We start from the raw sequence: 56,315 nt of genomic DNA on the forward strand, positions 1-56,315 counted from the left end.
GTACAATGAGTTTAGCGGATGAATCGATCGCTGAGTCGGCATGGAATGCACGTGATGCTGCTTATGATCCTGTTTCTGTTGTGTCTCATCAAAGTGAAAAATTTAATGATTTTGATTCATTTTATAGAGATGTTAAAGGATATGAAAATCAAGGGAAACAACCAAAGCCTGAACGTTTTGTTGTTTATGCGTTGAAAATTAATCATTGTGAATTTTGGTCGGCAAACCAAGACCGGATTCATCAAAGATTAGCTTATACATTGACTGAAAAAGGATGGTACTGTGAAAGATTACAGCCATGATCTGAACGAAATTGAAAACTTAAATAAACCTGATCTTTTTATTCAGTCAATAATTAAATGGCATTTTTCTGAAGAAACAGGGTCAGAGTTCTGGTTGAAAATACGTTCTGAGTTGGAGTTTGATCCAATAAAGGAAGTTAACACTTTTAGCGACTTGAAGAAGTTTCCTGATTTTTCAGAACGTTTAAGAACGGTTCCTGTCGAGCAATTAATTCCACGTGGATTGAAAGATGATAAGAACTTTTCAGTTTATGAAAGTGGAGGAACCACTGGGGCACCTAAGTATGTGATAGCCTATGATGCATGGATCAATAATCTTGTAGATTGGCGAATGTCCTCCTATAAAAATCGTCCGGGTCGCCCAACAGGGAATACCTTGGCCGCGGTCCCTACGGGGCCACATATTGTTGGTGCTATCAATAAAATTCGAGCCAAAGCATTAGGTGGCGTTTTTTTTCGATCGATATTGATCCCCGTTGGGTAAAACAGTTAATCTCGAAAAATGAAATGCAGTCAGTTCGGAGTTATTCATCTCATTTAGTTGAACAGATCAGAAATACGCTGTTGACTCAACAGATCCGCTTTCTTGTCACCACGCCACCTATTTTACGAGCCCTGCTCAAAGATGAATCTTTGGTAGAACATATGCGAAAAACGCTTGTTCAGATTACTTTAGGTGGGACAGAAATTGATCTGGATGAAGTTAAATTTATTGCAACAGAAATTTTGCCTGAATGTGAATTCAGTGCGAGCTATGGAAGCACTTCAGCATTAGGTGTTTCTCGCTCTTCACTGATTCATCGTGAGAGCTTATATGTGGAATACGACAACTATAGTCCGTTTATTACGTATGAAGTTGTCAATGCTGCAACACAAGAGCCTGTCAATTATGGTCAGCGGGGACAAGTTATTGTGTCTCATCTGAGCAGATATGCGTTTTATCCCCGTGTGATTGAACGTGATACCGCGATCAGATTAGAAGGAAAACCGGGCCAAGTTGGTGATAGGGTGGCTAATATCTCACCCCTGCGTGTTGTTGAGGGTAATCAGGTGATTGAGGGCGTTTACTGATGGGCACAGAAACGCTGTCTTTATCCGAAATACCAGTCATTAAAGCGATCACTCCTGTTAGCCAAGACAATATCGCACGTTACGTGACTGTTTCTGATATTACAGGTAAAGATTTCGCTCATTTAATTCAATTACCCAAAATGTTTATCAGTCATGCAGTGAATCAGCTTCGCAAAGGTAAACATCTAACGGATGATGAGCGAAAAATCGCCTTAAAAAAAGCAGGTCAGCTTTTTCATTCAGGCACAGTTGGCGGGTTCAATCCGGACGATTACGTCAATCAAGTTGTTTCTGTCACCGGCTTACCAGAAGAGGTTGTTAAGAAGGCTCTTCAAAAGATCGGTGATGCCACCTCGCATGCTTTTCGTGATTCAGCATTGGGTTTCGCGAAAGGCGTCCCAGATGTTTATTCAGATCAGGTGAAACAACGAGGTTGTGCGCAGGTTGTTCGTAAAGGGGAAGTATTAGCTGTCATCGCGCCAGGAAATGGAACAGGCGTTCATGCGCTTTGGCCGCAGGCTATCGCATTGGGATATCGCGTTGTGTTAAGACCATCAGAGCGTGAGCCATGGACAGCGCACCGTTTAGTCCAAGCTTTGACAGAGTCTGGGCTTGCTGATTATGTTGTCATGTTGCCAACCGCTCATGACGGCGTTGAGGAAATCATTGAAGCGGCAGATCTGAGTATCGTGTATGGCGGAGAAGACACCGTCACTCGGTATGAAAACCGTTCTGATGTTCTGGTGCAAGGGCCGGGAAGATCCAAAATGGTGATTGGTAATGATTATCCTCAGCAAGATGCTTTTGAACTTGTTTTTGAATCTGTCCTTGGATTAGGGGGCGCGGCATGTGTCTGCACGAGCAGTGTCTTCATTGAAGGTGATGCCGAAGCGTTTGCCCGTGCTTTTCAGGACTATGTGTACGATCGGCTGCAGGATCCACACGAGAGAGAGCGTTATCTTCCTCAATTGTCATCTCAGCGTTATGACTGGTGGATACAGCAAGTTGAGCAGTATCAGGATTTTATATTCAGTCGGCCGGAAGTGTTTTCTCTAAAATCGGGTACCAGGCAAGTCATGCCATTGATCATGCTGGCTGATTCTACTGATCAACCCATCGTCCAACTTGAATTACCTGTTGCATCGGTAACATTTGTGCCATTTCAACATCAGGCGTGTTTATCATTTTTAGCACCAGCACTTGTTGTCTCGGTTGCGACAAAGAAAGTGGCTTTGATTCAGTCGATCAGTGAGATCCCGGAGATTAGAAACCTATACATTGGTCAGGTTCCTACAATCTGGATGCAAGCCCACGTCCCACATGATGGGTATATTGCTGAGTTTTTAACCCGGTCAAGGGGGTATCGAGTCGATTTTAGTTGAGCGGCAAGTTTTATTCGATGCTTCTTATCAGAAGTTTAATTTAAATTGAGCATTTAGTAGCGAATGATTTATGAATAACCCAACAATAAATGAATTTGATAAAGCGGATTTCCAAGGTGTTTATGAAGGTAAAACATTAATAAGCAGTGCAGAAGTAACTGCCGTCCCTTGGGATATTGGTCGACCACAGCCAGTAGTTCAGGATATTCTGGGAAAAGGTCAGAAAAACAGGTTATTGGATGTTGGTTGTGGATTGGGGCTGAACGCAAAGCAAGCGAATGAATTGGGATATCAGGTCACTGCGATTGATAGCGCAGCAAAAGCGATTGAACATTGTTTAAATGTTCATCAGGAGACCGGCATTCAGTTTCAATTAGCGAATGCTTGCGATACTGGACTCAATGAAAAATTTGATATTATCTTAGATTCAGCTGTTTATCACTCAATTCCATCGAGTGACAGAAGTGCCTATATGAAAGAAATGCGGCGCTTGGCGAATGATAACGCTGAATTTCACCTAATCACCTTTGCGCCATCACAACATGGTATGCCGAAACCTTTAGCAATTGAATTGTCAGAGATTATACAATTGGCCGAAATAAATGATTGGGCGATCCAATCTGTTGAACGGGTGACATATAAAGGAAATGCAGGAGCTATTTCTGATTTCCAAAAGAAAAAGAACCTTAACATACTCACGGATGAAAATGGATTAACTTGTTTACCAAGCTGGCACGTTATTCTCAAAGTGAAAATCTGAAAAATAACTGAACTAGGATCTGAATATGAGTCAGAATAAAATGGCCTTTGGTGGTCTGTGTCTTGGATTTTTCATCGTAATGATGGATACAACCACAGTTCCATTGATTTATACATCATTAATTAAAGACTTTGGTGTCACCCCTGCGATGGCTGCGTGGGTGAATAACAGCTATTTAATTTCTTATGCAGCATTTCTGCTATTAGGTGGTCGCCTTGGCGATGCATACAATCGCAAACTTCTGGTATCGAGCGCTTTACTCCTTCTCTCATTTGGCGCTTTACTCAGTGGTTATGGAGAAACTTTAAATCAGGTCATTATCGGCCGTGCCATCATGGGCGTTGGTGCTGGCTTATTAACACCTCAAAGTATGGCTTTTATTTCCATTATCTTTGCTGAAGGTGGCAGGGGAAAAGCATTTGGTATCTGGGGCGCTGTGGCAGGGATAGCGACGGCAACAGGCCCGGTTGTCACGCAATTCTTCTTACAGGTGTCTGACTGGCGATGGGTCATGTGGATTAATATACCCGTCGCCATGATTGGACTGTTGGTGACATCGATCTATTTACCAAAGACACAAGGGAATGGCCTGAAGTTGAAAGAGCTCGTGTTTAACGGACTATTCAGCTTTTCTATTGCCATTGTCATTCTCAGTTTACAACTGATTCATGAGAGCGCTGAAAACATCTATAAAGTTCTGGCATTTTTAGCGCTTGGTATTTTAGGTACATTCTGGTTATTAAGACATGAGATTTCTCATCGGTCTGCATATGTTTTACCTTTTGAAATCTGGAAAGATATAAAATTTATGAGAACGTGTCTTATCTCAGGTTTATTAGGTTTAGGACTGACGTCTCTTTATTTGCCGCTGGCTTATCTCATTGAGATAAGAATGAATTTTGGTCCTGTTTTTATCAGTATCATTATGGTAACAATCGCGTTGGCGAATGCAGTCGTCGGGCCAGTTGCAGGCAGTCTCTCGGATAAAACAGAACCTGAAGTAATTATTCGCTATGGTCTCTTATCGCTTGCTTTCTCTGCTTTGCTCTTAGGGGGGTTGGTCTCACGATGGCTGGCGGATTGAATGCATTTGTCATGACGGTGATCGCAATGATATTTGCAGGAATAGGAACGGGCTTAGCTTTTGCTCCTTTGGCAAACCTCGCTTTAAGAGATATATCACCTCAGGTTATTGGTCGTGCCGCTGCATTTTTTAATAGTACGCGTCAATTACTGAGTGCACTTGGGAGCGTCATTGTTGCATTGCTTTTTGATTATATGGTTCGAAATAGTCAGTTATTTGGCTTTGCCGAAGAAAATGCTTTACAGCCTTATTCTCCAGTCGTCGCTTATGCAGCTTTCGCATGTTTGCTGGTCATCGCTGGCTGTGTTGGCCTGGGTGCTTGGTTATCTCGAGAGCATACAAAAACGGAAAATGAAACGGTGCAAAGTTAAGAATTATTAAGGGACAAATACTATGAATATCTGGGTTGTGAGTGGTTGCTCCAGCGGACTTGGTCGTGCATGGACTGAATCTATTATCAATGAACGAAAGGAAATCGTGATCGGAATTACTCGCTCTGAAGCATCAGCAGAAGAGATGGTTTCACTTTATTCGGAACGATTTATCCCTTGTATTGCTGATGTCCGTGATGAAAAAGGTCTGAAAGAACAGCTGACGGCATTAGCCCATCAGGTTGGTACACCAAATCGCGTGGTGACGTGCGCTGGCTATGCACAATTCGGGACACTGGAAGATTTATCTAATCAGCAACTGAGAGAGCAGTTCGAAACGAACGTTGAAGGAACGCTGAACGTCATCAGACCGTTACTGCCATTGATGCGGACTTTGGAAGAAGCAAGAATTTTGTTGGTTTCCAGTATGAGTGGTGTTGCTTGCTGGCCACTTTTGGGTGCTTATCAGATAAGTAAGTATGCCATTGAGGCATTAGGTGAAACCTTGAGACTCGAACTTGAAGATACGCCTATTCAGGTTGGCATTATCGAGCCGGGTCCGCACAAAACCGGCTGGGCAACTGTTTCCGCAAAAAGGCAGAAGGTGAGTGATTTCTATGACGAAGAAGCACTGAAAAGTCGTGTAAGCTGTGGCTTTCAAGTAGAAGACCCGACAGCAAGTTTACCTTTTTTCTGGCAGATGTTTGATCAAACCAAAATGCCGCTGAGAATTGCAACTTCAAAACCATTTGTCGAAATGATTTGTGAAAAATCAATGGAAAATATGCAGTTATTGAGAGGTTCCTTTGAGCAATTATAAAGCTGTTCCGCATAAAAATTTGAGCGCTAATATTGATGCATTGATTGCATCCTATGCGCTTGAAGATGGTTCGGAAATATTATCAAACCAGACGATTCAAGTGCTCCAGAATAGCTCGTTACTAAGAATTCTTGACGAGAGCCCATTAAATGGCCCAGGCCTGTTGGGTGATGTGGTTTCTGTTTGTCGGTCCCTTGGCAAGATAGATGCCTCACTTGGCTGGCTCGTTGGCGTTTCGAATTCTTCATGGTCAATGAAAGCAAACTTTGATCTTCCTGAGACTGTTCTTGCGAACATGAACGAGAATTCGATGCTGTCAATGGTGCTGGGGCGTCCTGGTACTCTGGTTCCTGACGAAAATGGCACAGGATGGCGCTTAAATGGGGAGTGGAAGTATGCATCCGGTTATCCATTGTCATCCTACTTTTTCGGTTTGGCTGCAACAAACGAGGGGATAGTGAAGGTTGTTGTTATGCCGTCTCAGGCACTCAAGATCACTTCACCCTGGCATTCAACCGGATTACTTGGCACACAAAGTGTCACGATTCAAGCGTGTGATGTCATGATCCCTGAATCATTCACTGTGAATTATCAGCCAATATTGCAAGGCAGTTTGGATGGCCGATTTGAAGGGCGCTCGTACGCGGGGTATTTCACCGGCGTGTTGATGAACTGCCTGGTTGGCACAATTTTAGGTGCAACCGAATCTGCGCTTGATTATGTGGTAGCCAATTTGCAACGGCCTATCGGTGGCAGCACTTATGCTTCAATGCGAGATTCGGGTCCTGTCAGGTACGAATTAGGTCGTTTGAAAAGCAATTTAGATCTACTGATACGTGCGGCAGAGTATAACGCCAGCATCGTTGATCATGCCGTTGATCAGGTATCGGCTCCTTTATCGGATAAGGACCGGGTTGAGATTAGAGCCAGGGCAACTCAGGTGATGAAAGGTTGTACTGAAATCGTGCAATCCCTGTTGTGGATTTATGGTTCATCCGGTTTGGATACCAGCTGCCCGCTAGAGAAAATCTGGCGTGATGTGAATGTCGGTGCTCGACATGGCGGATTTTCAAAGTTCATACCAGAGGAAATGATTGGCCTAACATTGCTCAATGCTGATCCGGTTTCACTGTCAAGAATGTTTTAATCGTTCATCTCTCATAGAGTATTGAGTCTAATTAATGATGTCTGTATGAGAGATATTAATATGGAAATGATATGAACATCACCTCAGAATTTTGCCATGTAAATACAAGTCTTACATGTCTGAATGAAAAATTAGAATGGTTACTTTTAACACAACCGGATAAAGAAGCGCTGATCTGTGGCCAGGTAACTTTCAGTTATCAGCAGGTCATCCGAACAGCGCTAGATATTTCAGAGCAATTCGCAGAAGCAGGTCTTGATAAAGGTCATCGATTAGCACTGGATGCGCCAAGATCAAGTGAGCTTTACTCTATTATTATTGCATGTCTGCTTTCTGGTATTTCATTTATTTATGTGCCAAGAAGTTTAGAACCTGAAAGTAAAATTAAATTTGCAAGAGATACATCTTGTGCAGCGATATTCTCTCTGACGTTTGAGTTTGATTTGCTGGATCAAGTTTCGATGGAGGCGGGATTTTTATCGATATTTCCTGAACGAACAATCCCAAGAAATCCTCATTCTCGTTCGGGTACTGAGATTTATTGTGTCAGAACTTCAGGGACAACCGGCGAACCCAAAATTGTCCCAATTTATGCACGGCAGCTTACATCTTTTCTCAAGAATGTCGATATAGAATTCGACATACCAGCGAAGAGAAGATGGTTATGGTTACATGATTTGTCATTTGATTTATCAATATGGGAAATCATGGGGTGTTTGTTTTATGGTGGTGGACTGGTGATTCTCAGCGAGGAAGAAAAAAGAGAGCCAAGTAGCATATGGCGTGTCCTCGAAGAAAACCATGTCAACCAAATCATGGTAACACCTTCGGAATTCCGTTTTATTTTTAGTGAGGTTCAGCCTCAGGATGTGACAAAGCTGTCACTTGAAGAAATACTTTTTTGTGGTGAAAAGCTTTCTGTGGAAACAGTTAGGCCATTTTTTTCTGAATTTAATGGCCAACAAGTGAAGTTAGTGAATACATATGGTCCCTCGGAGGCAACAATATTTTGCTCAGCACATACTGTGACTGAGCAAGATATTCTGAACGGTTCAATACCGATCGGAAAAGCATTTCACGACATGATTTTTTCTCTTGGAAGTCAGGAGAACGAACACGTCGGAGAGCTTTTATTACAAGGTGGTCAGGTTTTTGAAGGTTATGAAGGGCGACCTCTGGAGAATAATATATATAAGACGGGTGATATTTGCTCAGTTGATTATGATGATGTCTTTCATTATATCAAGCGGACAGGCGGATTTGTGAAGGTGAATGGTTTTCGGATCGATTTATTAGAAATTGAAGAGTATTTACAGTCAATTCCTGGTGTTGGCGAAGCCGTTGTGCTGGTTGAAAATAAATCAGAGGACTTATCCATTTTATGTGCTTGTATTAATGTGATGTCTGATAGTTTATTGACGACCAGAGACTTAAGGACATTCTGTGCGAAGCTATCTCCTTGGCTGCGACCTGCACGCTATTTGATGATTCCACAAAATGATTGGCCAATGAATATTCGAGGAAAAACAAATAAGGCAGAATTAGAAAAGAGGCTATATGAACAGTAATCACGAGATGCTAGAAATATTACTATGTGAAATCAAGGTCGTCCTCGGAGAAAATGATATCAGAGTTAGTGATAATCTGATTGAGATGGGTGGCAACTCCATTATTGCCATGAAAATATCTGAGACGTTAAAAAAAGAGATAAAATTTTAGTGAATGTCACACAATTACTTGGCGCTAAAATATCAGATGTCGAATTATCACAATTAAAAGGGTAGATTGATTTCATGAAAATAATCAGTATGGGCAGCCAGCTATCAGTGTCAGAACACTTGGAAAGGGTCGACCACCCAAATCAGATGCAATTAAATACACTGAAATTTGCCGGGTACGCTCAATTTTGGAAAGAACCGGGAAGTGTCAGAGAAATGGCTGGTATTGCAGCAAAAAAAGCTTTATTAAAAGCACGGATTCGTCCTGAAGATATTGGCTTTATCGTTGCTGGTCAATCGGGTGTACCTGACTATATTGGAATTGATTTTGCGTGCCAGGTCGGAGCAGAATTATCTTGTAAAGATATTCGAACAATTAATATTGTTGAGGGGTGTAATAGTGGCATTAGTGTCTGGGAACATGCTGCGTCTCTCTTGAAAAAACAATCTGCAGATAAAGTTGGCCTTGTGGTGGTTGCTCAGCGTATTAGCGAAGCGCATCAAGACAGATTTGGTTTAATGAATGCCATCTTGAGTGATGGTGCGGCTGTCGCATTGGTTGCGTCTGAGCATTGGGAGATGGATGGGGCTGCTTTACACTATCTCGGTGCTGAAGATATATCAGATTGTCGCTTTGTGGACATGATGCGTGTTGAGCATGGTGGTGGTCTGCAACCATATGTCACGGAAGCGTTTGATGCGCGTCATGACAAATTGGGACGTGAACGTATCGCAGATATTTATAATTTCGACGCAGATGCTTTAAATGATTTTTTGACCCTGCGCGCTGAGAATAATATTAATATTATTAATAAGGTTATCTCGAAAAGTAAAAAGAAAATAGAAAACCCGTTTCTTATTCAAACATTGGAAGGTCAGCAAAGCATTGAAAGTTTATGTGCGAAATTAGATATACCAACAGATAGAAGTAATTTGGAATTGTTATCTGAAGTGGGACATGCAGGTTGTGCTGATTTACTAATATCGTTGGATGTTTTGGTGGATAGAGAGATGATAAAGCCAGGTGATGATATTATCATGAGTACCATTTCAACAGGTTTAAAATGGGGAGCTGCTATTTTTCATTATCAAAAATGATTTGAAAATTCTGTTCTATCTATTACTTTTTTGATCAAGTTCAAACCCACTTTTGATAAGTCTATGCTGAAAGTGGCTGTGTCTATGGATGAGATGATGTTTTGTATTGGCCTTGAAACGTCATTTTTTAAAGAATGAATTGAATCGGTTTATTATGGAAAATATTCTTGAAGTAAATGATATTGAATGCTGTGGATTAGATTTTATATCCCCTTCTTTGTTGAAGTCTCAATATCCGATATCAGCAAATGAAAAGTTCGAAATTAATAAGTTTAGAAAAACTATTTGTAACATCATTGATGGCAATGATCCCAGATTACTCGTGATTTGTGGGCCATGTTCTATTCATGATCCTTATGCTGCTATTGAGTATGCACAGCGATTGAAGCGGATATCTGAAAAAGTTGAAGGTCAAATCTTTATTGTAATGCGGGCTTATCTTGAAAAACCGCGTACTGTCTCCGGATGGAAGGGATTGATCAACGATCCCAATATGGATGGGAGTTGCAATATTGAACAAGGGTTAAAAGTATCGAGAGATTTTTTAACTCGTCTTGTTCAACTTGGTATACCGTTAGCAACGGAAGTGCTTGATCCAAACATTTCACACTATTTTAATGATATTTTTAGCTGGGCAGCAGTTGGTGCCAGAACTGCTGAGTCTCAAATACATCGTGAGCTTGCATCAGGTCTATCAATGCCCGTTGGCTATAAAAACTCGACCAGTGGCAGTGTCTTACCTGCAATTCATGCCATACAGTCATCGTCATTATCGCATAGCTATATTGGTGTGAATGAAGACGGAAAAGTTTGCTTGATGAGAACGCCAGGAAATTCACATGGTCATATTATTCTTCGTGGCGGAAAGTCACCCAATTATAGTCATGAGGATGTAATAAGACATGTGTCGGAATTGAAGAAACTCGGTGTCAGACCGAACGTTGTAGTTGATTGTAGCCATGGGAATTCAGAGAAAGATTTTCGTCGTCAGTCCATTGTCGTCGATTCAGTGATCACTCAAATTATGCAGGGAAATCGCCATATTGTCGGATTAATGCTTGAGAGTCACCTTTACGAAGGGAATCAACCTATTCTTGAACAACGTGAGCAAATGAAATATGGCGTTTCTATTACGGATAGCTGCGTTGGTTGGCAAGAAACGGAGAAGATCTTGTTGGATATTCATCAAAAAATGAAGAAAGTGAACTCGGGAAAGACAGGCGAATGATACAACGCATGTATGATCCCAGATGATTTCGAGCTGACCTTCGATTAAAAGTGGATGCATGAATGAATTATTTCGGTGTTTGGCATAAACCGAACACCGACTATTATACATGAATATCCGACCATTTCAGTCCGAATTTTGTTAGATACTTTTGCAGGCGGTTGGAGTCATTACTGGACGATTTCTGTAATCTGCTGATATTGAAGAGCACACGTTCGGCGTCGGCCAGCGTACATAAACGGGTAATGGTTGCAGTTATATCCCAGAAAATTCCCCGCCAGAGGGCATGTGGCGATTTTGCAAATCGCAGAAACTCAGTTTTGCTTCTTTACTAAATTGAACGCATTTCCCATTTTTTCGAGTAAAGCGCTCCAGTTTAAAGTGGAGGTTGGCCGGAATATCTTCACGACGATCTTTCAGTGCTGGGAGTGAATAGGCCTATAAATTAATGCGGGCTAATTAATCCTCATGGTATTACCCGTACGAATCTGTGGTTGCAGCAGGGTGGGAGCATCCTTTACTTATTTTATAACCCAAATAAATCCCTTGTCCGATAATCATCTCTCCAAGCTACCTTTTTCAGTTTTATTTTTGGCTTAGGGCGCCATAGTCACACTGTTTTATTATGTTCATCACAAAACGCCTGAACAGCGCAATGTTCTCATCCGCATCATCTGGGGTTATTCGTGAGCTATCTTCTTTGAAAAAATATCTAACACGTAATAAAACGTTTCGATGCTACCTTTACCTTGATAACATGTTGCCGCTCCAGGGCGACGATACTTCGAACTGTCGGTCACTTTTCTTTCAAATCGTCTGGTCAATTGGCCTTTGGCTGAAAACATACTGTTCTAATTTACGATCATGTTAATCTTGAACAATTTCTGTCACTGCTTGCTCTTTTGTGCGTCGAATACTGCCTGAAATTGAGAAACAACGGCTTCATGAAGCTTTGGCTGGTTGTTTTCACCTGGGCAAATATGTGCGCTTTTCTGTCTCCGAAGAAACATATTCAATAAGGTTCAATTTCTTAAACTAGTTAAGAGTTTACGTCTATTAAAGGATAGTTTCTAACAAAGTGCGGCTCAGCCCTGATTTTGCTGACATCCTCAGGGAAAAATTCTGGACGAATTTATAGGTAGTCAGTGCCGGGAGTGCCTGCAACCGATCCGGACAGCGACAAAGCACTAAAAGCATTTCTGAGCACTATTTGGGCTAACAAAGACTTTCTGGCGCAGCAAAGCGTGATTGCGAATATGTGTCGTCATCCGGTGAATAAAAGAACGGCAGTGCGGACGATACAATTGCGCACTGCCTTCTGTATTAGCTGACGTGTTTCTTGATCACTTCCACAGTCAGGACACCAATGGCGCCAGAGTTCATGGAGCCGCCTGTCACAGACACAACATAATTGCGGTTCTGGCCAGTTTGAGACCAGCTGTTTGACTTACTGCCCCAGGGACAATCCCAAACCAGAGTCACGACTTTTGTTGAACCGTCGAACAGATCAAACGAACCTTGGGTACCGGAAGCTGAATCAGAGCGACCGCAGGAGCTTACGATGTTATAACCTTCCTGCCCAATTTCGACGACTTGCCCATTCACTTCTTCAGGCGACAGTTCATCATCTTTATTGTCATACTTATAAAATTTACCCCAGCTATGTTCCGCATTTTTCACTTGCAGGTTGCAGTTATCTGCGATGACGGTATAGCTGACCCATTGTGCGTAAGCCATGTAAGCTCCTTAAAATGCAATTAGGTTTAAGAATCCTAGAAATATCGCTGACGACTCATAACCACGGACTGGCGATTGTTCTAAGCGAGTCAGCATAAAAATAGTTCATGGGTATCCGAAAACAACAGCATGTTTCCAATGTGTGAGTAGAGGATTAAAGCTTCAGTAATTCATCATGTTGTGATTTACATATCGGTTTAGTACTTGGTTTCTGCACGAACATTCCCTCCCTTGAAAAGGCGATGAACTGTCAGAATTTGATGCAACGCGTCGATTTCCACCAAGGCTCTCCGGCTCATCAGTCACGAATGGTGTTTTTATCTTGTAGATTCTTTTATCAACATCTACTATTCAACCGCTATCAAGGATGAGAGTATCAATGCGCCCCGGGAATCCACTGCACAGAATGATGATTGTTGCCAGCTTTTTGAGCTGGTTGTTGATCATTGCCATGCCTGTGGTCAATGCCCATCATCAGCCGGCGGGCACCTGGGCCAGCCTGTGTACACTGGGCGGTTTTAAACTCGTTAAACTGGCCGATGGTAAAGATCAGCTCAAGCATGATACTCAGGGGCACTGCCCTATCGGTGTTTTCAGCCTGGCTCATATTGATGACAGATGGCTGGGGCTGGGTGAGCGAGGGATTGAACAACCCGTCAGTGCCTATCAGTTCACGCCTCACCAGTGGCATTATTTTCTTTCACCTTCCAGAGCACCGCCAGCGGTCTAACCGGGATCGATCTGCCTGATCCCCGGTTGACGTATTTCCCAAATATTTTTCAATGCTGGTTGTTTCTGCTTTACAGGCAGAAACAGTGTAATTGTGCGTATTTTTTCGCACTGGAAGGAAACTCAATGACAAATAATAACGAGACTCTGGCGCAGCAGGATAAGCTGCCATCACAACATCGTAACGGCTACATGACGGCCTGGCGCTGGCATTTTTATGCTGGGTTGTATGTGGTGCCTTTTTTGATCATGCTGGCGGTGACCGGCCTGATGATGCTCTATGCGGGAACGATCGATAATCTCCGTTTTAGAGACCTGCTTTTTGTCGAACCGGCAACCCAGAGCCTGCCTGTCAGTCAGCAGCTCAATGCCGTTCAGCAAGCCTATCCCCAAGCCACCATTAATCAATATTTAACCCCAAAACAGCCTGAAGATGCCGCTCGTTTTGCGGTGGTGACAGCCGATGGACACGGCTTGTTTGTCACAGTGAACCCTTACACTGCTGAAGTGCTGGGCACGCTTGATCGCGATAACAACCTCTACACCCTGGCGAATGAAATACACGGCACGCTGCTTTTTGGCGACATCGGGGATCGCCTGATAGAGCTGGCGGCGAGCTTTGCCGTGATCCTCATTGTGAGTGGTACTTACATGTGGTGGCCGCGCGACAACGTCAGCAGAGCAGGTGCATTGCGCATTCGTCTGAGCAGCGGTAAACGCACGTTCTGGCGCGATCTTCACGCGAATATAGGGGTATTAACATCTGTATTTTTGCTGCTTTTTCTGCTGTCGGGTCTGTCCTGGTCGGGGGTTTGGGGCAGCAAGATGGTGCAGGCATGGAATAGTTTTCCCGCGGGAGTCTTTGGGGATGTGCCACTCTCGGATACCAAGCATGCAGAGATGAACCACGGTGAACTGGAAGAAGTGCCGTGGAACCTGGAGCAAACGCCCATGCCTGTGTCCGGTTCTCATGCCGGCCATCAAGGCATTGCGGGTCAGGTGGATCTGGAATCGGTTGTTTCGTTTGCCAGACAGCTTGGTTTTACGTCATTTCGTGTCAATCTGCCTGAAGGTGAGCAGGGCGCATACAGCGTGCTGCAAAGCACCATGAGTAACGATATTAACGATGCCACCCAGGACCGTACCCTGCATATCGACCAGTACACCGGCAAGATTCTGGCTGACATCAGGTACGATCAATACTCCCCGATGGCAAAAGTGATGGCGTGGGGCATTGCGCTGCACGAAGGTGACTTTGGTTGGTGGAATAAAGCAGCAAACACTGTGCTCTGCCTGGCATTTATTATGATCTGCCTGAGTGGTATCGCGATGTGGTGGCTGCGTCGTCCGAAAGGCAAGCGCATGCTTTCTGCCCCGCCAGCACCGAAAAATATGACGCTGTGGAAAGGCGCAACGGTTGTGATTGCAGTGTTAGGCGTCTGCTTCCCGCTGGCCGGGATCACGATTTTAATTGTGCTGTTCGCCGACCGTCTGATCTTCAGCCGGGTCCCGACACTCGCGCGATTCATTGGGTAATTTTTATTTACCTCCCCCTTGAAAGGGGGAGGGACTGTCCGGAACTAGTTGACCACTACAGGGACAGTCCGTGTGTTGCGAATACAAATATTCCCTCCCCTTGGCAAGGGGAGGGTTAGGGTGGGGTTCGAACAGCGCGCACGGATTTGGCATTTGTACTCAGTAACCCCCTCCTAACCTCCCCCTTGAAAAGGGGGAGGAACTGTCTGAATGTGTAGTCCATGACAGGCATGATTTTCGGATCATGCAGCTAAATTGAGCCAATCGGGGATAACCTGCCGAAACCAGCTCAGATATTGTTCCGCAGACGCTTTTTTCGGTCTTTCAGCAGATTGACCACCTCCACCACAATCCAGGCTTTGGCGAGGATAATTTGTCGGATAAGTTGGTCTTCCGGCATTAACGCCGAATACGCCAGATACCGACGGGCAATGGCTTGATAGTCTTCCACAGTCCCCATGCCCTTCACCAAGGGGGCTAAATCGATGGCCGGGCTGCCCCGGCCAAATCGTTCCCAGTCGAACAAAACCAGCTCTCCCTGATCGCGCCGTCCCCAGTTGCCTGCATTACTGTCGCCGGATAAACAGGCGATCGGTAGAAAAAGATCGGAAGATTTTGTTTGAAGCTGACACAACTGCTGTTCGGCAGCGGATGGTAATTGCAGGTGTTTCAAAGCGTGTTCTGTCTGCTGGATTGTCCATTGGTGGAGGCGAATCGGCTGTTGTGCGGGGATGGCGTAATGATGAATGGCGGCCAGCTGGCGAAACGTTTTTCTGTCGGCATTTAAGGCCTCCAGAGACATTGAATGGGGAATATATTCAAGGTGTAACTGGTTTGTGTGTGCATTACAGTGGTACACCTCAGGGATCTGAATGCCACACCACTTCATTTGTGGGGCAATGTCCTGATAAAAGCGTATCTCAACAGGGCTGGCATTGTGTTTCTCAATGTACGGTCTGTCGTTGTACGTTCTCAGAAAAACCCGGGCGCTCCCCATTTGTGTCAATTCCTGATCTGTCATGTGATTACGCCAGATGATTCCAGATCTCTCCCACGACAGGCAGCACAGAGACAACCAGCAACGCGGACATGGTGTAGTTAAACAGACGGCGATACTTGTCCTGAGTCAGTGTTTTTTTCAGCAGGGATCCAAACATCAGCCAGACGCCAACGCACGGAAAGGAAACCAGCAAGAAGGTGAGCGCCAGCATCATATTCTGGCCATAAAAATCCGCTCCCACTGTGGTGAAAGCAGCGATGGCACCTGTCGCGACAACCCAGGCTTTGGCGTTAATCCACTGAAACAGCGCGCCTTTCATGAAACTGAAGGGTTGTGCCTGTGAGCCGGATGAGCCGACATTCCCGGATCGGGCAATCAGCCAGGCCAGATACAGTAAGTAAAGAACGCCCAGGCATTTAATGATGAAATGCAGGCTGGGAAACAGCTCAAATAACTGACCAAATCCGATGCCCACCAAAAGCAGCATGATCGCAAAACCCATACAGATCCCACTCAGCAGCGGCAGGCTTTTTTTCACCCCGAAATTCAGCCCTGAAGTCATCACCATAATATTGTTCGGCCCCGGTGTGACGGAAGATGACACGGCAAAAAGAACCATAGCGTACAGATAATCCATAATTGATGCGCTCCTGTTGGGCTGAATCGGATATTTGTGGTTTCGGGTGATGCTCAGAAAATGAGCATTCTTCTGATATGAAGATGAGTGCAATTCAGATCAAGCGCTGAATGCAAAAATAATCAGACAATGATCAGGAAATGTCATCTCGGGTCTTGGCATCGCGGTTCATGGTACGCAGAATCTGCTGTGCGCAGGTCAGAGGGGAATGCGTGTCTGTGTTGATCTCAATATCGTACCGGATCCCCTCATGGACCCGGCTTGCCTGCTCGATGGCAGAGCCTTCCAGACGATCACCCCGTTGTTTTTCCCGTTGGATCAGAAGTTCATCGGCACAGAATACCCCCACGAACAGGCATTGTTTACCGGCAAGGACGGATTGCCAGACAGCCATTTCTTCTGCGCCATTGATGGCATCGTCGACAATCACTTGCAGGCCGGAATCGAGTAAATGCCTGACTGTGGTGCGGTAAGCGTCGTTGACCTCTTTGCCGTAGTCGCCAAAAGTAATGCGCTGGACGGTGTGTTGGTTTCGTTTTTTCGAGCGCCAGTAAAACCCGTCAGCGGGCTGATCCGGTGTTTTCAGGCGGTTTGATTTTTCAGGCATCATCGCGATGAAGGTGTCGATACCAAGATGTAGATAATAATCGTCCAGACAGTGTTGCAGCTCGCGGGCAATCGCGCTTTTACCTGAACTGCTGGGTCCGTTGAGAAAGATGAGGTCCATTTTTGACTGTCGTTTACTCGTGAGCAGCAAGAGTTATTCCGGAAATCCCGGCAGGTGTTTGGTTTGCATACCGGCTTGGTGCCAGGGTGCCTGCTCGTCACAGAAAATCTGACAGTCCGGGGATTTGGATGGCAACTCGTTCAGTGAGCCTGCCGGTACGATCAGAGCTTTTCCGCTCTGGGATAAGTAGGGCAGGTTCGCGCCGCATTGGCCGCAAAAGGCATTGGAAAAGGTGCGTGTCGGGTGGTTGTATCGCACGATGGCCTGTTCACCCTGCTCCCACCGGATATTGTGCGGCTGAGTAAAGAGGTTGGAAGCATGGGCTGATCCCGTCAGCTTTTTGCACTGATCGCAGTGGCACAAATAAAAGTGAGAAAAATCGTCATCCAATGAAAAGGTGACTGTTCCGCACAGGCAACTGCCGTGTAATTGACGCATTGAACACTCCTTGTTGTTCGCAACCGGTTAAACGTTGGATTTAACACTATTGCATATTGTTCAACCTGTAAATGCAAAAATAAGCACCGCAATAAAGCAGGCAGCGACCTGATGGCATTTTTGTTTAATATTCATGTTGATGCGTAAGGCTGTTGATAGTAGCCTGACCCCAGCATGCAAAATTGACGTCAGCTGGCTCAATGGTGAATTGGCATGCTCTTTTTCCCTACACACAGAGAAACTTCATGGATAGAAAACATACCTTTGGTGTCATTCTGGCACTGCTTGCTGCTTTTTTTAACGGCATGGTTGGCATACTGAGTGTGAACTTGTTTCAGTCGGGCCTCTCACCGGAAGCCGTGGCATTTTATAAATGCGTCGTTGCCTTGCTGATCATTGTGGTGTTACTGGCTGTCACCGGCCAAACCGCCACTTTGCTTTCTTATATCAAAACCAAGTGGAAAGCCTTGTCGGTGTGCAGTTTCTTTGGCTTTTTCATGCTGTACTTTTTTGAAACAGCATCTTACGAAACCCTGAATGTTGCTGTGGTGGTCTTCCTGCTGTTCGGTGTCTCTACCCTGGTAACCTTTTTTGCCAACGCACTGTTTGAAAAGCGAAACCTGGTGGCGCAGGAATGGATGTCGGTATTGTTCGCGGTACTGGGTTTGTACCTGATCTTTCTGGAAAATGAGAGCATTGCCAGTTCAGATAATACCGGTTTTGTGTTCGCGGTCCTGGCGGGTGTGGGCTACGGGCTGTTTCTGGTGCTCAATAAGAAACTGAACATTGGCGGCGGATTAGTTCCGGTTTGCGGCTTGCTGCTGTTTGGGGTGGTGTATCTGTTTGTTCCCTTTTCCATGTCAGGCTTTGTGGGTGTGGAAAGCGATGTCTGGTTAACGCTCTTATTGCTGGCGCTGCTGCCTACCATAGGCGGTTTCTGGTGCACGACCAAATCCCTGACTATTTTGAAAAGCCAGACGGTTCAGCTGGTTGAACTTTCGGAACCCATTTTTGCTTTGATGCTGGGTTTTATTTTCTTAGGTCAGTTAGTCTCGCCGATGCAGATGCTGGGCGGAGGCTGCATCTTGGGGGCGATTCTGATCCATGAAGTGAAGCTATCCACGTTGAAATCACTGAGTAAACGAAAAGTGGCGACGGACTCGACCCGATAAACTTTTCCTCTTCTTTAGCTGCATACAGGTACAGATTAAACAGCCAGCCTCAGACTGGCTGTTTTTTTGGAGTCTCGGATTAAATGGTTGATAGGAAGTCGTCATCTCACCAACCGGATCACATCCCATATTAGCGGGCATTGATCAATTTACATTTACTCATGCAGTGATCGTGGGAGTTGTGCCGGGCAGAATGCTAATTCATCGTAAGCACAATTTTTCCAACATGCTTGCCGGATTCCATCATTGCATGCGCGCGTGCGGCTTCGCGGAACGGGAATGTGCTGTGAATCATGGGATGGCAACGACCTGCATTGAGAATCGGCCAGATATTTTTAAGCAAGTCGTTGGCAATTTCGGCTTTTTCGGCCGAAGTTCGTGCTCGCATCGTTGAACCCGTGACAACCGCTCGCTTCAACGCGAGTTCTTGCAGATCCACTTGTTCTGCATAAGCTCCGCCAAGGAAGCCAATGATTACCAGCCGGCCATCCATTCCTAAACTCCTCATATTTCGGGAGAAATAGGATGCACCCATTATATCGAGAATGATATCAACGCCACGGCCATCCGTTTGCTTCAAAATGAAATCAGGAAAATCAGTTGTCCGGTAGTTGACTGGCGTAGCGCCAAGTTCTGCGATCACATCGCATTTATCATCTGATCCAGCCGTCGCATATGCCTCGATACCGAATTCGCGGCATAGCATCAACGCGGTTGTGCCAATACCACTTGTTCCCCCATGAATCAGAACACTCTGACCTTGTGTTGCGCCACCAATCTTGAACAAGTTTGCCCAGACGGTGAACAGAGTCTCAGGAAGTGCCGCCGCTGCTATCATTGACATACTGTCTGGCACAGGCAGTGTCTGGCTTTCCGGCACGATGCAATACTCACCATAACCACCGCCATTCGTCAGGGCACAGACTCGGTCACCAATCTTTACGCCCGTGACGCCTTCTCCAATTGATGAAACCGTTCCAGCGACCTCAAGACCAGGAATAGGGGTTACGCCTTCAGGCATAGGGTAATGACCCTGGCGCTGAATGACGTCAGGACGATTCACACCTGCGGCCTCGACGCGAACCAAAATTTCCCCAGCCTTTGGCACCGGAATCGTTGTCTCAACGGGCGTTAAAACCTCTGGCCCGCCAGGCTCAGAGATTTCAATGACCGTCATTTTATTCGCAGTATGTAACATGAACGTAAGTCCTTATGGTTTTGTTTTTCGTTGAATTTTCCAACGACACTGTGTCTCATCACTAGCTACTTTTCTGCACGTTGCAGCCCGTACCCTCTTCTAGGGAGGGAGCTCAGCTTCAACCACGTCCAGGATCGTATCGATCATTTCAATAGGCATGTGTTGTTGATTGGGTGCGCGGCTCACCCCTCGATGTCACCATTACGAATCGCCATTCTGATGGCTTCAGCGGTGGTTGCCACACCGAGGCGAAGACGGGCCCGACGGAGGTGGTTTTCTACCGTGCGTATGGATAGTCCAAGGGTGGCTGCAATGTCAGCTTGTCGTCTGCCGACAGCCGTCCATGCGAGCACTTCGCCTTCGCGTTTAGACAGTCTGCGGTTGTCCTCTCCCATCGGCAATTCCATCAACTTCCGAGCTGAGACAAAAGCGGACGTTGCCACTAAATTTATTGATAGGCGCGCACTGGGAGAGGTATCAATTCTTTCTCCGCCAAGGCTCATGGCACCGTCCAATCCGTGTGGTCCAAAAACCGGTATTTGAAGACCGTGAATACCAGGACCCTGAGGTTTACGAACGATGCGATACCTTTCTCCCTCCTTCTCTGGCACTTTAGTCCAAAAGAAGGGCTCGCCCGCCTCCAAAATGTGTCGTGTCACCGGGCACCGGCGAATGTAGGTAACCGCATCGACAGCTTGGCTATCTCCGAACCAATCACCTTCTACCCAGTAAATACGCTCTACAATTTCATCGAGTGTTGAGGACGCGGAGTAAAGTACAAAACGATCGTAACCGTAGGGTTTGGAGAAAGTGCGAACTGCGTCCTGAATGGCTGTCAGACTTCGACAGCCTTCAATGATGACTGCTGTTCGAATTGCATCAACTGCTGGCATAGGTATTACTCTTTGCCAACCTCGTCAAGCAGAGCTTTGGCTGCAAGCTTCCCGAGATTATTCCCGGCGAGTGGACTATCGCCCGTCAGCATCTTCCGGTCCTGATGCGTCGCACCTGAAATATCCGTATTCACAATGTCGAAGCCAAGCGCTTTCAGCTTTTCTCCGAATTTCCATGTCAAATGGCCGGGCATGTAGCCAATGTCCGGAGTCTGGGCGTCGAGATCATCTGGAAATGCACAAATCTTGTAACCTGCAAAGTTTGGGTTGTTGCCAACAGAAATGAAGGCTGCGGGTCCATGACAGAGTGATATCATGAACTTGTCATTGGCATTAGCCCATTCAAGCACGGCTTTCATCTCTGGGCTTTCAGGCAGACCGATTAACGCACCATGGCCTCCGGGAATGAACACCCCAATATAGTCTGAATCATCGCCAAGCGCTTTTTCGACGACGTCCGCAAGCTTCAGTGGCTCTTTGAAGTGGGGACGATATTTGGCGAACAGTCCCTTTATTTCTTCGTCTTCCGATGGCATCGCCCAGAACTCAAATTTAACCGGATTGCCAGAAAGCGTAGCAACATCAAAAGAAAAACCAGCTTTGTCCAGATGATACATCGGCAGGAGCGTTTCTACGGGGTGGTTTCCAGTTGAAAACATGGTGCCATTGTCCGTCAGCAAATAGCGTTCATCGGCTCCAACCATCAGGATTTTCCAGCGTCCGCCTGTGTAGGGGGCCGGGTAATTGGCATCGCTCAGATCAGATTTAGGCGAAGTAAACTGGCTAAGCGAATAGGGGAAGGGAAGAACGCATTGTCCTCCGCTGGATCAGGAGTCGGGCGTTTATTGTCAGATTGCACATTCGTCATGGCTGCCTCCGGTGCTCAATGGAATTGACCATCTAACTATAGAAGGCTGGACTCACCTGTAAATGGGGGATATCCCTTAATCCGGCAGCACGACACCACGCCAAAAAAGGAGAGGATGAACCTGTTGAATCGCTGTGTGGTGCTAACCAAGATACACAGCCAAGGTCAGAACTGTGCAGGTATGGTGTTGACTATGATGTGATATCACAGAATCTAAAATTTACACTTCGTTAACATTGCGCTGTGTTTTAGAGTCATTACTTGGTGACGGTATCAGGACAAGGTAATGAAAACGCTGGAACAGCAATTGACCCAATATGCACGCTATCATCGTTCAAAACGCAATATTCGCACACACTTTGTCGGTATCCCCTTGATTGTCTTTGCCGTGATCTGCCTGTTTGCCAGAGTGGTATTTACACTAGGCGGTATCGAGCTCAATGGTGCATATGTTGCGGTGGCATTGAGTGTGCTCTACTACGTGCGCCTCAGCCTGCCGATGGGCCTGATGATGGCTGTGGTGCTGTCGGTGATGATCATAGCGGCTTTGCCGATTGCTGCGCTGCCTGTCTTGGGCTGGCTGGGCTTCAGCCTGAGCCTGTTCTTCCTGGGTTGGGTGATTCAGTTTATTGGCCATTATTTTGAAGGGAAGAAGCCGGCGTTTGTCGATGATCTTGCCGGTCTGATCATCGGCCCTTTGTTCGTTCTGGCCGAAGTGCTTTTTTTGCTGGGGTGGTTTACATCGCTGGAAAAGCACATTGTGCAGCATGCCGGTCCCATCAAACCTTGATTCACGAAGCCCTGGAGCAAGTTCCGGGGCAGAGGTGCGTCTGTCCGTTTAACGGCCCCCATTTCCCGGTTATTTTGCGGCTTCTCTGCAAAATTGCACTATGGTTAACACAACAGGAATAACACAGCAGGGGGTTTGGCTCCTTGTTCACCATACCCGTTTTCCTATCGCCATTTTCTCTCGTCGATCTTCTTCACATTGTCGACAATATCTATGATTGATATTCACCATCTGTTAACAATTGACTTGTTTTTTACTTTAGTTATGTCTATTTTTGCCGTATAGATTAAATATTGTTGACAATATGTGTGGGTTGGATGAGTGGAGCGTACTGTGAGTATTGATATTGTAGACAATGTGCAAGATTCCACACTGGCTGTGAATGGTAAAGCTGACGCTGTAAAAGAGCCGACCAAATCTAACAGTTTGCTGGAAGTGCTGGTAGAGCGCATCGTCACCGGGGTTTTTCCTGCCGGCAGCAAGATATCCGAACCTGAACTGGCCCGTCAGTTTGCCGTCAGTCGCGGCCCGCTACGTGAAGCCATGATGCGGGTTGAAGCCTTGGGGCTGGTTGAACGAATTCCCCATGTTGGTGCCCGGGTTGTTGCACTCAGTCCGCAGAAGCTGGCAGAAATTTATGCCGTGCGGGAAGCGCTGGAAGGCATGGCGGCGCGTCAGGCCTGTAAAAAAATAACCGATGAAGAAATCGCCGGACTGGAAACCTTATTGCAAACCCATCAGACCCATATTGAGCAGGTCGAGGGTGCTTCCTATTTTCATCAGCACGGTGATTTCGATTTCCACTACCGGATCATCAAAGCCAGTCGAAACAGCAAGTTAATCAGCTTGTTGTGCGATGAGCTTTACCACCTGCTGCGCATGTACCGCTATCAGTCACCGCGTTCGCATTCACGTCCGGAGCGGGCACTGAACGAGCACACACAGATTCTGGCAGCGATAAAGGAGCGCGACGGAGAGCTGGCTGAAATGCTGATGCGCCGCCACATCATGCGCAGCAGAACCCTGATCGAAAGCCAGTTAAACAAGGACTGATACTCAGCAGACTTGCGTTCTGCCGGGTAATTCTTACAACAACAAGGAGCATGTTATGAAGCCAGGACAGCGTTTTCGTCAGGCTGTTGCAGACAACCATCCGCTGCAGGTGGTGGGGACGATCAATCCATACTGCGCCATGATGGCAAAGCAGGTAGGTCACCAGGCGATTTACCTGTCTGGCGGCGGGATCGCCAATGCCTCATATGGTCTGCCGGATCTGGGGATCACGACCCTGAATGATGTAACAGAAGATGTGCGCCGGATCACCGCCGCCTGTGATCTGCCGCTGCTGGTGGATATCGATACCGGTTTTGGCGGCGCATTCAATATTGCCCGCACGATTCGCGAAATGGAGCGGGCGGGTGCCGCCGCGGTCCATATGGAAGATCAGGTGGCGCAGAAACGCTGCGGGCACCGTCCGAATAAAGCCATTGTCAGTCAGGCTGAAATGGTTGATCGCATCAAAGCGGCCGTTGATGCCCGTCAGGATGACAGCTTTGTCATTATGGCCCGTACCGATGCACTGGCCGTTGAAGGGATGGATGCCGCGATAGAGCGGGCCATTGCCTGTGTGGAAGCCGGTGCTGACATGATTTTCCCGGAAGCGATGAACTCGCTTGATCAGTACCGCCAGTTTGTGGATGCAGTCAAAGTGCCCGTGCTGGCCAACATCACTGAATTCGGTGCCACGCCGCTGTTTTCCTGCGAAGAACTGGCCGGACAGGGTGTCGGCATGGTGCTTTATCCGCTGTCAGCCTTTCGTGCCATGAACAAAGCGGCACTGAACGTCTATCAGCACCTGCTGACAGACGGCCATCAGCGCAACGTGGTTGATCAGATGCAAACCCGCGAAGAGCTTTATGACTATCTTGGCTACCATGAATATGAGCAAAAGCTGGACAAACTCTTCAGCGGCCAGTGACAACATGCACATATATTCTCTCCCCCATTGAAAAGGGAGAGGGACAATACTGAGTTTATTGTGAGCACAAATATCCCCTCCCTTTGGCAAGGGGAGGGCTAGGGTGGGGTTCGTAGGGTGTGCACAGATTCAGAGATTGTGCCCTTGTAACCCCCCACCTAACCTCCTCCTTGAAAAGAGGAGCGACAGAAAGAATTCATGCAACAGAAAAAGAGAAGGCGTACGAAGTCAGCGCCTCAATCCAATCACGTGACGACCAGCGACAAAAGGAGCCTGTAATGACTGCGACACAATCAGTGACAGCGGACAATGAAAACACGGCAAACAAGGACAGTTCACATAACAAGCCACTGGGCGGGGCAGGTCTGCGCGGTCAGAGTGCCGGCAGCACCGCACTGTGTACCGTGGGCAAAACCGGTACCGGCCTGACATACCGTGGCTATGACATCACGGATCTGGCGCATCATGCCCAGTTCGAGGAAGTGGCTTATCTGCTGCTGAAAGGCAAACTGCCGACCCAGGCTGAGCTGGATCAGTATAAAGCGACACTGAAAGCCAAGCGCGGTCTGCCCGATGCATTGAAAACCGTGCTGGAAGCGATTCCGGCGCAGGCGCACCCGATGGACGTGATGCGCACCGGTTGCTCCATGCTGGGTAACCTGGATCAGGAAACTGATTTCAGCCAGCAGGCAGACAAAACCGACACGTTACTGGCCATGCTGCCGGCAATCATTTGCTACTGGTACCGCTACAGCCACGACGGGGTGCGCATCGATACCGCAAGTTCTGAGCAGGACTGTACCGGCGGCTATTTTCTGGAAATGCTGACCGGCAAGGCGCCTTCAGAGCTGCATAAGCAGGTGATGCATTGCTCGCTGATCCTCTATGCCGAGCATGAGTTCAATGCCTCAACCTTCACCGCGCGTGTCTGTGCTTCCACCCTGTCTGATCTGCATTCGTGCATTACGGCGGCGATCGGCAGTCTGCGTGGCCCGCTGCACGGCGGGGCGAACGAAGCGGCGATGGCGATGATCGCACCCTGGAAAACCCCGGACGAAGCGGAAAGCCATATCCTCAGCATGCTGGCGAATAAAGACAAAATCATGGGCTTTGGTCATGCGATTTATCGCGACTCAGACCCGCGCAACGCGCTGATCAAAGAGTGGGCGCGTCAGTTGTCGGCCGATGCTGGTGACGCCCATTTATACGCGGTATCTGAGCGGGTGGAAGCGGTGATGAAACGCGAAAAAGGCCTGTTTGCCAATGCGGACTTTTTCCATGCCTCGGCGTATCACTTTATGGGAATTCCTACCAAGTTGTTTACGCCGATCTTTGTCATGAGCCGTGTCACCGGCTGGGCTGCGCATGTGTATGAGCAGCGCGAGAATAACCGCATCATCCGGCCGAGTGCCGATTATATCGGCCCGGATCATCAGGACTGGCTGCCGATAGACCAACGCGTCTAGCCGTTAACTTATTGACCTCCCCGTCAGCAGGGGAGGATTAACCACACAGACTAATAATGACTCAGAAGTAAAAGGAAAGATGAATGAGCCTCAACGTTGAACTGAATGAACGCCCGCAGCCGGATGAACTGCTGGTAAAAATTGCTGATTATGTGGCCAATAGTGAGATTACCTCAGCCGAGGCCTATAACACCGCCCGTAACTGCCTGATGGATACTCTGGGTTGTGGCCTGCTGGCGTTGCGCTTCCCTGAATGCACCAAGCACCTGGGCCCGACTGTGCCGGGGACGACGGTACGGAACGGCGCGCGTGTACCGGGAACCTCCCATGAACTGGACCCGATCACTGCTGCGTTTAACATTGGCTGCATCATTCGCTGGCTGGATTTTAACGACACCTGGCTGGCCGCAGAATGGGGCCATCCGTCCGACAACCTGGGCGGGATTCTGGCTACGGCTGATTACCTGAGCCGTGTTGCGGTATCGGAAGGTAAAGCGCCGCTGACCATGCGCGATGTGCTGACCGCCATGATCAAAGCCCATGAAATTCAGGGCGTACTGGCGCTGGAAAACAGCTATAACCGCGTGGGTCTGGACCATGTATTGCTGGTGCGCGTGGCATCGACCGCTGTGGTGACCAAGATGCTGGGCGGAAACCGCGATCAGATCATTGATGCCGTCTCTCAGGCCTGGGTGGATGGCTGTGCGCTGCGCACCTATCGTCACGCGCCGAATGCCGGCTCCCGTAAGTCCTGGGCGGCGGGGGATGCGACCTCCCGCGCTGTTCGTCTGGCGATGATCACCATGAAAGGTGAAATGGGCCTGCCATCTGTGCTGACCGCGCCGAAATGGGGCTATTACGACGTGCTATTCAACGGCCAGCCGTTCAGACTGAATCAGGATTTTGGTAGCTACGTGATGGAAAATGTGCTGTTTAAGATTTCTTTCCCGGCAGAGTTCCACGCCCAGACAGCGGTAGAATGTGCGGTGACCCTGCATGATCAGGTGAAGGATCGTCTGGATGACATCGAACGTATCGAAGTGACCACGCACGAATCTGCCATTCGTATTATTTCCAAATCCGGCGATCTGGCCAACCCTGCCGACCGCGATCACTGCCTGCAGTACATGATTGCTGTGCCTCTGATTTACGGCGATCTGATTGCAGAGCACTATGAAGATGACTTCCACCGCGGCGACAGCCGCATTGATGCGCTGCGCAGCAAAATGGAAATCATTGAAGACAAACGTTACAGCGCCGAATATCTGGAGTCAGACAAGCGTTCGATTGCCAATGCTATTCAGATTTTCTTCAGCGACGGCACCAGCACAGACAAGGTCGCGGTGGAATACCCGATTGGCCACCGCCGCCGCCGTGAAGAAGGCATTCCTGTGCTGGAACGTAAGTTCAGACGCAATCTGCTGACCCGCTTCCCGCAGGGCATGAGCGACAAGATTGTGGACCTGTGCAGTGATCAGGCCAGGCTGGAAGCAACCCCGGTGAATGAATTCATGGCGCTGTTTGCCATTAACTGATCACAACAGGACATTGCCCATCCGCAACAGAGACCGGCGTATTGAGCGCCGGTTTTTTTGTCTGTTTTTTAATCGCACTGATCACAAGACAAGGTTGCGCATCAATGAAGGACGGGCTGGGAAATGGCTTTTTTCAATTGTTCAAGGACATACTCAGCAGAGACCAGGATCACAAAGGTCACTGTGGGTAACCGAAACGTGCTGTCTGTCACCGGCATTGCCGGAAAAACCTGACTCATCGGCCAGCGTGGCGGCGCCAATGTCTGATGGTTGGTATCACTGGTTCTTGGGCTGCACTCTGTGAGTTCCAGATGCAGTCTGGGTAGTTGCGTCAGCATGCTCACCTCAATCTACAGGCAGGAGTCTTCCTGTTATCCCTCAAAAAAATAAACGCACTGAAAGTAAGGCTAATGGCTTTCTTGCTATTGATATAAGGACGAAAAAGCGAACTTCAAGTCTCTTACTCAGGTTATTTGTTTATCACGATAAGAAACGAAAACAATATTGATCTGGTGCATCTCAGGTTTATGGCCCCGGCAGTAAAATGCGAACAAGTTCGGCTGATTTCCTATTCTGCTCGGTGAGGTCAAGGTGTCGTATTTTTGTCAGACAATCAGTGCTCTTATTGAACGTGTTAACGCTGCAACGCACGTGTCTGAGGTGGCCTGATGATTACCCAGCAGGCACACCTGAACCGGCTCTGGGCGCGAACCCTGCTCGAAGAATTGTCACGCCTGGGGGTGGCAGAAGTCTGTCTTGCCCCCGGTTCACGCTCAACGCCGCTGGCACTGGAAGCCGACGCACATCCGGCCCTCAATCTGCATAGCCATTTTGACGAGCGCGGGCTGGCCTTTCTTGCGCTCGGGATAGCCAAAGCCAGCGGCCTGCCGGTGGTTGTGATCGTGACCTCAGGCACCGCGGTGGCCAATCTGTTACCGGCTGTGGTGGAAGCGAGGCTGACCGGAGAACAGCTGGTGATACTGACCGCCGACCGGCCTGTCGAGTTGATTGGCTGCGGCGCTAATCAGGCGATCTGCCAGCCGGGTATCTTCTCTTCTCACGTGTCCGCCAGCCTGGATCTGCCCAGCCCTTCTGTGTCTGTCCCGTTAAACTGGCTGCTGACATCACTCGATGATCTGATGTTTCACCAGCGCGGGCAGGGTGGCGCGGTGCACATTAACTGCCCGTTTCCGGAGCCTCTGTATTCGCCAGACCCGCCGGACGAAGCGTGCTGTGACACAGGTTTGCTCGCCTACTGGCGAAGTACTGAACAGCCTTATACCTGTGTGTCTGTGCAACCTGCACGGAGCACTAGGCCGGATGATATTCAGATGCTGCGCAACAAAAAGACGGTCATTATTGCCGGTGACATGTCTGTCTCAGACGCGCAGGCGGTGGCCGCACTGGCGGCAACACTGGGATGCCCGCTGCTGTGCGATCCGCAATCCGGGATCGGCAGCGACTGGGCGCACTACGATCTCTGGCTGCAGGTTGACGCGCTGGCCGCGCCGCTGAATGACTGCAATCAGATCCTGCAATTTGGCTCGCGCCTGATTTCCAAACGTCTGACCCAGTGGATTGCCCGGCAGGTCAGTGAAAGGCAGAGTGATTACTGGTATGTGTCGGCCGACAGAGCGCGCCATAATCCGGACCACCTGCCGCAACGCCATTTTGTCGCGGACATTGCCGGCTGGGCAGACAATGCCCTGGTCGTAATCGCAAATAGCGTCGCAGGAGAGGATTGTTCAGGACAGACACCTGAGCTTCAGCATCCGCAACAATGGCAACAGAATCAGCAGGTGCTCCGGCAGACGGCGCAGCAGATTCATGCCCGGGTCGGCCACTATTTAGCGGCCAGTAGCGCAATGTCGGAGCTGGCACTGGCGATGGATCTGAGCCACAGGGGCCAGCAGGCGGTTCTCTTTCTGGGGAACAGTCTGATGGCCAGGCTGGTCGACATGTTTACCGTGTTTAACGGGCGCACTGTTTACACCAACCGGGGTGCCTCAGGCATTGATGGACTGGTTGCCACTGCAGCAGGGGTGCAGCGTGCCAGCGGGCAGCCTTTGATGCTGATACTGGGGGATACCTCGCTGCTGCATGATCTGAACTCGCTGGCGCTATTGACCCACAGCAAAACACCTGTGGTGATCGTGGTGACGAATAATGACGGCGGCGCCATTTTTGACCTGCTGCCAGTGCCGCCGGACCGTAAGCCGCACTTGTACCAGATGCCGCATGGCTATCAATTTGAACATGCCGCCCGTCAGTTCGGACTGGCGTATTGCAAAACCGGGACACTGGCGGCTTATCAATCGGTTGTGAATGAGCATTTGCTTACCGGGACAGGCGCGCTGCTGGTGGAGATCCAGACACCGCCGGGAGAAGCCGCCGAGCAACTCAGCCAGTTCATCAGAGATTTGCATGCTCTCTAGCCGGTTTCTTACCCGGAGCGATCAGCCGGATCGCCCGGTCCTGGTGTTTCTCCATGGTCTGCTGGGCAGCGGAGCCGACTGGCTTGACTGCGCTCAGTGGCTGCAAGCCTATCCCTGTATCGCGCTGGATTTGCCCGGTCATGGCGGCAGCCGCGCTGTTGGCTGTCACTCTCTGGATCAGGCGGCGGGACTGGTTCGCGATAGCCTGCTCAAGCATTCGCTGGCTGACCGGCCCCTGGTGTTAACGGGCTACTCACTGGGCGCCCGTCTTGCCATGCACGGCGTGGCCAGTGGCCTGTTTGCGCCGCTCAACATCCGGTTGCTGGCAGTGGAAGGCGGCCACGTTGGCCTGACCTCCAAAGAGGAACAAGTTGTACGGTGGCGACAGGACTGCCGCTGGGCCCGCCGGTTTCGCCGTGAGCCCGTCGATGCGGTGCTGACCGACTGGTATCAGCAACCTGTTTTTTCTTCGCTGAATCATGCGCAAAAACAAAGTCTGGTTGACTGTCGCAGTGATAACCTCGGATCCGGTGTGGCCGCTATGCTGCTCGCGACGTCACTGGCCCGGCAAGTGTATCTGCTGGATGCACTCAAGTCGCAGCCCGTGCCGCTGCATTACTTTTACGGCGGGTACGACAGCAAATTTTCGCGAATGGCCAATGACAGCCAATTGCCGGCAACCTGTATCGCCCATGCCGGGCACAACGCTCATAAAGAGCAACCGCAGGCTTTTGCGATGGCGCTCAGGCGTCAGCTGAACCAGCACCTTGAAACGATACTGTGATCTGAAAGTGAGGATAATATGGCAATGACCCTGGGTGTGTCTGAAGAGGCACTTTATGCCCCGATCGAATGGGTAAACGGTGGCAGCGGGTATGAGGATATTCAGTACCACACATCATGCGATGGCATCGCCAGAATCACCATTGCCCGTCCGCAGGTACACAACGCTTTTCGCCCGCAGACCGTCAGGGAAATGATCCATGCGCTGTCGCAAGCCCGCTACGATGAGTCCGTCGGGGTGATCATGCTGACCGGGCTGGGCCAAGAGGCATTCTGTTCTGGCGGCGATCAGAAAGTACGCGGCGACTACGGCGGTTACCGGGACGACGCCGGTACTCATCATCTGAACGTGCTGGATTTTCAGCGCCAGATCCGTACCTGCCCGAAACCTGTAATTGCCTCGGTGGCGGGCTGGGCGGTGGGCGGCGGCCATGTGCTGCACATGATGTGCGATCTGACCATTGCGGCAGAAAACGCCCGGTTTGGTCAGACCGGCCCGAAAGTCGGCTCATTCGATGGCGGCTGGGGCGCCTCTTATATGGCACGGATTGTTGGTCAGAAAAAGGCCCGCGAAATCTGGTTTCTGTGCCGCTTTTATGATGCACAGGAAGCGCTGGAGATGGGGCTGATCAATACGGTCGTGCCGCTGGCTGAGCTGGAAAGAGAGACGGTGCGCTGGTGCCGTGAAGTGTTGCAGCACAGCCCGATGGCACTGCGTTGTCTGAAAGCCGCACTGAATGCCGACTGCGACGGGCAGGCCGGACTGCAGGAACTGGCAGGCAACGCGACCATGCTGTTTTACATGACCGAAGAAGGGCAGGAAGGCCGGAATGCGTTCAATGAAAAACGTCCGCCGGACTTCAGCAAGTTTCCGCGTAATCCATAGCGGGCAAGCTGGTGTGTGGTGCGGGTAACATGGGTCGATCTGCCAGATTGTTCCGCTACAGGCTCCCCATCAACAGCGGGAGCGTGTTAAGAGGTCAGCAGTGCGTTGAACGTGTGGGCTATGTTGCTGAACTGCGACATCAAGCGCGCACTGGCTGCGGAGAAATCGCCCCGCTGGCAGGCTTCAGCGTGGAAAGCACCGAAGCGGCGGAACTGCAGGCCATTTCGGTACTGAAACACTGGGTTGATGGTCAGGAGATGACGGAGATGACGCTGTACCCGTCGGTGGCATTCGGGATCTCGATGGCATTGATGTGCCTGAGCAGTCAGCTGCCATCGCAAGCGTCTTATCACACGGTGCCTTTGCTGAGTGCCGGATCAATGACTGAGATGGCAACCATGGTTGCTTTGGCTGAGTGCCGCCTGGCGAAATTCAAGGTCGGCCGTGCTGTGCCTGAACAGGAGGCCGAGCAGGTGAATCAGTTGCTGTGTCGTTATCCGCATCTGCGCTTGCGGCTGGATGCGAACCGGGCCTGGTCGCTGTCGCAGGCGCATGATTTTTCCCGTCATCTTGCGCCGGCTCATATTTCGCGGATCGTTTTTATTGAAGAGCCTTGTCAGCGACCGGCGGACAGCCTGACTTTCAGCAGAGAAACAGGTCTCGCACTGGCGTGGGATGAAACTTTGCAGCATGCCGCCAGAGCGCCGGATTTCAGACTCAATCGCCTGGCGGGTGCTCAGACGCTTGTCCTGAAGCCGACCTTGATCGGTTCGGTGCAGCGCTGTGCGCAATTGATTGGCGATGCACATGCCGCGGGCATGTCCGTGGTGATCAGTTCAGCGCTTGAATCCAGTCTGGGGCTGACACAGCTCGCACGCCTGTCGCACGGGTTGCTGCCAGAGAGTCTGCCCGGGCTGGATACACTACATCTGTTCAGTGCGCAGCTTGAAATCCCCTGGCCGGGCAGTTCGTTGCCGGTTCAGTCGTTACAGGAACAGACACAGGTATGGCAGTCATGAGTCCGCACTGTCTGTACCCGCCTTGCCTCTGGCACACCTGGGCCCAAATGCGGCCTGACGACATCGCCCTGATCACGCCTGACACTCAATACACCTGGCAAGCACTGACTGAGCACATTCACCATCTGGTGCGTGTGCTTGCCGCTCAAGGGGTGGGCGAAGGCACTGTGGTGACCGTGGTCAGCAAAAACTCGCCGGATGTGGTGTTGCTTCATCTGGCTTGCATTCAGCTGGGCGCGATCACGGCCCTGACGATGCCGCAGCCCTGTCAGGCGTTGCGGGAAAAACTGCGTGTGCTGTATGGCGAAGGGCGGCCAAGATGTCTGTGGCTGACTGAATCCGTTATCGCCGGTTGGTCTGCGCAGGACAGGCAAACCTTGCTCACAGACGTGCAGCGACTGAAGCTGCAGGCGCCAGTTGCCGCTTCAGCACCGTGTCTTGCCCGCCATGCAGAACGACGCGATACAGAACAAGGCGATACAAAACAAATCGCCTCGATTGTCTTTACCTCGGGCTCGTCCGGCGCGCCGAAAGCCGTCGCCCATACGCAGGCTCAGCATCTGGCCTCGGCTCGTGGTTTGCTGGCGGTGTTCCCGTTTCAGCAGCACGATTGCTGGCTGCTCAGTTTGCCCCTGTATCACGTTTCCGGCTTGTCGATTCTGTACCGTTGGCTCAGTGCTGGTGCCTGCCTGAAAATCGGCAACGGTCGGTTGGAAGAGGACATTGAGGGGGCAACCCATGCGTCGCTGGTGGCCACGCAGCTCAAACGACTGCTGGATCTTCGCCAGCCGCTGCAGCTCAGCCATGTATTACTGGGCGGCAGTGACGTGCCTTTGCCGCTGTGTCAGCAGGCCAGAGACAGTGGCATTGAAACCTGGCTCGGTTATGGCATGACAGAAGCCGCATCGACGGTGACGGTCAAACCGACAGGCGACATCCCCAGCGCCGGGCGTGTGTTGCCCAACCGTGAGGTACAGTTGAGAAACCACAGGATTTATATCGCCGGCGACACCTTAGCGAGCGGTTACTATCATCAGGGCCAGCTGATTCCGCTGGTGGATGAACAGGGCTGGTTTGACACCAAAGATGTCGGCCAGTGGGTCGATGGTGAACTCCGCATCGTCGGCCGTGCCGATAATCAGTTCATTTCCGGCGGCGAGAATATCCACTGCGAAGAAATTGAAGCCGTGCTGAACCGCCATCCGGACATCAGGCAAAGTATGGTGATCCCTGTCCACAGCCCCGAATACGGCGCCCGCCCGATAGCCCTGATCGACAGCGCCAGCGATCTGTCAGCCCTGCAACTGCCCCTCTGGCTGACAGACAAACTCACCCGTTTTAAAATTCCCGATGCATTTTTCCCCATGCCGCAACAGCCACAAACCGGTATCAAAGTATCGCGCCAGCCATTGAAAGCTTGGTTTTCTGACCACCACAATGAATACCAGATCATGAACGACCTCGAAAACGGTCAGTGACCGCTGTTGTGTTTCACCAGCATCTGTGACGCTGAACCTCAGGGGAGATCATAAAGTGCGACAAAAGCGCAGAATATCAATTCGGTTGCGTAAGGTGTTTGGGTAAGATACTGGATCGTGTCATGAGATGTTATGTACTTTCAGGGAAATAATAAGCTTATGGATGAAAATGCTGAGATTTGGCGTCAGTACTATAAAAAGGCATTGTCTCGCCCTCATTCAAAGCGGACGGAATTTGCGGCTAGTTTAAATGCATCAAACCTCAAAATAGCGACCGACTGTGGTTGTGGAACAGGATGTGATATCCACTATCTAGAGCAGCAAGGTTATCAGGTACATGGTTTCGATATTAATCCTGATTCTGTAGCGATATGCAGAGATCGATTTGGAGCTAAATCGCTGGTGGAAATTTCAGAGTCTTCATTTGAGTCTTTTGACTATCCTAAGGTTGGCCTGATCATCGCTAATTCTAGTTTGTTCTTCGCTGATCCGAGCTTCTTTGAGGCAATTTGGGGCAATATCAAATCGTCGATTGAAGTTGGTGGTGTCTTTGCCGGTGACTTTATGGGGACAAAAGACAGTTGGGCTAAAAATTACCGTAGTCCAGTAACACCTTTATCTGAGTCAGAGGTTAAGGCTTTGTTCTCGGATTTTGAAGTCGTCAGGTACTTCGAACGTGACGAAACCGCAAAGACTTCGCTGGGTAAAATGAAACACTGGCATACATATTCTGTAGTCGCTATAAAACGTACTTAGCAAATACGGACAGGCCCGAAATGGTCTTATTAAGAAGTGGCAAAGCCTGATAAGGGGGAGTTCATGCGATTCATAATGTACAAGGAAGAATACAAATGAGCCTTAAAGAACACTTTACATTGCTGGCCGCCTACAACCAGAGTATGAACACAAAATTCTACGAGGCTGCGAGTCGTTTAGATACAAAAGAGCTGACCAAGGATCGTGGCGCATTTTTTGGCTCTATTTTGGGTACTTTGAATCACATTCTTGTGGGCGATATTATTTGGCTCAAGCGATTTTCCTCGCATCCGTCTTGCAAGTCCTCTTTACGTGAGGTCGCTAATCTTCCAAACCCGAGTAGTTTGGATCAGATACTTTTTGAAGATTTCACTGCTTTATCCAAACAAAGGGCTTGGTTGGATTGTCAGATCATTTGTTGGATAGATGAACTCACTGAAGCAGATTTAGATCGCTTCATTAGTTATCACAACAGCAAAGGTGTTCCTGCCTGCAAACGGTTTTCAAGTCTGGTTCTTCACCTCTTTAACCATCAAACTCACCATCGTGGGCAAGTCTCTGCTTTGCTTTCTCAGGCCGGTGAAGATATTGGGGTCACAGATCTCTTGGCGCTAATTCCTGAGGAAGCTCGTGATTAACCGGTTGCTGTTGGCGTAAAGGATAATCACTTTAAAAGCGAAATTGATGACGTTGTTTTTCGTCAAGTGTCTGTCCAAGAGCTTTATGATGCAAGAGACAACTGGTTTCCATCCGGATGATAACGTTGGCATACCTGTAAAAAGCTCGATGACTGTTGAGCGTGCTATTGCTTTGTGGAACAACACCTTGCCTTGGTGATCCTCGCCGTGGATACTAAAACTGTGTGTGGCTAAATCGATGCCATAGACAGATATTGGACAAGGTGGCCTCCAGTGATTTTGTGTTTAAACTTTCCAAGTTTGGCAAAGCCTGATGAGGGGAAGCTCATGTTATTAGTTAAGAGGCAAAAATAGGTGCAACAATCGCAGATTATGGAAGATGAAGTTAAATCAGCAGTGAAGGCATTTGCCAGAACAATAAATTCTGGTAGCAAGGTAGCAGTATCCGACATGTCTGCGTTAATAGATGTGACATCTGACTTGCCCCTTTCAAGTTTTGACTACTGGGAGCGATTGATTCGCTCTGAATTCTCTTTGGCTTTAAGAGAGACTACTCCGCCCAAATGGAAGATATGGTCAAAACCTAAAGAACGACTAACTTGGCTGGACCTAGTCAGTTGGGATGGGCACAAACGCGAGAAAACTCTACGAACTTTGTCCGGCGCAGCACCGAATACATTTTTCTTTTCACTTGCTGTTCGAAGACTTAATGATTGGGTGCCTCAAGTTCGTATAGCTGCAAGAGAAAAGCTACCTGAAATAGCAAGAGCAACAGATCCAGAACATGTAGTAGAAGCACTGTGCATAGCGCTCGCCAACTGGACTTCGTGGGGTAGAATCGAGGATGCAGATAAAAAGGTTCTTTTCCAAATGCTATGTGAAGAATCGATAGCAGAGGCTATTAGATCAAAATTAATTTCGTCGCCATCTGGCCCGATGCCATCTCTTTTTTCTCAACTTGGCCGCACGTCAGTTCTTGATAGATATATTGAAGAAATCGCTACTCTTGCAATCCAACCTGCGGTTCGAGCTAAGGCATACCGAAGTTTATTTGAAGGCAGAATTGCATGGATTGAAGGCCGTAAATGGGAATGGACTGATATACGTTATTGCGCAAGAAAGCTAAAGCCTGTTGTTGCTGAGCGACAAATAAAAGTACAAACACCTTTGCTCGACTTGTTGCACAATTCTGCGGAGGATCGTTCGTCTATTGTCCGGCGTGTTTCAGCTGAAGTTCTGATTCGTGAATTACTAAATTTAGGTAATAGTGCTAAGACGCTTGCAGATAAGTTTGCATCAGATAAATCATTTCCCGTAGCAGAAAGGGGGCTGTTTGCCAAGAAAAAATTACGTGAGTTGGAACGTGCCAATGCAACTGAGTAAATAACTGCAGCGGATCAAACTTCGCTATTGCAGTTCCTCATTTGTTATAAACACGTCATAAATAGGATCTCGGATGGAAAGTGAGAGACTTCAATTAGTTCCACCATCATTGAAATATACTGAATCAATGCTTGCTGTCATTGAGGAGAGTAAAGCAGAGCTTTCTCAGTTTTTACCCTGGGTTTCTGAGTCATTAACGAAGAGCGATCTCGAAGCAAACACCAAAGATGCACTTGAGAATTTTTCCAACTTCACTGGTGAGTTTTGGTTTAATGTCATAGAAAAAGAAACAGGACGGTTTATTGGTGCTGTCGGCTTTATTGTCAGGGATAAATCTGTTCCTTATTTTGAAATTGGATATTGGCTACGCACATCTGAAACCGGTAAAGGTTACATCAGCGAAGCCGTAAAACTTGTTGAGCAATATGCTTTCAATGAGCATGCAGCCCAACGATTAGAAATAAAGATGGCTAGTTCAAACCTAAAAAGCCAGGCTGTTGCAAAGCGTTGTGGCTTCCAGTTTGAGGCTAGTTTAGCTAATGCCAGACGTTTACCTTCAGGAGAGTTAGATAACACAGTGATCTACGCAAAAATGCGCTTATAACGGAGAAGGATATGTGTTCTGCCGCCGATGTTTTATTCGGGGTTTGGTTAAGTTCGCAGCAGCATTATTAAGGAATAGCCTGGTTCAGCGCCGGGCTACTTTCTGTAGTTTGGTTGGCACAGACAATCGCCGTATCGGTCGCCTGAGCGTCATCTTCAGGAGAGTCAGCCACAATCCCAGGGAAAAATACAGGGATGTATTTTTAGGTTGAGCGCCTACAACCGCACCGGACAACACCAGCGAAATCAAAGGCTTTTCTGTACACTCTTTGAACCAGCAAAGAGTGTCTGGCGCGCAACGCTGAATGCTGGAGAAGGCACTGGCTTTAAGCGCGACATACATACAGTCCCCACCTTCCGGTTACTGACGATCATAAAATGGTTCGGCGTATCAAAGTCTTGCCTTGATGATCGTCACCGTGGATACTTGAAGCTATGTTTGGCTGAATCAATGCCATAGACAGATTGTGCCATGGCGGCTTTTGGCGATGTCGTCATCAGGCTTACCCTGTGTGGCAAAGCCTGATGAGGGAAAGTGGATGCCATTCGTGATCTGGGAGATGTAAAATACGGAGTAAGTATATGGTCAATGCGGCGTCAGAAGTTACAAATGTGGGCGATGAAGAAGTAAAGAGCTACGAGTTTTATGTGGTTTCTCCAAAGAAATTCACTATTCTTTTTCTCAGCACGTTAGGGCTATACAGTATTTACTGGAGTTATCAAAACTGGAGTTTATATAAAAAGAGTGTTGGCAGCGATGTTTGGCCAATAGCTAGAGGGATTTTTGACATTTTATTTTTGCATTCGCTATGCGATAAGATTTCGTCATTGATTTCATCAAGTCAAAAAGAGCGGTCGGCTTTAGAGTGGCAGGCTATTCAGTACGTGTTGCTGGTTATTGTTTCTGGAATATGTGATCGATTGGCAATGAAAGAATTAGGTCTGCCATACACTCACTTTGCGAGTTTTTTTATTCTGCCATTTGCATACCGTGCGTTGTATAAGATTCAATTACGAATTAATTATGCGATGAAAGATGATTTCGGAGAGGCGAATGCAAGGTTTAGCTGGGCTAATTACGTTTGGATAATTCTGGGGATTTTGCTCTGTTTGGTCACGATTTTGGATGGTTTAGATTCAGTTGTAATCTGACAAATGGATATGGTATCAAGCGCTAAAGTCTTGCCGATTTTTCACCACATAAGAAGTCATATTACAGCATAGGATTAAGGATGACGGTCTTCTGCTGATACAGGAGAGGATGGTATTCAAGAGTTATGAATTCAGACTTTATCCAGTGTGGTAAAGCCTGATGTTGTAGACTTCGTGTTATTTACTATTATTTCATTAAATTATAAGAGTTATGTTCGTTAATAATCTAAAAATGAAAAATGTTACACTATTTTTGCTATCGATAATAACTTTTTTGGGTGCAAGTTACTACCTATATAGCTCGTACCATGCGATGGTTCACTATAGAGATTTCGTTGATAAAATGAACAAAAATATTAGCTTTGAAAAAGAAAGTCCTGACATAGTAGAAAGGTATGAATTAATTAAAAACATTGGTGATCGTAAAATCATCAATGATCTTGAAGTTTTTCATTCATTGGGAATTGATAAAAGCATAAAGGGGGTAACCACTTTGTTGAAATATCAACCACCATTGTTCGAAGGTAAATTGTTCTTAATGGGCGAAGATATAAAAGAAGTAGAATTGGCAATAAAAAGACTTATGGTTAAAGTAAGCCTTTTATCCATGAGTTGGAGTAATAAAGTCTATGTGATAAAGGATGGTGATATTATCCTCAAAATTGATGGTGATGCTTCAATGATGATTTTTGAAATGAAGGATAACTATCTAACACTTAGTTCTTATGTAAATAGGCAAGCCTTTGAAAATTAATATATAGTAAGGATAATCAATGGGGCTGGGCTTCTCCCGGCTGCGATTTATAAGCGCATTCGTAATAGAAACTCGGATGAAAGGAATCTGGAGACTAAACTCACTTCCCCATCATAACCATCTGCTAAAATACTATCTCGTTGGTCAGGGAAATTTTCACAGGGAGATCATCAAATCATGGAAAAAGAAAACAGCCGTGCTGAATTTGACGCGCGATTGCTTCGCCCCAGGGACTCAGGCGGGGACAGTGAGTGGGCTTTTGTCGTGTTGCCCAAAGAGGCAAGTGAGACGTTGCCACGGCGTGGCCGCATTACTGTGTCTGGCAGCTTAAACGGTCACCAGTTCACTGTATTGCTTGAACCGGATGGCAAGAAAAGCCATTGGCTGAGAATCGACAATTCTCTGCTTTCGGCATCGGGTACCAGCGTTGGTGATATGGCACATTTTGAGGTTTTCGCCGGAGAGGAGCCTGAACCGGACGTGCCGGATGATTTGCTGAAAGCGTTGGCGGCGGCACCTGAGGCCCGTGCGATGTGGGATGCGACGACGACCATTGCCCGTGTAGACTGGATTCACTGGATAGTTTCTGCCAAGCAGGCCAAGACCCGGGTGAAACGTATTCATGACGCATGCGACATGCTTGCTTCGGGCAAAAAGAGAGTATGCTGCTTTGATACGTCAGGTTTCTACAGCAAAGCGTTCAGTGCGCCTCAGGCAGAAGAGTAAAAAAACGGCATGTAACGTGTCGATGTAGTGCTGGTTTTTAAGTGCGATACGTCAATCAGAACCAGATTTGGCACGTTTTACACTGTAAATGCAGTGATATACCTCACACAGGCATCCATGCCTGACGTTTCGTTATCTGAATTTACCGGGAAGCAGGGCGTTAACGACGGAAGTGACGACCCCGTGACGAGCGCTCTTTATGGGCTGATGCGGCTTTGGCTTGCGATTTCAGAATGGATTCAACCGTCAGTTCCATTGGCTCTTTCGGCTGTAGACCGTGCGGGAATGTACGGGTGCGTGGCGGCAACTCGAACTCTTCGCTTGTTGCGCGAGGCATGCGTTTGAAGCGGTACAGGTAAAAGTTTTCCAGTTTCTCTCTTGCCCAGTCGGTTTTCTTCAAATACTTCACACTGCTGGCAATCGATGGGTTGGTGTGAAAACAGTTAAAACGCATGGCCGTATCCAGAATGTCCCAACCGTAAAAATCAACCAGCTCTTGCAGTAAGGTTTCTAACTTCAGACCGTGCAATGGATTATTTTTTTGTAATTCAATTCTTTCTTCATCTGTCATCATAACGCGTTCCTGAGTTGCTCACGTACCGGGGCCGATTGGGTTGGGTGATTCCGCTCAACGCTTCAGTTGAATACCAGAGTGGCATGAAGGTTTGAGGGCACGGGATTCTAGCAGACTCGGCCTTCCTTCCCTATCATTATTGCCATGAATCACAAGGACGGCGTCATATTTATCCCGCTTCGGATTGCCGAAAGCCTGAGTTCGCCCCTGGATTCTATAACAGCGCTTCGCCGGTCCCTTTCAGCACTTTTTCGACCACACGCACCACTTTCGAAGTGGTCAGAATGACATCGGCGATTTTGCTGGGATCATGTTTGGCTTTTTTCGCCAGTGAGGTCAGCGAGACAAGATTGGTCACTGCACTTTGGGTACGCGTCACGCCCAGATCGGGCAAGGCCAGTGCTTCACTGAGCTGGGTCAGCAGCTTGTTGATGTCTTGCTGTAGTTGCAGTGCCTGATCATAATCCAGGGTGATTTCTTTGACCTTGCGCAGCTCGTCGATGGCTGCAACCAGGTAGTCGCCCAATGGTTTGTCCGTCATTTTACCCCTCCTTGCAAACAAGTTGATCATCTCTGAGCTCAAAGCCGGTTTCGCAGCTACCCAGCAGATTGTTCAGCGATGAATAATGACGGCCGGTTTCGCTGAGCTCACCGGCAATACGGATGAAGGCTTTACCGCTGAACTGGTTGTTCGCCACCAGTTGGGAGATTGCGTGGTGCTTCTCTTTCAGCGTCTGCGTGGCTTTAGCCAGTTGCTTGAAAATCAGCGCGGTTGAAGCGATATCCACTGAGCGCTGAGTCAGGCTCTCAATCTGCGCGATCACGGCCTCATGACTGAGCTTTCCCTGTGATTTCATGATGTTGAAGCGACGAATGTCGGTACTGAGCATATCCCGGCGTTCCGACAGCAGGGCGGCGTACAGCCTGCCGGATGACAGGCGCTGGCTGATGGTATCGCAGATTGTGCTGATGGTCGGATCGGCCTTGATGATGATGTCTTTCAGGGCTTTGCGTCGCTGAGATTCCGCGACCGTAGCGCCGATGCCCGCGATGGCGGATGACAGGATGTGAAAGGTGTCATCGCTGGCATCCAGCAGAGGCGTATTGGTCAGGGTTTGATACTGCTTGTTCGCCGAGATCAAAGAACCACTGAGTTTGGCAGCGGCGTAATCAATGTCGCCGCGGTATTTGGCGTCTGCCAGTTCGCTGAGGGCCTGGCTGTAGTCCTGCAGGGAACGGTTCAGGGCGTAAAGTGCGAATTGCTGCTGGGTGATATCGGCATACGTTTTTGCCTGTTGCGTCAGCCGGTCTGAGGTCAGCAGGGTGCTGGGGCGTTCCAGCTCCAGCGCCAGTGTGTTGGTTGCCCGTTTGGTCTGTAAGGTTTTGGTTTCCTGCATCGTGTCGCCCAGCTGGCTGGTGAGCTGATTACTGGCTTGCGCATACAAACCGACATCATTACTGGCATTCTGGCTGCAGGCAGAAAGAAAAAGCAGGCCAGCAGTGATGAGACTCACTCGGGCAATGTTTGCTCGGACACGCATATGACATTCCAATGACAAGATGATAACGCATATGCATAACATAAATGCTATTGGTTGAGTATTCCCGCCAATTAGGGTTCGGGCGAAGGGAAATGTGCAGCGCGTAACAGTTTTACTTGACCTTCCACTGGCGGGAAGCTTTAGTCTGTCTGTTTTGTGCTGCAATGATTGTGACTTTGGAGGTACGGTGGGATGTTGTAATCAGCCGCCTGATGGTGGCAGTGACAATATTGGTTTGCTGGTGAAAGCCATACTGGCGCTGGCGGTTGTGATTGGACTATTGGCCGTGTTGTTTGGCTGAGGGTTATTTCCGGTGCTCTGCCGCCGATGCACGATATGAGCGAGATACAAGAATCGATGCGGTTGACTCATGATCGAAAATTGCGTATTTTGCGACCGGATTATGTTTTTGGACCACTCTGCAATGTTTTACATCCTATTCAAGAATTTTGTCAGGCGACTGTGCTCCGCGCATGAACACGATGAAGTGTTGCTCGGAGCTGAATGTCTTCTGAATCTTCATCAGATATAGCCGTCATTCCCTGATCTTCAGGGGAGTTGTCTGTATCTGATGTATGCAGAGTACAGGCCGACGATGACCTTCATCGTCGGCCTTTTCGTTTCTGGCTGATCGCCAGTCAGAAGCGAGTTTCAAGATTGCTTGAAGCGAGGGGCCGGTATGCCTTGTACCGCCCCTCGTTTTTTTATGGATGTAACACAATGAGCTTACTTACAATTCAAAATCTGACTTACCACATTGGCGACAAAACCCTCTATCAGCAGGCCGGTTTTATTCTGTTTCCCGGCGAACATATCGGGGTGACCGGCAAGAATGGGGTGGGGAAAAGTACCCTGCTGAAATTGCTGCAATCCGAGTTGCTGCCGGACAGCGGCGATATTCTCTGGCAGCCTGCCGTGCAGGTTGGTTATCTGGATCAGCACGCAGAACTGGATCCCCGGATGACGGTCCGGGGTTACCTGCAATCCGCTTATGCCGAATTGTACGCGCTGGAAGCCGAGATGATGGCGATTTACGCCTGCCCGGAGAAAAGCACCCGCGACAGTTTTCTGGCCCGGGCTGCGACCATTCAGGCCACGCTGGAAGGCCAGTCTTTTTATGTCATCAATCACAAAGTCGAGGCAGTGGCTGAAGGACTGGGGATCAGCCAGTTCGGCATGGCAACGCCGCTAGGCGCCCTGAGTGGTGGTCAGCGCCACAAAGTCATGCTGGCGACCCTGCTGCTGGTGTCGCCGGATGTCTTGTTACTGGATGAGCCGACCAACTACCTGGATACCGTGCATGTCGACTGGCTGGCCGATTATCTGAATGATTTTAAAGGGGCCTTCATGGTGGTGTCGCACGATAAGGCCTTCTTGAACCGGATTGCGACCGGCATTTGTGATATCGACAGACAACACATCCGCAAATATAAAGGCAATGTTGAGAAAGCGATGGCGCAGAAAGCCAGCGACGACGCGGCCCATGCCAAACAGTATCAGGCCCAGAAAAAGCACATCGATAAGCTGGAGCAGTTTATTGCCAAAAACGGTGCTGGTGTAAATGCGAGCATTGCCAATGGCCGTAAGAAGCAGCTGGCACGGATTGAACGCATGACAGCGCCGGAGTCCGAAAAAGCGGTGTCGTTTACTTTCCGGGCTGCGCCGCTGAGTGCCCAGACCGTGCTGGCGGCTACCGGGCTGGAAATCGGCTATACCCGCGCTTTGCTGCCTCCGATGAATCTGGCGCTGCAGCGCGGTGAAAAAGTTGTGATTGCCGGATTCAATGGCATCGGAAAGTCCACTCTGCTGAAAACCCTGGTGGGGGAGTTGGCAGCTGTGTCCGGACAGCTGGAATTATCACAAGGGCTCAGGCTGGGCTACTTTGAGCAGGAATTGCACTGGCCGTTTCAAGATGCCACCCCCGTGAATCTGGTGAAGTCGGTCTGTCCCGGAATGGATGACAAAGCGGCCAGACAACATTTGGCGCGTTTTGGCCTGTCTGGCAAGCTGGCCTTGCAGCCGGTCGGGTCGCTCAGCGGCGGAGAGCAGACCAAAGTGAAGCTGTGCCGTTTAGCCTTGCAACCGGTCAACCTGCTGGTACTGGATGAGCCGACTACCCACCTGGATGCCACGGTGAAATCGGCGCTGAAACAAGCACTGATCGACTTTCACGGGACTGTCATTATGGTGTCGCACGAGCGGGATTTTGTCGCCGGCTGGCCGGACCGGGTGATTGATATTCAGTCTGCCGGGGTCACTGCAAAAGCGGTTCTGGCCTGAGATGAGAACAGAATAATGATGACAATTGTATTGTTTTGCGTTGCGTTTCTGGTCGGCGCTGATGAGTTGATGCTAGGGCCGATACTGGTCCCTATCGGCCATGATCTGGGCGTTGCTCCTGAGCGCGTCACCCTGTTTATTACCGCTTACAGCGTGGCCCTGGCATTGATAGCGCCGGTACTGGGGGCGTACTCTGACCGGCATGGACGCCTGGCCGTGATGATTCCCGCATCCGTCCTGTTTGGTCTGGCGTCGATCGCAACAGGGCTTGTGGAGACATTTGAGGCCGGGATCGCGACCCGGGTCGCCACGGGACTGGCCAGTGCCGGAATGTTGCCTGTGGCTTTTGCTCTGGCGGCAGACTCCGCAGGGGAAGATGCCATGAAAAAGATTGCCTGGGTGCAGTCGGGTCTGACGCTGGGAATGATTGCCAGCCCGGCGTTAGGCGCTGCCCTGGCCGAAACGGTAAGCTGGCGAGCCGCCTTTGTCGTATTGGGGATCTGTGCCTGGCTTGTTGCCGCAACGTTGTGGTATGTGTCAGGCTGGCAGCCAAACCGGGCCGGGCAGATGACTGAGCACAAAGACGCTCAAGTGAAACTCTGGGCGATTCCCGGTGCTGCGGGTGCCTTGATGGCTATGTGCTTTGGCTTGGGAGGCGGCATCGGGTTGTTTAATCTGGTTGGTCAGCATTTACGGGATACGCAGGGTGTCTCTATGTGGGTCGCAGGCAGTGTATATGCTGGTCTTGGCGTGATCAGTGTGATCGGTAATATGCTGATGCCACGTTTGACCGGTCGGCTGGAGAGTGGGCGCCAGGTGATGCGAATTGCGCTGGGCGTTTGTGTGGTTGTCACTGTCTGGTTTTATCTGTCTTCTGCGGAAAATCTGATCGCGGTTATTCCACTGCTGCTGCTCTGGGCTTTGGCCGGCGGAGTTGGCTCTCCGGCGTTGCAAAGCTATATCGCGGAACTGTCAGTGACTCACCGTGGTGTTCTTATGTCACTGGCCATGACCATGATGCATTTGGGCGTGGCGATCTGGTCTGGTGTTGCCGGTGTCGCGTACAGTGCCGGGCCATACAGTATGGCGCTGCTCGCTATCGCCTTGTTTGGTGCTGCAATCCTGGTCCTGCAACCCGTGAAAGCCAGGCTCGGTGAATAAAGAAAGTGAGAGTGATCCAGTGATATGATTCCTGCCCTGCTCAATATTGATTGAGCAGGGCAGAGGAGCTGTGTGGCTTGGTTAATTTTGCCAGTCAGACAACACCACTTTTCCTATCATTTTTCCTTGCTCGACCATGGCATGGGCCTTGCGCAGGTTTTCAGCGTTGATCGGTGTCAGGTGTTCCGTCAGCGTCGTTTGTAAGGAGTCGGCATCCGTCCGTTTGCTGATCTGATTGAGCAGATGACCCTGCTCAGCCATATCATGGGTTTGATACATCGAACGGGTAAACATGAATTCCCAGATAAAACCGGCACTTTTGCTTTTCAATGGTTCCATATCCAATGGCACATCACTTTCAACAATGCTGCAAATCATGCCCTGGGGTTTGATGACTTGCGTCATGGTTGCCCAGTGGCCGGCTGTGTCGTTGAGGCAAAAAATATAATCCACTGCCGGGAAGCCGAGTTCAGCCAGTTGTGCCGCCATATCCTGCCGGTGGTTGATGGTGTGATCGGCACCCATTTCATGGCACCAGTGCTGGGTGTTTTCCCGTGATGCGGTGGCGATGACATTCAATCCTGAAATCTGACTGGCCAGTTGAATGGCCACTGAGCCGACACCGCCCGCGCCGCCAATGATCAGCAAACTTTGCTGGCCTTGCACGCCGTCGGGGTTGATCTTGAGCCGGTCAAACAATCCTTCCCAAGCGGTGATACTGGTCAGCGGAAGGGCGGCGGCTTCCGCCATCGACAGCGATTGCGGTTTATGTCCGACAATGCGCTCATCAACCAGCTGGTATTCGCTGTTGCTGCCGGGACGGGTGATGTCGCCGGCATAGAAGACTTCGTCGCCGACGGAGAACAGGGTAACCTCTTCACCCACAGCGACGACCGTGCCTGCCGCGTCCCAGCCCAATACACGCGGCTGAGGTTCAATCTTCTCTTTTGGGGCTCTTACTTTGGTATCAACCGGATTGACCGAGACGGCTTCCACTCTCACCAGAATATCTCTGCCTGATACCGCCGGTGCCGGAAGTTCGACATCCATCAGGCTGTCCGGGTTTGATACAGGTAAATAATGGGTCAGTGCGACAGCTTTCATTCGTGGTTCCTCAAGCGTGTTGGTTGTAATAAGGATAATCGGTGTAGCCGGTTTCGTTTCCGCCAAACAGGGTGCTGGGATCGGAAATGACATTCAGCGGTAATTGATGCTGCAAGCGGTAGGGCAGATCCGGATTGGCCAGGAACGGGCGGCCAAAAGCCACCATATCGACCAGGCCGGCCTGCAGTAACTCATCGGCTGCTGCCTGAGTATAGTTACCCGCCACCATGATGCTGCCTTGAAACGTCTCTCTCAACGCTGTCCTGAACTGGGGAGAGATCTGAGGCGCGTCATCCCAGTCTGCCTCGGCCAGGTGAATATAGGCGATGCCGATCTGCTGGAAGTGTTTGGCCGCTTCTAAAATGGCTTCCGTCACTGAAGGATCATTCATGCCCCGCTGAGTAATAAAAGGCGCCAGCCGGATCCCGACTTTTTCGGCCCCAACTGCCTTGCAGACCGCTTCAACAATCTCAATCGCAAAACGGATACGGTTTGCTAACGAGCCGCCATATTCATCGGTGCGTTGGTTGGATGTCGTGCGCAGGAACTGGTCGATTAAATAGCCATTTGCAGCATGAATTTCCACCCCATCAAAGCCGGCTTCGATGGCATTGATTGCTGCCTGACGATAGTCTGCAATGATCGCTTGGATCTCATGGTGCTCCAGCGCTCGGGGAGCAGGGCAGTCCTGCATGCTACCCACGCCGTCTTCACCAACTACCCAGACTTGAGCGTCAGGTGCAATCGCTGAAGGGGCCACAGGCTGGCCGTCACTGTGGAATGAGGGATGTGACATCCGGCCGACATGCCAGAGCTGTGAAAAAATGATGCCGCCTTTGGCATGGACGGCCTGTGTGATAAGTCGCCAGCCTTGTATTTGCTCGAAGGTAAAGATACCGGGTGTGAAAGAATAACCTTTTCCCTGCGGTGAAATTTGTGTGGCTTCCGTGATGATCAAACCTGCACTGGCACGCTGGGCATAATATTCAGCCATCAGATGATTGGGAATATCACCGGGTTGGGTCGTGCGGGATCGTGTCATTGGGGCCATTGCAACCCGGTTGGGAAGCATCGCAGCACCAAGTTGATGTGGTGTAAACAGTCGTGAATCTGACATCAGAAATCTCCGTGGGCCATCGTACATTCACCAGAATGATGTACGAGCATTGGGTTCAGTGATAAGACGTTTACAGTGTATTCGTTCGGAAAATATTTATAATGGGTACAAATACGAAAACATACTTCACAAAAGCTGAATAATATGGCAAAGACAGATGACATGGCGTTGTTTGTTCAGGTGGTGAAATCGGGTGGACTGGCGGCTGCAGGGCGGAAGCTGGGGTTGTCGCCTGCCAGTATGACCGCCCGGATGAATCAGCTGGAACACAGATATCAAACCCGTTTGCTGAACCGAAATACCCGGCATATTTCGATGACTGAGGCGGGCTACCGATTTTACGAGGCTTGTCTGAGGGTCGTGGAAGAGGTTGAGGCCGCTGAAGCGGTATTCATGCAATGTGAGGCGGAGCTGTCAGGTTCCCTGCGGATTACCGCGCCATCCGATTTTGGCAGGCAATATGTGGCGCCGGCATTGGCCGCGTTTTCAGAGGCGCATCCGAAAGTTGCACCGCATCTTTATCTGACCGATGGCATGGTCAAACTGGTGGATGAAGGCATAGACATTGCCATCCGGCTGGGTAATTTGCCTGACAGCAACCTGATTGCAAAGGCGTTAGTACAGAATCGCCGTGTGGTGTGCGCGTCACCGGCTTATCTGGCGAAAGCGGGGCATCCGGCGCATCCCGATGATCTGCGTCATCACCGGTGTTTAGTGATGGAATGGGCCGGACAGGTGATGAATGCGTGGCACTTTGTCACGGATAAGGGCCCCATGACGGTGGACGTCGAACCGGCGATGATTTGTACCGATGGCGCATTGGTGCGTCAATGGGCTGTGGAAGGGTGCGGTATCGCGATGAAGTCCTGGTGGGATGTCCGGCAGGATGTGCTGGATGGCCGGTTACAGGTGCTGTTTGATGATCAAGTCAGAGGACTGAGTCTCAGTGATACCGAATCGGTCGCTTTACAGCTTGTGTATCCTGGTCGCAAATTTCAGCCCAGACAGGTGATCGCTTTCGCGCAGTTTCTGATGGACTGGATGGAAAAAATGAAAAGACTTCCCTAGCGAACGCTTCAGGGAAGTTGCAGCAGTGATTGTCTTGTCCTCAGGCGATTGAAATCTGGAGGTGGGAACCTTTCCGGTACAATCGCTGCATGATCAGGCCCGATAGCATCACAATGACGCCCATCATGATAAAACCCATTTCAGTGACCTGAAAGTAGCTTAATGCGGCAATCAAGACATAGCTCAGGCTTTGGCTCAGTGTCGAGAATAATTTCAGACCGCCTTCTATCCGGCCGCGCTCATGCACATTCACTTCATGGTTGAGTTTATTGGTACGGGCGATACGGTTTAGTGCGTTGAAAAAGCCCAGGATCACGGTGAGTGAAACCAGAACAACCGGCGTTAACCACACGGCCATGATGATCAGCAGGCTGCCCATGGTGATCACCGAATACATCATGGCTTTTTCATGGCTGATGCGTGCCAGCAATCGCGTCACCAGCAGGCCGGTCAGCAAGGCACCGATGCCATAGCTCAGCGACCAGGACGCAAACCAGCTGCCATTGATGTTGTGCTCAGAGAAATACACAGGCACCAGTTTCGCCAGATAAGTGAGCATGGGGTAAGTCAGGCAGGATAACGTCAGAAACAGGTAGAAAGCGGGCTGGCGGGTGAAGATGGTTTTGCTCTCGGCCAGTTGTCTGAAAAACGCCTGAGGCTGACTGGGCAACAGCCGGCGGCGATAGGGGGTGAGCCCGTAACTCAGTGCTGCAATGCCGGAGGCCAGTGTTGCCAGCAAGGCGAACTCGCTCATCGACCAGGATGTCAGCAGCACGATACCCGCCGCCCCGGTACTCAGTGTGGTCAGTTGCATCACGACTTCCTGCTGACCCGTCACTCTGGCGTAGTCAGCTTTGTCATAGTTCTCCTGAGTGAAAGCATTATTGGTGCTCCAGGCGACATCATTGGTCAGCCAGAAGATCAGTTGCGCCAGTGCCAGCAACCCGATGGAATCGGCCTGAAACCGGAAAGCGATCAGGACAGACAGTGCGGTCAGTGACTGAATCACCTGAACGATGATCAGAATGGCTTTGCGTGAATGTCTGTCAATCAGCGTGGCGGTGAAAGGGGTGGCAATGAATGACAAGCCGGTGCAAGTGAGCGAGACCGCTGCCACGAAGACCCCCATATCGCCCTGATTCAGCATGATCCAAGGCAGTGCCAGCATGAACATCCCGGATGAAATACCATCAAAAAAGCGCCCGGTGAGATAAGTCGCAGTGCGTGACATCCGTGTTTCCTTATGGGTTATTTTTAGTGATGGGCAGAGCTTAAAACCTCAAGTAAACTTGAGGTCAAGAATAAAATACAGATGATCCGCAGGTAAGGATTGACGATGGAAATGACAGTCGGACAGGTCGCAGAACGCTCTAATGTCAAGGTGTCGGCGCTGCATTTTTATGAGCAGAAAGGGCTGATTCAGAGCTGGCGGAACGCAGGTAATCAGCGCCGCTATGATCGCAGTGTGCTGCGCCGGATTGCGGTGATCAAAACCGCGCAGCAGCTGGGCATGTCGTTGGAAGAAATCGGCGAAGCGCTGTCTCACCTGCCGGTGGATCACGCGCCGACTCAGGAAGAATGGCAAGCGATGGCGAGTTTATGGCGACATCAGCTGGATGAGCGTATCACTAAATTGCAAAAACTCAGGGATTCACTGGGCGAGTGTATCGGCTGTGGCTGTCTGTCACTGAACCGATGCCAGCTTCGTAACCCGGAAGATACGCTGGCCGAAGAAGGGAATGGGGCTGTTTTGTTGTAAAAGTATATATTAAACAATATCTTATGATGGTTTTGAGGTGGGTGTATATTTTCAATGACAAGGCGAAAAGTGCTGATTATAATCCGCGCATTCTCTGACCGGTAAACTGAGTCATTTTCTCTATGCAACCTACACTGATTACCATTTTTCTGCTGTTGTGCAGCAATGTCTTTATGACCTTTGCCTGGTACGGACATTTAAAAGATCTGAACAGTAAACCCTGGGTCATCGCTGCTTTCCTGAGCTGGGGAATTGCGCTGTTTGAGTATCTGCTGCAGGTGCCGGCAAACCGCATTGGCTTTACTGTGATGAGTGTCGGGCAACTGAAAATTTTGCAGGAAGTGATCACTCTGTCTGTCTTCGTGCCTTTTGCGTTTTATTATCTGAAAGAACCGCTGAAACTGGATTACCTCTGGGCCGGGCTGTGTATGCTGGGTGCGGTGTTCTTTATGTTCCGCAGCAAGCTGGGGGTCTGATCCCAGCGAGTGCCGGCACTTCAGGTCAACCAGAGTCAAACATGCGTGATGTGCCTGCTATCTGTTAACTGCTTACGGCCAGTTTCTGACTGAAAAAATCGACTGCTGCCCTGATTTTCGGCACCTGATAACGGGGCGTGTAATACAGCAGATAGAGCCCCAGGCGCTCGGCAGACAGGCAGATCGGCGCGGGCAGATCGACCTTGATGAGCTTGCCTTCGTCCCTGTCTTCTTGGGTTGACCAGTCTGGCAGCAGCGCCATCACTTTTCCTGCCATCATCAGCTCACGGATATAGCGACCGGAATTGGTAACGACATCCGGCTTCAGCTCCAGAGGCAGCCATTGCCCTTCTCTGACGATACCCCAGGTTAAAATGTGTTTCGGACTCCGGTAGTACGCCAGATGATGCGTATGCAGTTCAGTATGATCAGCCGGCAGGCCATATCGCTCAATGTATTGAGGTGTGGCGCACAGATGGGGCGTGTTGTCGCATAACAAGCGCGCGTGAATACGCTCATCCGGCAGGTATCCGCCACGAATCGCGATATCGGTTTCTGCTTTCGACAAATCGGTCAAACGGTCAGAGACATCGATATCGAGTTTGATCTCAGGATAAAGTGCCTCGAATTCACTCAGATGCGGCAGTACCTGACTGTCAAAATAGTGGCTCATACAACTGATAGTCAGAATGCCCGATGGGGTTTGCTGATAGGAACTCACCAACTCTTCCGCCTGACGAATTTGCTCAAGAACCTGCTGGCATTGTGTCAGGTAGGCTCTGCCCACCTCAGTCAGATTAATGGCTCGGGTGCTGCGTTTGATGAGCTCTGTACCGAGCTGCGCTTCAAGCCAGCTCAGCTGCCGGGAGGCGCTGGAGACGGGAAGATGTAATTGCTTTGCGGCGTTAGAAATGCTGCCACACTGTAAGGTGGTGACAAACACTTCCATGGCTTTGAGTTTATCCATGCTTATTTTCCCATTTTGAGCAAAAGTGTTTCTTTATTTTGCTGTCTTATTTTCATTTTCAGCAAGAGTTAGAGTGTGCCTCAAGACAACGAAAGGAACAAGATCATGAATTACAGTGCCATTCTTCTGAAAAAACGTCCTGACATCGCTATCACGTCAGATATCTTCGAAAAAGTCTCGAAGCCAGTACCGGAAATCGCAGAGGGCGAGTTTCTGGTCAAGCAAACCCACATGTCACTGGACCCGGCCATGCGTGGCTGGATGAGCGCGGATCGTGAAAGCTATATTCCGCCTGTGGAGCTGGGGGAAGTGATGCGTTCAAGCGGTATCGGTGATGTGGTGGAATCCCGCCATCCGGATTATCCGGTGGGCACCCGTGTGATGGGGATGATGGGCTGGACGGAATACTTTGTCGCCAAAGGTGGCCTGTCACCCGTACCGACGTCTGTGCCGCAGGAAGCCTTGCTCTCAGTAGTGGCCTTGCCGGGTGTGACGGCTTATCACGGTCTGTATGAAGTGCTGAAACCGCAAGCGGGACAGACCCTGGTGGTGACTGGCGCAGCAGGGTCTGTGGGATCCATGGTTGGCCAGCTAGCGAAACTGGAAGGGGTGACGGTCGTCGGTGTGGCCGGCAGCGACGAGAAATGCCACTGGCTGACGGAAACGCTGGGCTTTGATGCCGCAGTCAACTACCACGATGAGGACTTTGCGGCCAAGCTGGCAACCGCAACCCCCAACGGCATTGACTTATTCTTTGAAAATACCGGTGGCGTTGCGCAGGAGCACATTTATCAACGGATGAATGCCCATGGCCGTGTGGCTGTTTGCGGCATGATCGCCGATTACAACACCGCGACACCGCAACCGGGTCCAAACTGGATGAATATTGTGCGTAAACGACTGATGATCCAAGGCTTTACGATGCCGGATCATTTCCATCGGTTTGCGGAATACGGCCAAAAACTGGCAGCACTGATGATGGATGGCAAACTGCAGTACCGCGCCCATACGTTGCAGGGGCTGGACAGTGCGATTGAAGGGATTAACCTGCTGTTCTCCGGTGAGAATAAAGGTAAGTTGATCGTCGAGCTTTAATTGCTTTCACGGCCGTATCGATGGATGCGGCCGTGTTGTATGGCAATGTCTGCGATCAGAACTTCATCTGATCCTTGCCGGGCCAATGGTAGACATATTCGTCGACTACAGTACCGTCCGGTGCCTGCCAGGTTTGCGCACAGTACTCTGCTCCCCCCATTCGCTGATAAAAACCGATAGCCGGCAGATTGGACGCCAGGACTTCCAGATACAGGCCGTCCGATTGTGCGTGCCCGGTCATAATCTTTTTTGCCGCAGCGAGAAGCTGTTTGCCAATGCCTTGCCCTTTGATTTCAGGGTTTACATGCAGGTTATCGACCAGCGTGCCTAATTCAGGGTGCGCATCCAGCTCGATGCAAATGAAACCACACATGGCGCCGTTTTGTTTTGCAACCAGAATATGGCGCTTGCTCATGGGCTGAGTTAAGCGTGAATGCCAGGTCTGAAACCTGTCCTGATGGATATCGTGTGTCAGATACTGCTCGGATAAATCGTTGCAATACACGGCCTGCCAGTTGCGAACATGCAGCTCGGTAATCGCGGCATGATCGTCAAAGGTGGCGTAATCAATGGTTAGCATAAGGGACTGTTTCTCTTAACATACTGCTTTCAAAGTATTATGCATGAATGGCGTATCAGGGGAAGCCGGCAGCAAAATTTCACCACCAACAAGGCTGTAAAACCTTATCCGCCTCAAACTTTTGTCGCCTGCACCGTGATTTCATCCCGGTAATGAATAACACTGCTAGCGGCTGAGCACTTTCAGGGATAAATGCGCGATCAGCAAAGCGTTCGATGAAAGCGCTCAGTGAACAATCATAACGATAATGACGTGTACGGACAGAAAGAGAACACCACCATGTCGACAAAGACCATTCTGGTTGTGGATGACGATGTCGAAATCCGCGAGTTATTACAGGAGTATCTGGCCAAATCCGGCTATGAGGTGATCACCGCAGAAGATGGCATTGCCATGAAGCAACAGCTTGAAGCGCATACGCCTGATGTCATCCTGCTGGATGTGATGATGCCGGGGGACGACGGCTTTACCTTGTGTCAGTTTGTGCGGAAATCATCGGAAGTGCCGATTATGATGCTGACAGCCGCCTCGGATGAAATGGATCAGATTCTGGGGCTGGAGATCGGCGCTGATGACTATATCGCCAAGCCATTCAGTCCGCGACAGTTGCTGGCGCGTATTAAGGCGCTGTTGCGTCGCACACGCCCTGCTGGCGCGGAGGAATTGATCCAGCCAACGGCATTACCACGGTCGATCCGGTTTGGACACTGGCGTCTGGAAACTTTGTCTCACCGGCTCTATGACCTTCAGACCGAGCAGGACTACGAACTGACGGGCGGGGATTTCAGTTTGCTGATGTTGTTTTTATCCCGTCCCAATGAAGTGCTGGACAGAGACACCATTTCCAATGCCACCCGGGGCCGCGAAGCGCTGCCGTTTGAGCGGGGGATTGATGTTCAGCTGAGCCGGTTGCGACAGCGACTGGGCGATAGCGGTAAACATCCCAAGTACATCAAAACCATGCGGGGTAACGGTTATATTTTTACCGCGCCGGTCACCTATGAAAATTGATGAAAACCAGTAAGATAACGCGGATGAATAACAAAATATCAGAGCATTCAGACTCTGATTGTCGTGAACGCTAAGGTATTTGAAACAATATGGCACGATTAGACATACTTACCGCCCCGGATCCCCGCTTAAAAGAGCAGGCCATTCCTGTGACGGATATTGCTGCGGTTCAGACGCTGGTGGATGACATGCTGGAGACCCTGTATGCCACCTCGAATGGGATAGGCCTGGCGGCGACTCAGGTCGGTCGCCGTGAAGCGGTGGTGGTAATTGATATTTCAGAGACCAGAGATCAACCTTTGGTGCTGATTAATCCGGTCGTAGTGCGTGGTGAAGAGAAAGCCATGGGGCAGGAAGGTTGCCTGTCGGTGCCGGATTATTACGCTGATGTTGAGCGTTATCAGTCTGTGGTAGTTACCGCGCTGGATCGTCAGGGCAATCCGGTCACCATTGAGCGTGATGATTTTCTGGCCATTGTGATGCAGCACGAAATTGACCATCTGAGCGGAAATCTGTTCATTGATTATCTGTCGCCACTCAAACGACAAATGGCGATGAAGAAAGTCAAAAAAGCCGTGAAGGGAATGGCGAAAACAGCGTGAAAATGAATGAATAAAATGATCCGGGTGTGCCTGATGGCGAGTCTTCTGACAGGCTGTGCGAGTGAACCGCAAGAGGAACCAGATCTCCATCATGCTTGGTTGGAACTGGTCGCGGGGAAAATAGAAAAGAATGGCGGTAAAGTCATCTGTGCGAATCCGTTATATCAGAAATGTATGAATATTTCTGAAGGTGCGTGTACCGTCGAAATATCACCGGCTTCGAATGATTGTGCTGCAGATTCAGTCAAACGTTATGGGGCTTTGTCTGAAGAAAATATTGAAGATTATTTCGTGAATTATCAGGCTTGCATGATGTTTGAACATGCGCGGTTATATGAGCTTGACTGGCTGGTGCCTCTTCGGTGCATGAATGAAGGTGCGAATGATCATTTTGACAGTCGAGCACTTCAGATATTATTTGACTGAGCAACTTCTATAAGAATGAACACGCAGCGTATTCGACGCGTCGGGACAGGCCTGGATTGCCGTTTTTCAACCTTTAGAATCGCAGTTTGCCCTGATGATTCACTGTCATGTTGCCGTCGGCGCCTGAACTGACGCGATTGCACCTGCCTGAGAGGTCATGTGAAACCTGAATTTCATCCTGTCAATGTTGATGACCATTTTGCCGTTTGCATGGCCTTCCGGCGTGATGCGTACCTGTGTACGTTTCAGTCTGACC

The 56,315-nt window shown here is 49.5% G+C and carries 60 protein-coding genes (2 of these 60 running past the window's edge); 43 read left to right on the forward strand and 17 right to left on the reverse strand.

The annotated features are described in order from the left end of the window. The 13 genes from P4S53_RS05495 to P4S53_RS05550 all read left to right on the forward strand — a co-directional run. Window positions 1-302, forward strand: the final stretch of a protein-coding gene (locus P4S53_RS05495; RefSeq protein WP_337111767.1) for a pyridoxine 5'-phosphate oxidase C-terminal domain-containing protein. 328 nt of this gene lie to the left of the window's left edge; only the last 302 of its 630 coding nucleotides appear in the window; its start codon lies off the left edge, out of view; it ends in the stop codon at window positions 300-302. Then, on the forward strand, window positions 283-786 hold the full coding sequence (locus P4S53_RS05500) for a hypothetical protein (protein WP_337111768.1): 504 nt from the start codon (window positions 283-285) through the stop codon (window positions 784-786). Before P4S53_RS05495 ends, P4S53_RS05500 begins: the two co-directional genes overlap by 20 nt. An 80-nt stretch (window positions 787-866) precedes the next feature. Continuing rightward, a complete protein-coding gene (locus tag P4S53_RS05505; RefSeq protein WP_337111769.1) occupies window positions 867-1,373 on the forward strand; it encodes a hypothetical protein in 507 nt (168 codons plus the stop codon). Then, entirely contained in the window at window positions 1,373-2,755 is a 1,383-nt protein-coding gene (locus P4S53_RS05510; protein WP_337111770.1) for an aldehyde dehydrogenase family protein, read from the forward strand. Before P4S53_RS05505 ends, P4S53_RS05510 begins: the two co-directional genes overlap by 1 nt. A 70-nt stretch (window positions 2,756-2,825) precedes the next feature. After that, a complete protein-coding gene (locus tag P4S53_RS05515) occupies window positions 2,826-3,515 on the forward strand; it encodes a class I SAM-dependent methyltransferase (RefSeq protein WP_337111771.1) in 690 nt (229 codons plus the stop codon). A gap of 25 nt (window positions 3,516-3,540) precedes the next feature. Next, window positions 3,541-4,599, forward strand: a complete 1,059-nt coding sequence (locus P4S53_RS05520; RefSeq protein WP_337111772.1) for an MFS transporter — start codon at window positions 3,541-3,543, stop codon at window positions 4,597-4,599. After that, the gene (locus tag P4S53_RS05525) at window positions 4,584-4,970 is read left to right on the forward strand and encodes a hypothetical protein (protein ID WP_337111773.1); all 387 of its coding nucleotides are present in this window, start codon (window positions 4,584-4,586) and stop codon (window positions 4,968-4,970) included. Before P4S53_RS05520 ends, P4S53_RS05525 begins: the two co-directional genes overlap by 16 nt. Window positions 4,971-4,992: 22 nt before the next feature. Then, window positions 4,993-5,790 carry an SDR family NAD(P)-dependent oxidoreductase gene (locus tag P4S53_RS05530; RefSeq protein WP_337111774.1) on the forward strand — a complete coding sequence of 266 codons (798 nt, stop codon included), beginning with the start codon at window positions 4,993-4,995 and terminating at the stop codon, window positions 5,788-5,790. After that, on the forward strand, window positions 5,777-6,937 hold the full coding sequence (locus tag P4S53_RS05535) for a hypothetical protein (protein WP_337111775.1): 1,161 nt from the start codon (window positions 5,777-5,779) through the stop codon (window positions 6,935-6,937). The genes P4S53_RS05530 and P4S53_RS05535 overlap by 14 nt, the downstream gene beginning before the upstream one ends. A gap of 71 nt (window positions 6,938-7,008) precedes the next feature. Beyond that, window positions 7,009-8,505, forward strand: a complete 1,497-nt coding sequence (locus P4S53_RS05540; RefSeq protein ID WP_337111776.1) for an AMP-binding protein — start codon at window positions 7,009-7,011, stop codon at window positions 8,503-8,505. A gap of 7 nt (window positions 8,506-8,512) precedes the next feature. Next, window positions 8,513-8,656 (forward strand): phosphopantetheine-binding protein, encoded by a 144-nt coding sequence (locus P4S53_RS22600; protein WP_442958640.1) that lies wholly within the window; start codon window positions 8,513-8,515, stop codon window positions 8,654-8,656. Between the two features lie 74 nt (window positions 8,657-8,730). Continuing rightward, window positions 8,731-9,753: a 3-oxoacyl-[acyl-carrier-protein] synthase III C-terminal domain-containing protein gene (locus P4S53_RS05545; RefSeq protein ID WP_337111777.1), complete on the forward strand. Its 1,023-nt coding sequence runs from the start codon at window positions 8,731-8,733 to the stop codon at window positions 9,751-9,753. A gap of 154 nt (window positions 9,754-9,907) precedes the next feature. Beyond that, complete coding sequence (locus P4S53_RS05550) at window positions 9,908-10,981, forward strand: 3-deoxy-7-phosphoheptulonate synthase (RefSeq protein ID WP_337112069.1); 1,074 nt, start codon at window positions 9,908-9,910, stop codon at window positions 10,979-10,981. Window positions 10,982-12,304: 1,323 nt separating this feature from the next. On the opposite strand, the gene P4S53_RS05555 is transcribed toward P4S53_RS05550, so the two are convergent. After that, on the reverse strand, window positions 12,305-12,718 hold the full coding sequence (locus tag P4S53_RS05555; protein WP_337111778.1) for an aegerolysin family protein: 414 nt from the start codon (window positions 12,716-12,718) through the stop codon (window positions 12,305-12,307). Window positions 12,719-13,097: 379 nt separating this feature from the next. Here P4S53_RS05555 and P4S53_RS05560 point away from each other — a divergent pair, with 379 nt between their 5' ends. After that, window positions 13,098-13,448, forward strand: a complete 351-nt coding sequence (locus tag P4S53_RS05560) for a hypothetical protein (RefSeq protein ID WP_337111779.1) — start codon at window positions 13,098-13,100, stop codon at window positions 13,446-13,448. Between the two features lie 125 nt (window positions 13,449-13,573). Continuing rightward, the gene (locus P4S53_RS05565) at window positions 13,574-14,983 is read left to right on the forward strand and encodes a PepSY-associated TM helix domain-containing protein (RefSeq protein ID WP_337111780.1); all 1,410 of its coding nucleotides are present in this window, start codon (window positions 13,574-13,576) and stop codon (window positions 14,981-14,983) included. 289 nt (window positions 14,984-15,272) lie between these two features. Here P4S53_RS05565 and P4S53_RS05570 read toward each other — a convergent pair whose 3' ends face one another. The 4 genes from P4S53_RS05570 to P4S53_RS05585 form a co-directional block, all read right to left on the reverse strand. After that, window positions 15,273-16,004: a phosphotransferase family protein gene (locus P4S53_RS05570; protein WP_337111781.1), complete on the reverse strand. Its 732-nt coding sequence runs from the start codon at window positions 16,002-16,004 to the stop codon at window positions 15,273-15,275. A gap of 4 nt (window positions 16,005-16,008) precedes the next feature. Next, window positions 16,009-16,620: a LysE family translocator gene (locus tag P4S53_RS05575; protein ID WP_337111782.1), complete on the reverse strand. Its 612-nt coding sequence runs from the start codon at window positions 16,618-16,620 to the stop codon at window positions 16,009-16,011. A gap of 133 nt (window positions 16,621-16,753) precedes the next feature. Beyond that, window positions 16,754-17,347 carry a chloramphenicol phosphotransferase CPT family protein gene (locus tag P4S53_RS05580; protein ID WP_337111783.1) on the reverse strand — a complete coding sequence of 198 codons (594 nt, stop codon included), beginning with the start codon at window positions 17,345-17,347 and terminating at the stop codon, window positions 16,754-16,756. A 33-nt stretch (window positions 17,348-17,380) separates the two neighbouring features. After that, on the reverse strand, window positions 17,381-17,785 hold the full coding sequence (locus P4S53_RS05585; RefSeq protein ID WP_337111784.1) for a GFA family protein: 405 nt from the start codon (window positions 17,783-17,785) through the stop codon (window positions 17,381-17,383). A gap of 245 nt (window positions 17,786-18,030) precedes the next feature. Between P4S53_RS05585 and P4S53_RS05590 the strand changes: the two genes are divergently transcribed. Then, the gene (locus P4S53_RS05590) at window positions 18,031-18,957 is read left to right on the forward strand and encodes a DMT family transporter (protein WP_337111785.1); all 927 of its coding nucleotides are present in this window, start codon (window positions 18,031-18,033) and stop codon (window positions 18,955-18,957) included. A 196-nt stretch (window positions 18,958-19,153) separates the two neighbouring features. Here P4S53_RS05590 and P4S53_RS05595 read toward each other — a convergent pair whose 3' ends face one another. The 3 genes from P4S53_RS05595 to hchA form a co-directional block, all read right to left on the reverse strand. Beyond that, the gene (locus P4S53_RS05595) at window positions 19,154-20,155 is read right to left on the reverse strand and encodes an NAD(P)H-quinone oxidoreductase (RefSeq protein ID WP_337111786.1); all 1,002 of its coding nucleotides are present in this window, start codon (window positions 20,153-20,155) and stop codon (window positions 19,154-19,156) included. A 182-nt stretch (window positions 20,156-20,337) separates the two neighbouring features. Then, complete coding sequence (locus P4S53_RS05600; protein WP_337111787.1) at window positions 20,338-21,048, reverse strand: PA1136 family autoinducer-binding transcriptional regulator; 711 nt, start codon at window positions 21,046-21,048, stop codon at window positions 20,338-20,340. A gap of 5 nt (window positions 21,049-21,053) precedes the next feature. Beyond that, window positions 21,054-21,806, reverse strand: a complete 753-nt coding sequence (gene hchA, locus P4S53_RS05605) for a glyoxalase III HchA (RefSeq protein ID WP_337112070.1) — start codon at window positions 21,804-21,806, stop codon at window positions 21,054-21,056. Between the two features lie 396 nt (window positions 21,807-22,202). Between hchA and P4S53_RS05610 the strand changes: the two genes are divergently transcribed. From P4S53_RS05610 to P4S53_RS05630, 5 genes are all read left to right on the forward strand, one after another. Further along, window positions 22,203-22,706, forward strand: coding sequence for an Mpo1 family 2-hydroxy fatty acid dioxygenase (locus tag P4S53_RS05610; protein ID WP_337111788.1), 504 nt, complete (start codon window positions 22,203-22,205; stop codon window positions 22,704-22,706). Window positions 22,707-23,063: 357 nt separating this feature from the next. Continuing rightward, window positions 23,064-23,759, forward strand: a complete 696-nt coding sequence (locus P4S53_RS05615) for a GntR family transcriptional regulator (RefSeq protein ID WP_442958641.1) — start codon at window positions 23,064-23,066, stop codon at window positions 23,757-23,759. 55 nt (window positions 23,760-23,814) lie between these two features. Beyond that, complete coding sequence (prpB, locus tag P4S53_RS05620) at window positions 23,815-24,684, forward strand: methylisocitrate lyase (protein WP_337111789.1); 870 nt, start codon at window positions 23,815-23,817, stop codon at window positions 24,682-24,684. 278 nt (window positions 24,685-24,962) lie between these two features. After that, entirely contained in the window at window positions 24,963-26,150 is a 1,188-nt protein-coding gene (gene prpC, locus P4S53_RS05625; RefSeq protein WP_337111790.1) for a bifunctional 2-methylcitrate synthase/citrate synthase, read from the forward strand. Between the two features lie 83 nt (window positions 26,151-26,233). Continuing rightward, window positions 26,234-27,685 carry a bifunctional 2-methylcitrate dehydratase/aconitate hydratase gene (locus P4S53_RS05630; protein WP_337111791.1) on the forward strand — a complete coding sequence of 484 codons (1,452 nt, stop codon included), beginning with the start codon at window positions 26,234-26,236 and terminating at the stop codon, window positions 27,683-27,685. Window positions 27,686-27,786: 101 nt separating this feature from the next. Here the strand turns inward: P4S53_RS05630 and P4S53_RS05635 are convergent, their stop codons facing one another. Then, the gene (locus tag P4S53_RS05635) at window positions 27,787-28,023 is read right to left on the reverse strand and encodes a hypothetical protein (RefSeq protein WP_337111792.1); all 237 of its coding nucleotides are present in this window, start codon (window positions 28,021-28,023) and stop codon (window positions 27,787-27,789) included. A 330-nt stretch (window positions 28,024-28,353) separates the two neighbouring features. Here P4S53_RS05635 and menD point away from each other — a divergent pair, with 330 nt between their 5' ends. From menD to P4S53_RS05695, 12 genes are all read left to right on the forward strand, one after another. After that, window positions 28,354-30,120 (forward strand): 2-succinyl-5-enolpyruvyl-6-hydroxy-3-cyclohexene-1-carboxylic-acid synthase, encoded by a 1,767-nt coding sequence (gene menD, locus P4S53_RS05640; RefSeq protein WP_337111793.1) that lies wholly within the window; start codon window positions 28,354-28,356, stop codon window positions 30,118-30,120. Then, window positions 30,110-30,904 carry a 2-succinyl-6-hydroxy-2,4-cyclohexadiene-1-carboxylate synthase gene (gene menH, locus P4S53_RS05645; RefSeq protein WP_337111794.1) on the forward strand — a complete coding sequence of 265 codons (795 nt, stop codon included), beginning with the start codon at window positions 30,110-30,112 and terminating at the stop codon, window positions 30,902-30,904. Before menD ends, menH begins: the two co-directional genes overlap by 11 nt. A gap of 18 nt (window positions 30,905-30,922) precedes the next feature. Further along, a complete protein-coding gene (gene menB / locus P4S53_RS05650; protein ID WP_337111795.1) occupies window positions 30,923-31,789 on the forward strand; it encodes a 1,4-dihydroxy-2-naphthoyl-CoA synthase in 867 nt (288 codons plus the stop codon). A 29-nt stretch (window positions 31,790-31,818) separates the two neighbouring features. Further along, on the forward strand, window positions 31,819-32,808 hold the full coding sequence (menC, locus tag P4S53_RS05655; RefSeq protein WP_337111796.1) for an o-succinylbenzoate synthase: 990 nt from the start codon (window positions 31,819-31,821) through the stop codon (window positions 32,806-32,808). Beyond that, window positions 32,796-34,286 (forward strand): o-succinylbenzoate--CoA ligase, encoded by a 1,491-nt coding sequence (gene menE / locus P4S53_RS05660; protein WP_337111797.1) that lies wholly within the window; start codon window positions 32,796-32,798, stop codon window positions 34,284-34,286. Before menC ends, menE begins: the two co-directional genes overlap by 13 nt. Window positions 34,287-34,445: 159 nt before the next feature. Next, entirely contained in the window at window positions 34,446-35,042 is a 597-nt protein-coding gene (locus tag P4S53_RS05665; RefSeq protein WP_337111798.1) for a class I SAM-dependent methyltransferase, read from the forward strand. A 95-nt stretch (window positions 35,043-35,137) separates the two neighbouring features. Continuing rightward, on the forward strand, window positions 35,138-35,680 hold the full coding sequence (locus P4S53_RS05670; protein WP_337111799.1) for a DinB family protein: 543 nt from the start codon (window positions 35,138-35,140) through the stop codon (window positions 35,678-35,680). A gap of 372 nt (window positions 35,681-36,052) precedes the next feature. Beyond that, on the forward strand, window positions 36,053-37,063 hold the full coding sequence (locus P4S53_RS05675) for a hypothetical protein (protein ID WP_337111800.1): 1,011 nt from the start codon (window positions 36,053-36,055) through the stop codon (window positions 37,061-37,063). Window positions 37,064-37,136: 73 nt separating this feature from the next. After that, window positions 37,137-37,667: a GNAT family N-acetyltransferase gene (locus tag P4S53_RS05680; protein WP_337111801.1), complete on the forward strand. Its 531-nt coding sequence runs from the start codon at window positions 37,137-37,139 to the stop codon at window positions 37,665-37,667. A 581-nt stretch (window positions 37,668-38,248) separates the two neighbouring features. After that, the gene (locus P4S53_RS05685) at window positions 38,249-38,818 is read left to right on the forward strand and encodes a hypothetical protein (RefSeq protein WP_337111802.1); all 570 of its coding nucleotides are present in this window, start codon (window positions 38,249-38,251) and stop codon (window positions 38,816-38,818) included. A gap of 343 nt (window positions 38,819-39,161) precedes the next feature. Further along, the gene (locus tag P4S53_RS05690; protein WP_337111803.1) at window positions 39,162-39,572 is read left to right on the forward strand and encodes a hypothetical protein; all 411 of its coding nucleotides are present in this window, start codon (window positions 39,162-39,164) and stop codon (window positions 39,570-39,572) included. Between the two features lie 177 nt (window positions 39,573-39,749). Further along, the gene (locus tag P4S53_RS05695; protein ID WP_337111805.1) at window positions 39,750-40,298 is read left to right on the forward strand and encodes a YdeI/OmpD-associated family protein; all 549 of its coding nucleotides are present in this window, start codon (window positions 39,750-39,752) and stop codon (window positions 40,296-40,298) included. Window positions 40,299-40,458: 160 nt separating this feature from the next. Here P4S53_RS05695 and P4S53_RS05700 read toward each other — a convergent pair whose 3' ends face one another. The 3 genes from P4S53_RS05700 to P4S53_RS05710 form a co-directional block, all read right to left on the reverse strand. Continuing rightward, window positions 40,459-40,869, reverse strand: coding sequence for a VF530 family DNA-binding protein (locus P4S53_RS05700; protein WP_202601869.1), 411 nt, complete (start codon window positions 40,867-40,869; stop codon window positions 40,459-40,461). Window positions 40,870-41,086: 217 nt separating this feature from the next. Next, window positions 41,087-41,413 (reverse strand): hypothetical protein, encoded by a 327-nt coding sequence (locus P4S53_RS05705; protein WP_337111806.1) that lies wholly within the window; start codon window positions 41,411-41,413, stop codon window positions 41,087-41,089. Between the two features lies 1 nt (window position 41,414). Then, window positions 41,415-42,413 carry a hypothetical protein gene (locus P4S53_RS05710; RefSeq protein WP_337111807.1) on the reverse strand — a complete coding sequence of 333 codons (999 nt, stop codon included), beginning with the start codon at window positions 42,411-42,413 and terminating at the stop codon, window positions 41,415-41,417. A 720-nt stretch (window positions 42,414-43,133) separates the two neighbouring features. Here P4S53_RS05710 and P4S53_RS05715 point away from each other — a divergent pair. Together P4S53_RS05715 and P4S53_RS05720 are read left to right on the forward strand one after the other, a co-directional pair. Further along, entirely contained in the window at window positions 43,134-44,693 is a 1,560-nt protein-coding gene (locus P4S53_RS05715; RefSeq protein ID WP_337111808.1) for an ABC-F family ATP-binding cassette domain-containing protein, read from the forward strand. Window positions 44,694-44,708: 15 nt separating this feature from the next. Beyond that, window positions 44,709-45,854: an MFS transporter gene (locus P4S53_RS05720; protein WP_337111809.1), complete on the forward strand. Its 1,146-nt coding sequence runs from the start codon at window positions 44,709-44,711 to the stop codon at window positions 45,852-45,854. Window positions 45,855-45,935: 81 nt separating this feature from the next. On the opposite strand, the gene P4S53_RS05725 is transcribed toward P4S53_RS05720, so the two are convergent. Beyond that, window positions 45,936-46,958, reverse strand: a complete 1,023-nt coding sequence (locus tag P4S53_RS05725; RefSeq protein WP_337111810.1) for a zinc-binding alcohol dehydrogenase family protein — start codon at window positions 46,956-46,958, stop codon at window positions 45,936-45,938. Window positions 46,959-46,968: 10 nt separating this feature from the next. Further along, complete coding sequence (locus tag P4S53_RS05730; RefSeq protein ID WP_337111811.1) at window positions 46,969-48,075, reverse strand: alkene reductase; 1,107 nt, start codon at window positions 48,073-48,075, stop codon at window positions 46,969-46,971. 144 nt (window positions 48,076-48,219) lie between these two features. Here P4S53_RS05730 and P4S53_RS05735 point away from each other — a divergent pair, with 144 nt between their 5' ends. Continuing rightward, a complete protein-coding gene (locus P4S53_RS05735) occupies window positions 48,220-49,143 on the forward strand; it encodes a LysR family transcriptional regulator (RefSeq protein ID WP_337111812.1) in 924 nt (307 codons plus the stop codon). 40 nt (window positions 49,144-49,183) lie between these two features. Here the strand turns inward: P4S53_RS05735 and P4S53_RS05740 are convergent, their stop codons facing one another. Continuing rightward, window positions 49,184-50,374, reverse strand: a complete 1,191-nt coding sequence (locus P4S53_RS05740; RefSeq protein ID WP_337111813.1) for an MFS transporter — start codon at window positions 50,372-50,374, stop codon at window positions 49,184-49,186. 105 nt (window positions 50,375-50,479) lie between these two features. On the opposite strand from P4S53_RS05740, the gene soxR reads away from it, so the two are divergent. Together soxR and P4S53_RS05750 are read left to right on the forward strand one after the other, a co-directional pair. Beyond that, on the forward strand, window positions 50,480-50,902 hold the full coding sequence (gene soxR, locus P4S53_RS05745) for a redox-sensitive transcriptional activator SoxR (protein ID WP_337111814.1): 423 nt from the start codon (window positions 50,480-50,482) through the stop codon (window positions 50,900-50,902). A 122-nt stretch (window positions 50,903-51,024) separates the two neighbouring features. Next, the gene (locus P4S53_RS05750; protein WP_027250786.1) at window positions 51,025-51,378 is read left to right on the forward strand and encodes a DMT family protein; all 354 of its coding nucleotides are present in this window, start codon (window positions 51,025-51,027) and stop codon (window positions 51,376-51,378) included. A 64-nt stretch (window positions 51,379-51,442) separates the two neighbouring features. On the opposite strand, the gene P4S53_RS05755 is transcribed toward P4S53_RS05750, so the two are convergent. Then, entirely contained in the window at window positions 51,443-52,345 is a 903-nt protein-coding gene (locus tag P4S53_RS05755; RefSeq protein ID WP_337111815.1) for a LysR family transcriptional regulator, read from the reverse strand. A gap of 105 nt (window positions 52,346-52,450) precedes the next feature. On the opposite strand from P4S53_RS05755, the gene P4S53_RS05760 reads away from it, so the two are divergent. Continuing rightward, complete coding sequence (locus P4S53_RS05760; protein ID WP_337111816.1) at window positions 52,451-53,440, forward strand: NADP-dependent oxidoreductase; 990 nt, start codon at window positions 52,451-52,453, stop codon at window positions 53,438-53,440. 55 nt (window positions 53,441-53,495) lie between these two features. Here P4S53_RS05760 and P4S53_RS05765 read toward each other — a convergent pair whose 3' ends face one another. Further along, window positions 53,496-54,020 (reverse strand): GNAT family N-acetyltransferase, encoded by a 525-nt coding sequence (locus tag P4S53_RS05765; protein WP_337111818.1) that lies wholly within the window; start codon window positions 54,018-54,020, stop codon window positions 53,496-53,498. A gap of 279 nt (window positions 54,021-54,299) precedes the next feature. Here P4S53_RS05765 and P4S53_RS05770 point away from each other — a divergent pair, with 279 nt between their 5' ends. The 4 genes from P4S53_RS05770 to P4S53_RS05785 all read left to right on the forward strand — a co-directional run. Then, entirely contained in the window at window positions 54,300-55,031 is a 732-nt protein-coding gene (locus tag P4S53_RS05770; RefSeq protein WP_337112072.1) for a response regulator, read from the forward strand. Window positions 55,032-55,120: 89 nt separating this feature from the next. After that, window positions 55,121-55,633, forward strand: a complete 513-nt coding sequence (def, locus tag P4S53_RS05775; protein ID WP_337111819.1) for a peptide deformylase — start codon at window positions 55,121-55,123, stop codon at window positions 55,631-55,633. A 6-nt stretch (window positions 55,634-55,639) separates the two neighbouring features. Further along, window positions 55,640-56,059 (forward strand): hypothetical protein, encoded by a 420-nt coding sequence (locus P4S53_RS05780; protein WP_337111820.1) that lies wholly within the window; start codon window positions 55,640-55,642, stop codon window positions 56,057-56,059. A 159-nt stretch (window positions 56,060-56,218) separates the two neighbouring features. Further along, window positions 56,219-56,315, forward strand: the start of a protein-coding gene (locus P4S53_RS05785; protein ID WP_337111821.1) for a GNAT family N-acetyltransferase. 410 nt of this gene lie beyond the right edge of the window; 97 of the gene's 507 nt are visible here — the first part of the coding sequence; the start codon lies at window positions 56,219-56,221; its stop codon lies off the right edge, out of view.

This window comes from Photobacterium sp. Hal280 (assembly GCF_037162255.1).
Classification (GTDB): domain Bacteria; phylum Pseudomonadota; class Gammaproteobacteria; order Enterobacterales; family Vibrionaceae; genus Photobacterium.

Coding starts and splice junctions, on each gene's coding strand:
- P4S53_RS05510 (WP_337111770.1), top strand. CDS start 1,373: ATGGGCACAGAAACGCTGTCTTTATCCGAAATACCAGTCATTAAAGCG.
- P4S53_RS05515 (WP_337111771.1), top strand. CDS start 2,826: ATGAATAACCCAACAATAAATGAATTTGATAAAGCGGATTTCCAAGGT.
- P4S53_RS05520 (WP_337111772.1), top strand. CDS start 3,541: ATGAGTCAGAATAAAATGGCCTTTGGTGGTCTGTGTCTTGGATTTTTC.
- P4S53_RS05525 (WP_337111773.1), top strand. CDS start 4,584: ATGGCTGGCGGATTGAATGCATTTGTCATGACGGTGATCGCAATGATA.
- P4S53_RS05530 (WP_337111774.1), top strand. CDS start 4,993: ATGAATATCTGGGTTGTGAGTGGTTGCTCCAGCGGACTTGGTCGTGCA.
- P4S53_RS05540 (WP_337111776.1), top strand. CDS start 7,009: ATGAACATCACCTCAGAATTTTGCCATGTAAATACAAGTCTTACATGT.
- P4S53_RS22600 (WP_442958640.1), top strand. CDS start 8,513: ATGCTAGAAATATTACTATGTGAAATCAAGGTCGTCCTCGGAGAAAAT.
- P4S53_RS05545 (WP_337111777.1), top strand. CDS start 8,731: ATGAAAATAATCAGTATGGGCAGCCAGCTATCAGTGTCAGAACACTTG.
- P4S53_RS05550 (WP_337112069.1), top strand. CDS start 9,908: ATGGAAAATATTCTTGAAGTAAATGATATTGAATGCTGTGGATTAGAT.
- P4S53_RS05555 (WP_337111778.1), bottom strand. CDS start 12,718: ATGGCTTACGCACAATGGGTCAGCTATACCGTCATCGCAGATAACTGC.
- P4S53_RS05560 (WP_337111779.1), top strand. CDS start 13,098: ATGCGCCCCGGGAATCCACTGCACAGAATGATGATTGTTGCCAGCTTT.
- P4S53_RS05565 (WP_337111780.1), top strand. CDS start 13,574: ATGACAAATAATAACGAGACTCTGGCGCAGCAGGATAAGCTGCCATCA.
- P4S53_RS05570 (WP_337111781.1), bottom strand. CDS start 16,004: ATGACAGATCAGGAATTGACACAAATGGGGAGCGCCCGGGTTTTTCTG.
- P4S53_RS05575 (WP_337111782.1), bottom strand. CDS start 16,620: ATGGATTATCTGTACGCTATGGTTCTTTTTGCCGTGTCATCTTCCGTC.
- P4S53_RS05580 (WP_337111783.1), bottom strand. CDS start 17,347: ATGGACCTCATCTTTCTCAACGGACCCAGCAGTTCAGGTAAAAGCGCG.
- P4S53_RS05585 (WP_337111784.1), bottom strand. CDS start 17,785: ATGCGTCAATTACACGGCAGTTGCCTGTGCGGAACAGTCACCTTTTCA.
- P4S53_RS05590 (WP_337111785.1), top strand. CDS start 18,031: ATGGATAGAAAACATACCTTTGGTGTCATTCTGGCACTGCTTGCTGCT.
- P4S53_RS05595 (WP_337111786.1), bottom strand. CDS start 20,155: ATGTTACATACTGCGAATAAAATGACGGTCATTGAAATCTCTGAGCCT.
- P4S53_RS05600 (WP_337111787.1), bottom strand. CDS start 21,048: ATGCCAGCAGTTGATGCAATTCGAACAGCAGTCATCATTGAAGGCTGT.
- P4S53_RS05610 (WP_337111788.1), top strand. CDS start 22,203: ATGAAAACGCTGGAACAGCAATTGACCCAATATGCACGCTATCATCGT.
- prpB (WP_337111789.1), top strand. CDS start 23,815: ATGAAGCCAGGACAGCGTTTTCGTCAGGCTGTTGCAGACAACCATCCG.
- prpC (WP_337111790.1), top strand. CDS start 24,963: ATGACTGCGACACAATCAGTGACAGCGGACAATGAAAACACGGCAAAC.
- P4S53_RS05630 (WP_337111791.1), top strand. CDS start 26,234: ATGAGCCTCAACGTTGAACTGAATGAACGCCCGCAGCCGGATGAACTG.
- P4S53_RS05635 (WP_337111792.1), bottom strand. CDS start 28,023: ATGCTGACGCAACTACCCAGACTGCATCTGGAACTCACAGAGTGCAGC.
- menD (WP_337111793.1), top strand. CDS start 28,354: ATGATTACCCAGCAGGCACACCTGAACCGGCTCTGGGCGCGAACCCTG.
- menH (WP_337111794.1), top strand. CDS start 30,110: ATGCTCTCTAGCCGGTTTCTTACCCGGAGCGATCAGCCGGATCGCCCG.
- menB (WP_337111795.1), top strand. CDS start 30,923: ATGGCAATGACCCTGGGTGTGTCTGAAGAGGCACTTTATGCCCCGATC.
- menC (WP_337111796.1), top strand. CDS start 31,819: ATGGGTCGATCTGCCAGATTGTTCCGCTACAGGCTCCCCATCAACAGC.
- menE (WP_337111797.1), top strand. CDS start 32,796: ATGGCAGTCATGAGTCCGCACTGTCTGTACCCGCCTTGCCTCTGGCAC.
- P4S53_RS05665 (WP_337111798.1), top strand. CDS start 34,446: ATGGATGAAAATGCTGAGATTTGGCGTCAGTACTATAAAAAGGCATTG.
- P4S53_RS05670 (WP_337111799.1), top strand. CDS start 35,138: ATGAGCCTTAAAGAACACTTTACATTGCTGGCCGCCTACAACCAGAGT.
- P4S53_RS05675 (WP_337111800.1), top strand. CDS start 36,053: ATGGAAGATGAAGTTAAATCAGCAGTGAAGGCATTTGCCAGAACAATA.
- P4S53_RS05680 (WP_337111801.1), top strand. CDS start 37,137: ATGGAAAGTGAGAGACTTCAATTAGTTCCACCATCATTGAAATATACT.
- P4S53_RS05685 (WP_337111802.1), top strand. CDS start 38,249: ATGGTCAATGCGGCGTCAGAAGTTACAAATGTGGGCGATGAAGAAGTA.
- P4S53_RS05690 (WP_337111803.1), top strand. CDS start 39,162: ATGAACAAAAATATTAGCTTTGAAAAAGAAAGTCCTGACATAGTAGAA.
- P4S53_RS05695 (WP_337111805.1), top strand. CDS start 39,750: ATGGAAAAAGAAAACAGCCGTGCTGAATTTGACGCGCGATTGCTTCGC.
- P4S53_RS05700 (WP_202601869.1), bottom strand. CDS start 40,869: ATGACAGATGAAGAAAGAATTGAATTACAAAAAAATAATCCATTGCAC.
- P4S53_RS05705 (WP_337111806.1), bottom strand. CDS start 41,413: ATGACGGACAAACCATTGGGCGACTACCTGGTTGCAGCCATCGACGAG.
- P4S53_RS05710 (WP_337111807.1), bottom strand. CDS start 42,413: ATGCGTGTCCGAGCAAACATTGCCCGAGTGAGTCTCATCACTGCTGGC.
- P4S53_RS05715 (WP_337111808.1), top strand. CDS start 43,134: ATGAGCTTACTTACAATTCAAAATCTGACTTACCACATTGGCGACAAA.
- P4S53_RS05720 (WP_337111809.1), top strand. CDS start 44,709: ATGATGACAATTGTATTGTTTTGCGTTGCGTTTCTGGTCGGCGCTGAT.
- P4S53_RS05725 (WP_337111810.1), bottom strand. CDS start 46,958: ATGAAAGCTGTCGCACTGACCCATTATTTACCTGTATCAAACCCGGAC.
- P4S53_RS05730 (WP_337111811.1), bottom strand. CDS start 48,075: ATGTCAGATTCACGACTGTTTACACCACATCAACTTGGTGCTGCGATG.
- P4S53_RS05735 (WP_337111812.1), top strand. CDS start 48,220: ATGGCAAAGACAGATGACATGGCGTTGTTTGTTCAGGTGGTGAAATCG.
- P4S53_RS05740 (WP_337111813.1), bottom strand. CDS start 50,374: ATGTCACGCACTGCGACTTATCTCACCGGGCGCTTTTTTGATGGTATT.
- soxR (WP_337111814.1), top strand. CDS start 50,480: ATGGAAATGACAGTCGGACAGGTCGCAGAACGCTCTAATGTCAAGGTG.
- P4S53_RS05750 (WP_027250786.1), top strand. CDS start 51,025: ATGCAACCTACACTGATTACCATTTTTCTGCTGTTGTGCAGCAATGTC.
- P4S53_RS05755 (WP_337111815.1), bottom strand. CDS start 52,345: ATGGATAAACTCAAAGCCATGGAAGTGTTTGTCACCACCTTACAGTGT.
- P4S53_RS05760 (WP_337111816.1), top strand. CDS start 52,451: ATGAATTACAGTGCCATTCTTCTGAAAAAACGTCCTGACATCGCTATC.
- P4S53_RS05765 (WP_337111818.1), bottom strand. CDS start 54,020: ATGCTAACCATTGATTACGCCACCTTTGACGATCATGCCGCGATTACC.
- P4S53_RS05770 (WP_337112072.1), top strand. CDS start 54,300: ATGTCGACAAAGACCATTCTGGTTGTGGATGACGATGTCGAAATCCGC.
- def (WP_337111819.1), top strand. CDS start 55,121: ATGGCACGATTAGACATACTTACCGCCCCGGATCCCCGCTTAAAAGAG.
- P4S53_RS05780 (WP_337111820.1), top strand. CDS start 55,640: ATGAATAAAATGATCCGGGTGTGCCTGATGGCGAGTCTTCTGACAGGC.